The 54151-nt window shown below is 64.6% G+C and carries 59 protein-coding genes and 1 pseudogene (1 of these 60 cut by a window edge); 25 read left to right on the top strand and 35 right to left on the bottom strand.

Annotated features, from left to right (window positions below; genetic code table 11):
* Positions 1 to 348, top strand: the final stretch of a protein-coding gene (locus A5906_RS16350) for a methanol/ethanol family PQQ-dependent dehydrogenase (protein ID WP_080136406.1). It extends 1392 nt beyond the left edge of the window; only the last 348 of its 1740 coding nucleotides appear in the window; its start codon lies off the left edge, out of view; its stop codon occupies positions 346 to 348.
* Between the two features lie 166 nt (positions 349 to 514).
* Here the strand turns inward: A5906_RS16350 and A5906_RS16345 are convergent, their stop codons facing one another.
* The 7 genes from A5906_RS16345 to xoxF5 form a co-directional block, all read right to left on the bottom strand.
* Entirely contained in the window at positions 515 to 772 is a 258-nt protein-coding gene (locus A5906_RS16345; RefSeq protein WP_080136405.1) for a hypothetical protein, read from the bottom strand.
* Positions 773 to 827: 55 nt separating this feature from the next.
* Positions 828 to 3140 carry a xanthine dehydrogenase family protein molybdopterin-binding subunit gene (locus A5906_RS16340; RefSeq protein ID WP_080136404.1) on the bottom strand — a complete coding sequence of 771 codons (2313 nt, stop codon included), beginning with the start codon at positions 3138 to 3140 and terminating at the stop codon, positions 828 to 830.
* Between the two features lies 1 nt (position 3141).
* The gene (locus A5906_RS16335; protein ID WP_080136403.1) at positions 3142 to 3594 is read right to left on the bottom strand and encodes a (2Fe-2S)-binding protein; all 453 of its coding nucleotides are present in this window, start codon (positions 3592 to 3594) and stop codon (positions 3142 to 3144) included.
* Positions 3595 to 4251: 657 nt separating this feature from the next.
* Positions 4252 to 4815, bottom strand: a complete 564-nt coding sequence (gene gfa / locus A5906_RS16330) for an S-(hydroxymethyl)glutathione synthase (protein ID WP_080136402.1) — start codon at positions 4813 to 4815, stop codon at positions 4252 to 4254.
* A 32-nt stretch (positions 4816 to 4847) separates the two neighbouring features.
* Positions 4848 to 5957 carry an S-(hydroxymethyl)glutathione dehydrogenase/class III alcohol dehydrogenase gene (locus tag A5906_RS16325; RefSeq protein ID WP_080136401.1) on the bottom strand — a complete coding sequence of 370 codons (1110 nt, stop codon included), beginning with the start codon at positions 5955 to 5957 and terminating at the stop codon, positions 4848 to 4850.
* 57 nt (positions 5958 to 6014) lie between these two features.
* Positions 6015 to 6506: a c-type cytochrome, methanol metabolism-related gene (locus A5906_RS16320; RefSeq protein ID WP_080136400.1), complete on the bottom strand. Its 492-nt coding sequence runs from the start codon at positions 6504 to 6506 to the stop codon at positions 6015 to 6017.
* Positions 6507 to 6618: 112 nt separating this feature from the next.
* Positions 6619 to 8427: a lanthanide-dependent methanol dehydrogenase XoxF5 gene (gene xoxF5, locus A5906_RS16315; RefSeq protein WP_080136399.1), complete on the bottom strand. Its 1809-nt coding sequence runs from the start codon at positions 8425 to 8427 to the stop codon at positions 6619 to 6621.
* A gap of 514 nt (positions 8428 to 8941) precedes the next feature.
* On the opposite strand from xoxF5, the gene A5906_RS16310 reads away from it, so the two are divergent.
* The gene (locus tag A5906_RS16310) at positions 8942 to 9910 is read left to right on the top strand and encodes a helix-turn-helix domain-containing protein (protein WP_080136398.1); all 969 of its coding nucleotides are present in this window, start codon (positions 8942 to 8944) and stop codon (positions 9908 to 9910) included.
* A 116-nt stretch (positions 9911 to 10026) separates the two neighbouring features.
* Here the strand turns inward: A5906_RS16310 and A5906_RS16305 are convergent, their stop codons facing one another.
* The 7 genes from A5906_RS16305 to A5906_RS16275 all read right to left on the bottom strand — a co-directional run bounded on the left by A5906_RS16305 (position 10027) and on the right by A5906_RS16275 (position 16314).
* Positions 10027 to 10299, bottom strand: a complete 273-nt coding sequence (locus tag A5906_RS16305; RefSeq protein ID WP_136615269.1) for a hypothetical protein — start codon at positions 10297 to 10299, stop codon at positions 10027 to 10029.
* Between the two features lie 178 nt (positions 10300 to 10477).
* Complete coding sequence (locus A5906_RS16300; protein ID WP_080136559.1) at positions 10478 to 10903, bottom strand: hypothetical protein; 426 nt, start codon at positions 10901 to 10903, stop codon at positions 10478 to 10480.
* A 139-nt stretch (positions 10904 to 11042) separates the two neighbouring features.
* Positions 11043 to 12032 carry a Bug family tripartite tricarboxylate transporter substrate binding protein gene (locus A5906_RS16295; protein WP_080136396.1) on the bottom strand — a complete coding sequence of 330 codons (990 nt, stop codon included), beginning with the start codon at positions 12030 to 12032 and terminating at the stop codon, positions 11043 to 11045.
* Positions 12033 to 12143: 111 nt separating this feature from the next.
* Complete coding sequence (locus A5906_RS16290; RefSeq protein WP_080136395.1) at positions 12144 to 13157, bottom strand: FUSC family protein; 1014 nt, start codon at positions 13155 to 13157, stop codon at positions 12144 to 12146.
* A 205-nt stretch (positions 13158 to 13362) separates the two neighbouring features.
* Positions 13363 to 14286, bottom strand: coding sequence for a substrate-binding periplasmic protein (locus A5906_RS16285; RefSeq protein WP_080136394.1), 924 nt, complete (start codon positions 14284 to 14286; stop codon positions 13363 to 13365).
* Positions 14283 to 14639 carry a c-type cytochrome gene (locus A5906_RS16280; RefSeq protein WP_080136393.1) on the bottom strand — a complete coding sequence of 119 codons (357 nt, stop codon included), beginning with the start codon at positions 14637 to 14639 and terminating at the stop codon, positions 14283 to 14285. The genes A5906_RS16285 and A5906_RS16280 overlap by 4 nt, the downstream gene beginning before the upstream one ends.
* A gap of 10 nt (positions 14640 to 14649) precedes the next feature.
* The gene (locus tag A5906_RS16275; RefSeq protein ID WP_080136392.1) at positions 14650 to 16314 is read right to left on the bottom strand and encodes a methanol/ethanol family PQQ-dependent dehydrogenase; all 1665 of its coding nucleotides are present in this window, start codon (positions 16312 to 16314) and stop codon (positions 14650 to 14652) included.
* Between the two features lie 319 nt (positions 16315 to 16633).
* Between A5906_RS16275 and lanM the strand changes: the two genes are divergently transcribed.
* From lanM to A5906_RS16255, 4 genes and pseudogenes are all read left to right on the top strand, one after another.
* Complete coding sequence (gene lanM, locus A5906_RS16270) at positions 16634 to 17020, top strand: lanmodulin LanM (protein WP_080136558.1); 387 nt, start codon at positions 16634 to 16636, stop codon at positions 17018 to 17020.
* A gap of 170 nt (positions 17021 to 17190) precedes the next feature.
* Entirely contained in the window at positions 17191 to 17271 is an 81-nt protein-coding gene (gene pqqA, locus A5906_RS16265; protein ID WP_012029362.1) for a pyrroloquinoline quinone precursor peptide PqqA, read from the top strand.
* Positions 17272 to 17296: 25 nt separating this feature from the next.
* Positions 17297 to 18204, top strand: a pseudogene (locus A5906_RS16260) (DUF6662 family protein).
* A 201-nt stretch (positions 18205 to 18405) separates the two neighbouring features.
* Positions 18406 to 18615, top strand: a complete 210-nt coding sequence (locus tag A5906_RS16255) for a hypothetical protein (RefSeq protein WP_080136390.1) — start codon at positions 18406 to 18408, stop codon at positions 18613 to 18615.
* 10 nt (positions 18616 to 18625) lie between these two features.
* Here the strand turns inward: A5906_RS16255 and A5906_RS16250 are convergent, their stop codons facing one another.
* The 5 genes from A5906_RS16250 to A5906_RS16230 are packed head-to-tail and all read right to left on the bottom strand — an operon-like array spanning position 18626 to position 22292.
* Positions 18626 to 18973 carry a hypothetical protein gene (locus A5906_RS16250; RefSeq protein WP_136615268.1) on the bottom strand — a complete coding sequence of 116 codons (348 nt, stop codon included), beginning with the start codon at positions 18971 to 18973 and terminating at the stop codon, positions 18626 to 18628.
* 24 nt (positions 18974 to 18997) lie between these two features.
* On the bottom strand, positions 18998 to 19807 hold the full coding sequence (locus A5906_RS16245) for a pentapeptide repeat-containing protein (RefSeq protein WP_080136557.1): 810 nt from the start codon (positions 19805 to 19807) through the stop codon (positions 18998 to 19000).
* Between the two features lie 47 nt (positions 19808 to 19854).
* Positions 19855 to 20583, bottom strand: a complete 729-nt coding sequence (locus A5906_RS16240) for an ABC transporter ATP-binding protein (protein ID WP_080136388.1) — start codon at positions 20581 to 20583, stop codon at positions 19855 to 19857.
* A complete protein-coding gene (locus tag A5906_RS16235; RefSeq protein WP_080136387.1) occupies positions 20573 to 21310 on the bottom strand; it encodes an ABC transporter permease in 738 nt (245 codons plus the stop codon). Before A5906_RS16235 ends, A5906_RS16240 begins: the two co-directional genes overlap by 11 nt.
* A gap of 1 nt (position 21311) precedes the next feature.
* On the bottom strand, positions 21312 to 22292 hold the full coding sequence (locus tag A5906_RS16230; protein ID WP_080136386.1) for an ABC transporter substrate-binding protein: 981 nt from the start codon (positions 22290 to 22292) through the stop codon (positions 21312 to 21314).
* Between the two features lie 87 nt (positions 22293 to 22379).
* Here A5906_RS16230 and A5906_RS16225 point away from each other — a divergent pair, with 87 nt between their 5' ends.
* Positions 22380 to 22739: a hypothetical protein gene (locus A5906_RS16225; RefSeq protein WP_080136385.1), complete on the top strand. Its 360-nt coding sequence runs from the start codon at positions 22380 to 22382 to the stop codon at positions 22737 to 22739.
* A gap of 98 nt (positions 22740 to 22837) precedes the next feature.
* Here A5906_RS16225 and A5906_RS16220 read toward each other — a convergent pair whose 3' ends face one another.
* A complete protein-coding gene (locus tag A5906_RS16220) occupies positions 22838 to 23656 on the bottom strand; it encodes a quinoprotein dehydrogenase-associated SoxYZ-like carrier (RefSeq protein WP_080136556.1) in 819 nt (272 codons plus the stop codon).
* Between the two features lie 70 nt (positions 23657 to 23726).
* Positions 23727 to 24650, bottom strand: a complete 924-nt coding sequence (locus tag A5906_RS16215; protein ID WP_080136384.1) for a quinoprotein relay system zinc metallohydrolase 2 — start codon at positions 24648 to 24650, stop codon at positions 23727 to 23729.
* 123 nt (positions 24651 to 24773) lie between these two features.
* Between A5906_RS16215 and A5906_RS16210 the strand changes: the two genes are divergently transcribed.
* Positions 24774 to 25658 carry a substrate-binding domain-containing protein gene (locus tag A5906_RS16210; protein WP_080136383.1) on the top strand — a complete coding sequence of 295 codons (885 nt, stop codon included), beginning with the start codon at positions 24774 to 24776 and terminating at the stop codon, positions 25656 to 25658.
* Complete coding sequence (locus A5906_RS16205) at positions 25655 to 26212, top strand: PQQ-dependent catabolism-associated CXXCW motif protein (RefSeq protein ID WP_080136382.1); 558 nt, start codon at positions 25655 to 25657, stop codon at positions 26210 to 26212. Before A5906_RS16210 ends, A5906_RS16205 begins: the two co-directional genes overlap by 4 nt.
* 133 nt (positions 26213 to 26345) lie before the next feature.
* On the opposite strand, the gene A5906_RS16200 is transcribed toward A5906_RS16205, so the two are convergent.
* From A5906_RS16200 to A5906_RS16175, 6 genes are all read right to left on the bottom strand, one after another.
* Positions 26346 to 26636, bottom strand: coding sequence for a copper-binding protein (locus A5906_RS16200; protein ID WP_080136381.1), 291 nt, complete (start codon positions 26634 to 26636; stop codon positions 26346 to 26348).
* Positions 26637 to 26772: 136 nt separating this feature from the next.
* The gene (locus tag A5906_RS16195) at positions 26773 to 27387 is read right to left on the bottom strand and encodes a hypothetical protein (RefSeq protein ID WP_080136380.1); all 615 of its coding nucleotides are present in this window, start codon (positions 27385 to 27387) and stop codon (positions 26773 to 26775) included.
* Complete coding sequence (locus A5906_RS16190; protein ID WP_080136379.1) at positions 27384 to 28232, bottom strand: ABC transporter permease; 849 nt, start codon at positions 28230 to 28232, stop codon at positions 27384 to 27386. Before A5906_RS16190 ends, A5906_RS16195 begins: the two co-directional genes overlap by 4 nt.
* Entirely contained in the window at positions 28229 to 29035 is an 807-nt protein-coding gene (locus A5906_RS16185; protein WP_080136378.1) for an ABC transporter ATP-binding protein, read from the bottom strand. Before A5906_RS16185 ends, A5906_RS16190 begins: the two co-directional genes overlap by 4 nt.
* Positions 29032 to 30000 carry a YVTN family beta-propeller repeat protein gene (locus A5906_RS16180; protein WP_080136377.1) on the bottom strand — a complete coding sequence of 323 codons (969 nt, stop codon included), beginning with the start codon at positions 29998 to 30000 and terminating at the stop codon, positions 29032 to 29034. Before A5906_RS16180 ends, A5906_RS16185 begins: the two co-directional genes overlap by 4 nt.
* Positions 30001 to 30193: 193 nt before the next feature.
* Positions 30194 to 31375 (bottom strand): ABC transporter substrate-binding protein, encoded by a 1182-nt coding sequence (locus A5906_RS16175; RefSeq protein ID WP_080136376.1) that lies wholly within the window; start codon positions 31373 to 31375, stop codon positions 30194 to 30196.
* Positions 31376 to 31435: 60 nt separating this feature from the next.
* On the opposite strand from A5906_RS16175, the gene A5906_RS16170 reads away from it, so the two are divergent.
* The gene (locus A5906_RS16170) at positions 31436 to 32005 is read left to right on the top strand and encodes a DUF3280 domain-containing protein (protein WP_136615264.1); all 570 of its coding nucleotides are present in this window, start codon (positions 31436 to 31438) and stop codon (positions 32003 to 32005) included.
* 189 nt (positions 32006 to 32194) lie between these two features.
* Here A5906_RS16170 and fghA read toward each other — a convergent pair whose 3' ends face one another.
* A complete protein-coding gene (fghA, locus tag A5906_RS16165) occupies positions 32195 to 33040 on the bottom strand; it encodes an S-formylglutathione hydrolase (RefSeq protein WP_080136375.1) in 846 nt (281 codons plus the stop codon).
* Between the two features lie 73 nt (positions 33041 to 33113).
* Positions 33114 to 33734, bottom strand: coding sequence for a response regulator (locus tag A5906_RS16160; protein ID WP_080136374.1), 621 nt, complete (start codon positions 33732 to 33734; stop codon positions 33114 to 33116).
* A 210-nt stretch (positions 33735 to 33944) separates the two neighbouring features.
* Between A5906_RS16160 and A5906_RS16155 the strand changes: the two genes are divergently transcribed.
* From A5906_RS16155 to A5906_RS16105, 11 genes are all read left to right on the top strand, one after another.
* Positions 33945 to 35303 (top strand): histidine kinase, encoded by a 1359-nt coding sequence (locus A5906_RS16155; protein WP_080136373.1) that lies wholly within the window; start codon positions 33945 to 33947, stop codon positions 35301 to 35303.
* Positions 35304 to 35545: 242 nt separating this feature from the next.
* Positions 35546 to 38032 carry a TonB-dependent receptor gene (locus A5906_RS16145; RefSeq protein WP_080136371.1) on the top strand — a complete coding sequence of 829 codons (2487 nt, stop codon included), beginning with the start codon at positions 35546 to 35548 and terminating at the stop codon, positions 38030 to 38032.
* Positions 38033 to 38207: 175 nt separating this feature from the next.
* The gene (locus A5906_RS16140; RefSeq protein ID WP_080136370.1) at positions 38208 to 38480 is read left to right on the top strand and encodes a hypothetical protein; all 273 of its coding nucleotides are present in this window, start codon (positions 38208 to 38210) and stop codon (positions 38478 to 38480) included.
* A 133-nt stretch (positions 38481 to 38613) separates the two neighbouring features.
* A complete protein-coding gene (locus A5906_RS16135; RefSeq protein ID WP_080136369.1) occupies positions 38614 to 38973 on the top strand; it encodes a hypothetical protein in 360 nt (119 codons plus the stop codon).
* Positions 38974 to 39099: 126 nt separating this feature from the next.
* Positions 39100 to 39399 (top strand): hypothetical protein, encoded by a 300-nt coding sequence (locus A5906_RS43070; protein WP_080136368.1) that lies wholly within the window; start codon positions 39100 to 39102, stop codon positions 39397 to 39399.
* A complete protein-coding gene (locus A5906_RS43065; RefSeq protein WP_080136367.1) occupies positions 39396 to 39629 on the top strand; it encodes a hypothetical protein in 234 nt (77 codons plus the stop codon). Before A5906_RS43070 ends, A5906_RS43065 begins: the two co-directional genes overlap by 4 nt.
* Positions 39630 to 39757: 128 nt before the next feature.
* Positions 39758 to 39925 carry a hypothetical protein gene (locus A5906_RS43060; RefSeq protein WP_167523615.1) on the top strand — a complete coding sequence of 56 codons (168 nt, stop codon included), beginning with the start codon at positions 39758 to 39760 and terminating at the stop codon, positions 39923 to 39925.
* A 61-nt stretch (positions 39926 to 39986) separates the two neighbouring features.
* A complete protein-coding gene (locus A5906_RS16120) occupies positions 39987 to 40394 on the top strand; it encodes a hypothetical protein (protein ID WP_080136366.1) in 408 nt (135 codons plus the stop codon).
* A gap of 126 nt (positions 40395 to 40520) precedes the next feature.
* Entirely contained in the window at positions 40521 to 41984 is a 1464-nt protein-coding gene (locus A5906_RS16115) for a GH1 family beta-glucosidase (protein ID WP_080136365.1), read from the top strand.
* A gap of 230 nt (positions 41985 to 42214) precedes the next feature.
* Positions 42215 to 43447 (top strand): acetyl-CoA C-acetyltransferase, encoded by a 1233-nt coding sequence (locus tag A5906_RS16110; protein ID WP_080136364.1) that lies wholly within the window; start codon positions 42215 to 42217, stop codon positions 43445 to 43447.
* A 344-nt stretch (positions 43448 to 43791) separates the two neighbouring features.
* Positions 43792 to 44094 (top strand): HU family DNA-binding protein, encoded by a 303-nt coding sequence (locus A5906_RS16105; protein ID WP_008139488.1) that lies wholly within the window; start codon positions 43792 to 43794, stop codon positions 44092 to 44094.
* Between the two features lie 69 nt (positions 44095 to 44163).
* Here the strand turns inward: A5906_RS16105 and A5906_RS43055 are convergent, their stop codons facing one another.
* The 4 genes from A5906_RS43055 to A5906_RS16090 form a co-directional block, all read right to left on the bottom strand.
* Positions 44164 to 44319: a hypothetical protein gene (locus A5906_RS43055; protein WP_167523613.1), complete on the bottom strand. Its 156-nt coding sequence runs from the start codon at positions 44317 to 44319 to the stop codon at positions 44164 to 44166.
* Between the two features lie 4 nt (positions 44320 to 44323).
* Positions 44324 to 46717 (bottom strand): endopeptidase La, encoded by a 2394-nt coding sequence (gene lon, locus A5906_RS16100; RefSeq protein WP_080136363.1) that lies wholly within the window; start codon positions 46715 to 46717, stop codon positions 44324 to 44326.
* Between the two features lie 8 nt (positions 46718 to 46725).
* Complete coding sequence (locus tag A5906_RS16095; RefSeq protein ID WP_080136362.1) at positions 46726 to 47109, bottom strand: Hsp20/alpha crystallin family protein; 384 nt, start codon at positions 47107 to 47109, stop codon at positions 46726 to 46728.
* 186 nt (positions 47110 to 47295) lie between these two features.
* The gene (locus tag A5906_RS16090; protein ID WP_080136361.1) at positions 47296 to 47865 is read right to left on the bottom strand and encodes a YciE/YciF ferroxidase family protein; all 570 of its coding nucleotides are present in this window, start codon (positions 47863 to 47865) and stop codon (positions 47296 to 47298) included.
* A gap of 164 nt (positions 47866 to 48029) precedes the next feature.
* Here A5906_RS16090 and A5906_RS16085 point away from each other — a divergent pair, with 164 nt between their 5' ends.
* From A5906_RS16085 to A5906_RS16075, 3 genes are all read left to right on the top strand, one after another.
* A complete protein-coding gene (locus tag A5906_RS16085) occupies positions 48030 to 48659 on the top strand; it encodes a MarC family protein (protein ID WP_080136360.1) in 630 nt (209 codons plus the stop codon).
* A gap of 170 nt (positions 48660 to 48829) precedes the next feature.
* Complete coding sequence (locus A5906_RS16080; RefSeq protein WP_186465169.1) at positions 48830 to 49483, top strand: L-fuculose-phosphate aldolase; 654 nt, start codon at positions 48830 to 48832, stop codon at positions 49481 to 49483.
* A gap of 12 nt (positions 49484 to 49495) precedes the next feature.
* The gene (locus tag A5906_RS16075; protein WP_080136359.1) at positions 49496 to 51283 is read left to right on the top strand and encodes a chloride channel protein; all 1788 of its coding nucleotides are present in this window, start codon (positions 49496 to 49498) and stop codon (positions 51281 to 51283) included.
* A 2-nt stretch (positions 51284 to 51285) separates the two neighbouring features.
* Here the strand turns inward: A5906_RS16075 and A5906_RS16070 are convergent, their stop codons facing one another.
* Positions 51286 to 52512 (bottom strand): MFS transporter, encoded by a 1227-nt coding sequence (locus A5906_RS16070; RefSeq protein ID WP_136615262.1) that lies wholly within the window; start codon positions 52510 to 52512, stop codon positions 51286 to 51288.
* Between the two features lie 58 nt (positions 52513 to 52570).
* Positions 52571 to 52828 carry a DUF2798 domain-containing protein gene (locus A5906_RS16065; RefSeq protein WP_080136357.1) on the bottom strand — a complete coding sequence of 86 codons (258 nt, stop codon included), beginning with the start codon at positions 52826 to 52828 and terminating at the stop codon, positions 52571 to 52573.
* A 289-nt stretch (positions 52829 to 53117) separates the two neighbouring features.
* On the opposite strand from A5906_RS16065, the gene A5906_RS16060 reads away from it, so the two are divergent.
* Positions 53118 to 53504, top strand: a complete 387-nt coding sequence (locus tag A5906_RS16060; protein WP_080136356.1) for a hypothetical protein — start codon at positions 53118 to 53120, stop codon at positions 53502 to 53504.
* Positions 53505 to 54151: the final 647 nt, after the last annotated feature.

Below are 54151 nucleotides of genomic sequence, written 5' to 3'. Positions count from 1 at the left end.
CCCGTCACCGGCAAGAAGGTGTGGCAGCACAACTTCCCGAAGTCGCAGCTGTTCGGATCGGTCACGGCAACTGCGGGCGATCTCGTCTTCGCCGGCGGCACCAACGACCGCAACTTCCGCGCCTTCAACGCCAAGACGGGCGAGGTGCTCTGGGAGCAGAAGACCAACTCCGGCATCATGGGCATGCCGGTGTCCTATGAGATCGACGGCACCCAGTACGTCGCGATCCAGTCGGGATGGGGCGTTGACGCGCAACGAATCCAGGATGCGCTGGTGACCAACAACATCGGCATCGAGGCCAACGTGCCGCAGGGCGGCGTGATCTGGGTGTTCGCGCTGAAGAAATAGCTCCGCGGGCGGATCGACGAAGGCGGAGCAGCAGGGGGGTGGCGAATGCGGCGGACGGTAACGTCCGCCGCATTTTTGTGTCGGTCTTCCCCCGCAAGGGGAGAGGCACATCAATTCGCTTTAATTCGCTTTGCGAGCGGCGTGGAAAACCCGGTGCCGGCGCAGCCTACTTCCCTTGCCGGTCCACCTTGTCCTTCTCCTTCTGGTTCATCTCGCGAACCTTCGGGTCCGGATTATTCTGCCCGGTGGTCTGGGTCGTCGAGGCCGGCGGCGCGTTGGCGTTGGGCAGCGAGTTCTGGTCCGGCGCAGTGGGGCGCGTGGCCGTGGTCGGGGGCGTGGTGTTGCTCTGGGCGAAGGCGCCGGCGGTCGTCAAAAGAAAGGCGCCCGACAGCGAGACTGCGAGCGCCTTTGAGATGTTGGTCATCGATCTGCTCCTGTCAGATCGATGGAAACGGCGCAAGGCCGCCTCTGTTCCGTGTCTACGCCTCCAATTGCTTGCCGATCGGCAAGCTCCGGATGCGTTTTCCGGTCGCCGCGAAGATGGCGTTGATCAGCGCCGGCGCGAACGGCGGCACGCCGGGTTCGCCGACGCCGCTTGGCGGCGTGTCCGGGCCGGGTGGCACGATGTAGACGTTGGTCACGATGGGAGATTCGTCCATCCTGACGACCTGGAAGTCGTCGAAGTTCTTCTGCTGCACCTTGCCGTCCTTGAACGTGATCTCCCCGTATTTGGCGAGGCTCAGGCCCATGATCACCGCGCCCTCGATCTGCGAGGCGATGCGCTCGGGATTGACATAGGTGCCGCAGTCGATCGCGGTGTCGACCCGCGGCACGGCCAGCTTGCCCTTCTCATCGACGGCCACCTCGACGATGGTCGCGATGTAGCTGACGAAGCTGCGGTGCACGGCGATGCCGAGACCGTGGCCCTTCGGAACCTGGCGTCCCCATTCGCCCTTCTCGGCGACCAGCTCGACCACCTTGCTCAGGCGCGCGGTGTCGATCGGGTAGCTGTCAAGGGGCTCGCCGTAGTTCCAGAGGTCCTTCACCGCCGGCTTGACGATGCGCGGACTTCCGATCAACTCCAGCAGCATCTGCTTCTGGTCGCGGCCCGTGGCCTGCGCGATCTCGCCGACCATCGACTGCACCGCGAAGGCGCGCGGGATGTTCGAGACCGAGCGGAACCAGCCGATGCGGGTGTGCGCGGCCGCTTCCGGATTCTCGCAAGAGATGTTGGCGATCTCGAACGGCATGTCGACGAGGCCCATGCCGATTTCGAAGGGCGCCTGATGCACCGTGCCGGCCGCAAAGGTCGAGGCGATGCTGGGGGCCACGCTACGGTGACGCCAGGCGATCACCTTGCCGCTCTTGTCGAGACCGGCCTCGATCCGCTCGACCGAGACGGTGTGCAGGAAGCCGTTGTGGATGTCGTCCTCGCGCGTCCACTGCACCTTCACCGGCGCGCCGAGCTCCTTCGACAGGAGCGCGGCTTCGAGCGCAAAGTCGCATTTCGACTTGCGGCCGAACCCGCCGCCGAGCAGCGTCACGTTGACGGTGACGTTCGCTTCCGGAATGCCGAGCGTCTTGGCGACGTCCTCGCGCGTGCCGCCCGGGCTCTGCACCGGCGCCCAGATCTCGGCCTTGTCGCCCTTGACATCGGCCACCGCCACCGGCGTCTCCATGCTGACATGGGCCAGATGCGGGACGTAGTACTCGCCCACGATGACCTTGTCGGCGCCCTTCAGGGCGGCGTCCGCATCGCCTTCCTGGCGCAGGACCAGGCCGGGCTTGCGCGAGGCCTCCTCGAGCTCCTTGCGGTAGGCGACCGACTCGTACTTGCCGTTGGGGCCGTCATCCCAGACGAGCTTCAGTGCATCCCGGCCCTTGATCGCCGCGCCGGTATTGCGCGCGATCACGGCGACGCCGCCGAGCGGCTGGAACTTCGACGGCCACGGCCAGCCACGCACCTCCATGACCTTCTCGACGCCGGGGACCTTCAAGGCAGATTCCGGATCGAACGAGGTGAGCTTGCCGCCGGTCACCGGCGGGCGCGCGATCACGGCGTATTTCATGCCGGGCAAACGCACGTCGGCGCCGTAACGGGCCTTGCCGGTGGTGATATCGTGGAGATCGACGATGCCGACCTGGCCCTTGCCGAGATAGCGGAAGTCCCTGGGATCCTTCAGCTTGAGACCTTCGATAGCAGGCACCGATTCCTTGGCGGCATCGGCTGCGAGTTCGCCGAAGCCGAGTTTGCGACCGCTGGCGCTGTGGACGACCTCGTGATTGACGGCCTTGACCTCGGTTGCCGGCACACGCCAGCGCTTGGCTGCGGCCTGCTCCAGCATGGTGCGGGCGGAGGCGCCGATCTGGCGCATCGGGATCAGATAGTGCCGCGTGCTGCGCGAGCCGTCGGTGTCCTGGTTGCCGAACTTGACCTCGTCGCCATGGGCCTGCTGCACCTTGACCCTTGACCAGTCGGCTTCCATTTCCTCCGCCACGATCAGCGGCAGGCTGGTGCGCACACCGGTGCCCATTTCGGAACGGTGGGCGACGATGCTGACGGTGCCATCGGGCGCGATAGCGACGAAGACGCGCGGGTCGACCACGACACCGTGCGGCATCTTTCCGGCGCCTGTCTCATAGGCAAATGCCTGGCGCGACATGACCGGGGCGGCGAGCACGAAGCCGCCGGTGATGCCGAGTCCCTTCAGGATGCTGCGGCGCGAGACCTTCTCGACCTTGATGTTCTTTTCGAAGCCACGGAGCTTGCCGGGATTGTCGATGAAATTCATGTCACACTCCCGTCGATGCGAGATGGACCGCGTTCTCGATGCGCTGGTAGCAGCCGCAGCGGCAGATGTTGCCGGCCATCGCCTCGCGGATCTGGTCGTGCGACGGCTTTGGATTGTCCATCAGCAGCGCCGCAGCCTGCATGATCTGGCCGGCCTGGCAAAAGCCGCATTGGGGCACATTGACCTGGCGCCAGGCCTTCTGCACGGGATGATCGCCGTTCGGATGCAGCCCCTCGATCGTGGTGACCTCGCGTCCGGCAACGTCGTTGACCGACGTGATGCAGGCACGCACGGCCTCCTTGTCGACGATGACGGTGCAGGCGCCGCACAGGGCCTGGCCGCAGCCGTATTTGGTACCGGTCAGCCCGGCCTCGTCGCGCAGGAACCAGAGTAGCGGGAGATCCGGGTCGCCGTCCCAGCTCTGTTCCTGGCCGTTGATCTTCACCTTGATCATGATCGTCCCTCGCTCTTCATAAGCATGCCAAATTCAAATTCGCCGATCTCGGTTGGCGGTCGTCCGTGCGTTGTCTCGCAGCATCCCTGCCGTCGTCCCGCGTGGGCAAATCCCGGAGGGAGGCAGGAACGCCGATGACGATGTCTGGATGTGCTCGATACCTCCCGTCGTGTTCTTGATTGTTTTGAACTTCGCGCGGCATCGTGACGGCGCGAACGTAGCAGAGATCGCACCGACCCGGCGTTCACAGCCGAGTGTTCTCACCGGGAAAAGATTGCATCGATGGTTTGTCAAAAGCAGGGCGCGACATCACGTCCGTGTGCGTCGCGCGTCCACAAATGTGCCGTGCAGCGAAAAAGGCTTCGTCCGCCAGGAACACTGCGCGGACGAAGCAGGATGCCTCAGTCGAGGGAGGGAGAAACGCAAGGCCGCAGACTTCAGGCAGGAAGCGCGCGGCACCGCGTAGTCATTCAGAGACCAGGACTGAGGGAGCCGGCGGTTCTCGCCAGTCCATCGAAGGCGAGGAGGCGGCTTCGCCGCGATCGTCCGGGAGCCAGGCCCGTCCGGTTCGCTGGGGAGAGGAGTGGGGGACCAGCGATCGGACGGGCGTGGCGAGAGCGCAGGCCGCCGGTTGAGGCGGCCTGCTCAAACCATCGTTCAGGCGGCCTTGGCTTTGGCCACGTGCGTCGCGATCGCGTCCATCAGCGCCGGCGACAGGCAGTCATAGGGCTCGAGCCCGATTTCCTTCAGCCGCGAGCGGATGCCGGCCATCTGCTCCGGCTTCACGCCGGATTCGATCACCGAGGAGACGAAGGCGGCGAATTGCGGCGCTTGCGAACCCTGCTCCTGGAACAGCTCGGGGTGGATGAAGTCGAGGCCGTAGAACGGATGGTTCTTGTTCTCGATGCGGCCATACATGTGCGTACCGCAGGCCTTGCAGGCATAGCGCTGGATCACCGCCGAGGGATCGACAATCTGGAGCTTGTCGCCGTTCTCGAGCACCGTGACGTTCTGGCGCGGCACCACGGCGACGACGGAGAAGGTCGCGCCCTGCGGCTTCCAGCATTTGGTGCAGCCGCAGGCGTGGTTGTGGGCGACGTCGCCCTTGATGCCGACCTTGACCTGATGGTCCGTGCATTTGCAGGCGAGGGTGCCGCCGGCAAAGCTGCCGCTACCCTGTTTGACGCCGTTGTCGATCGATGGATGGAGTGCAACAGTCATGGGTCGATCCTCCTGGGTGTGATGTCTTTGGGCTAGTACACGACGACGGAACGGATGGATTTGCCCTCATGCATGAGGTCAAACCCCTTGTTGATCTCTTCGAGCTTGAGCACGTGGGTGATCATCGGATCGATCTGGATCTTTCCGTTCATGTACCAGTCGACGATCTTCGGCACGTCGGTGCGGCCGCGCGCGCCGCCGAAGGCCGTGCCGCGCCAGTTGCGCCCGGTGACGAGCTGGAACGGGCGGGTGGCGATCTCCTTGCCGGCCTCGGCAACGCCGATGATGATCGAGGTGCCCCAGCCGCGATGGCAGGCTTCCAGCGCCTGGCGCATCACGCTGGTGTTGCCGGTGCAGTCGAAGGTGTAGTCGGCGCCGCCGTCAGTGAGGCCGACGAGATGCTGGACGATGTCGCCGGTAACTTTCTTGGGGTTGACGAAATGCGTCATGCCGAACCGGCGGCCCCAATCCTCCTTGGAGTCGTTGATGTCGACGCCGATGATCTTGTCGGCGCCGGCCATCTTGGCGCCCTGGATGACGTTCAATCCGATGCCGCCGAGGCCGAAGACCACGACGTTTGAACCGGGCTCGACCTTGGCGGTGTTGACCACGGCGCCGACGCCGGTGGTGACGCCGCAGCCGATGTAGCAGCTCTTGTCGAACGGCGCGTCCTCACGGATCTTGGCGACCGCGATCTCCGGCAGCACGGTGAAGTTCGAGAAGGTCGAGCAGCCCATGTAGTGGTAGATCGGCTTGCCCTTGTAGGAGAAGCGGCTGGTGCCGTCCGGCATCACGCCCTTGCCCTGCGTTGCGCGGATCGCCGTGCAGAGATTGGTCTTCTGGCTCAGGCAGCTTTTGCATTGCCGGCATTCCGGCGTGTAGAGCGGGATGACGTGGTCGCCCGGCTTCACCGAGGTCACGCCGGGGCCGATCTCGCGGATGATCCCGGCGCCCTCATGGCCCAGGATCGACGGGAAGATTCCCTCGCTGTCGAAGCCGTCGAGCGTATAGGCGTCGGTGTGGCAGATGCCTGTTGCCTTGATCTCGACCAGGACCTCGCCGGCCTTGGGCCCTTCCAGGTCGACTTCGACGATCTCGAGCGGCTTCTTGGCTTCGAAAGCGACGGCGGCACGTGTCTTCATCGGTAGCTCCTCAAATTCTTAGACGCCAGGAAGTAGTCTCGGCAGTCCTGGTAACGTTCACTTGTGGCCCATGCAGGCGTCTTCGGCCTTGGTGTAGGCCTCCGTCTTCGCTTCCTTGTTGGCCGGACGCTGCCGGCCCCAGGCTTCGGTGGAGCGGGCGCGCAGATAGACGTACAGATCGTCCATGTAACAGGCGACGTTCGGGTTGTCGCCGAAGGCCGGCATGACGTTTTCCTGCGCGGTCGAGATGTTCTTGCGGCCGGAGGCGACCACGCCGAGGAAATCGCCATAGCTCATGGTCTTGACGGAATCCTTCAGCGCCGGTGCGTAGGTGGATCCCATGCCGTCGGGGCCATGGCAGACGTGGCAGTCGGAGTGATAGCGGCGGTAGCCGGAATAGGTGAACCAGTCCACGGTGCCGTCGGCCGAAATCTTGTAAGTCGGGTTTCCTTCCTTATCGAGCCATTTGCCGTCGTCTTCTTTCTTCACGGCGGCCGGGTCGCCCGGGCCGTCCGCGGTCGCAATTCCTCCCGACCCAACGAAGATCATCGCAGCAATAACAAAGCAGATTTTACGCAAGAGAATTTCCTCGGAAGGCGTTCGGTGGAGACGAACCGGCGCGTGGACTTGATCCACGCGCCGGAGCGACACGAAGGGTGTGCTAGTTCGCCGGCAGCGAGAACACGGTCAGCGTACCGCCGAGCGCCGTGTAGTTGCTGAGGGCTGCGTAGCCGCCGACTGCGCCGAGACCGGCGGTCGGATCGGTCAGGCCTGCGGCCAGACCAATGCCGGCCCAGCCACCGACGCCGGAGAGCACTGCGACATACTGCTTGCCGCCGTTCTCATAGGTCGTGACGTTGCCGATGATGCCGGAAGGAGTCTTGAACTTGTAGAGCTCCTTGCCGGTCTTGGCGTCGACCGCCTTCAGATAGCCTTCGAGCGTGCCGTAGAACACCACGCCGCCGGCGGTTGCGAGCGCACCCGACCAGACCGAGAACTGCTCCTTGTTCGACCAGACGATCTTGCCGGTCTTGCCGTCCCAGGCGATGAAATTGCCCATGTGGCTTTCACCCTGCGGCGGATACATCGAGAGCGTCGCACCCACATAGGGCTGGCCCGCGGTGTAGCTCACCTTGAACGGCTCGTAGTCCATGCAGACGTGGTTGGTCGGAACGTAGAACAGCTGCGTGTCCGGCGAGTAGGCTGCCGGCTGCTCGTCCTTGGTGCCGAGCGCGGCCGGGCAGATGCCCTTCACGTTGTGGTCTTCACCGGCCTTGTCGGTCGAAGCAGCATCCACCACCTTCGGACGGCCATAGGTCGGCGAGTTCTTGTCCATGTCGACGCCGGAGGTCCAGTTCACCTTCGGATCGTACTTCTCGGCGACCAGGAGCTCGCCGGTGCTGCGATCGAGCGTATAGCCAAGGCCGTTACGATCGAAATGCGTCAGCAGCTTGCGCGCCTGGCCGTTGATCGACTGGTCCGAGAGGATCATTTCGTTGACGCCGTCATAGTCCCACTCGTCGTGGGGCGTCATCTGATAGACCCATTTGGCAACGCCGGTGTCCGGGTTACGTGCCCAGATCGTCATCGACCATTTGTTGTCGCCGGGACGCTGCTTCGGATTCCAGGTCGAGGGATTGCCCGATCCGTAATAGATCAGGTTCAGCTCGGGGTCGTAGGAGATCCAGCCCCAGGTGGCGCCGCCGCCGATCTTCCACTGATCTCCTTGCCAGGTCTTGAGGCTCGAGTCCTTGCCGACGGGCTTGCCGAGTGCGGTGGTCTTCTCGGCGTCGACCAGGATCTGATCATCCGGTCCTTCCGAATAGCCGCGCCATGCCAGCTTGCCGGTCTTGATGTCGTAGGCGGACATGTGGGCCTGAACGCCGAACTCGCCGCCGGAGATGCCGATCAGCACCTTGTCCTTGACGACCATTGGGGCCGAGGTGCCGGTCTCGCCCTTGCCGGGATCGCCATTCTTGGCGGTCCAGGCCACCTGGCCGGTCTTGGCGTCGAGCGCGACGAGGCTGGTGTCGGCCTGATGCAGGAAGATCTTGCCGTCGCCGAAGGCGAGGCCGCGGTTAACCGTATCGCAGCACATCACGGGGATGACGTTGGGATCCTGCTTCGGCTCGTACTTCCAGACGATCTTGTTCTCGTTGGAAAGGTCAATGGCGTAGACCTTGTTGGGGAACGGCGTGTGGACGTACATCATGTTGCCGATGATCAGCGGGCCGCCTTCATGGCCGCGCAGCACGCCGGTCGAGAAGGTCCAGGCGACTTGGAGCTTGCCGACGTTCTGGGCGTTGATCTGGTTCAGCTTGGAATATCGGGTATTGGCGTAGTCGCCCGTGGGCATCACCCAGTCTTTCGGGTTCTGCGCCATCTTGTTCAGCTCGTCATTGGCTGACGCGCCGCCTACGGCGAGAGCCGCCGCGGAGCCAAGAAAGGTCGCCAGTAGTACCTTGCGCATAGTTATTCCTCCGTTGGTCTCGTTTATTGTTTCCGAAGCATTGCTCAATCACCGGGCTTCTCATCCGGCGTCTGCTCGTGCAGGGCGGTCACGATTGCGACCAGAAACGATGCTGTGGTGTTTCCTCCTCCTGATGAGAGCCACGGGTCCACGTGCAGGAGCGGCCCGTTCTTGTTGTTCCTGCTGCAATCCCTAACCACTTCGTTCCCGGGAAACTTGCCCAAGAGAGAAGGCGGTTTGCTTGACAGCGCACGGACCCGAAGATTTTGATTTTGCAGTAGCGAATTCAGGGGCTTCGGTAAGCCTTTTGAGCCGCCTTCAACGCTCAGGTTCCCCTTGACGGCGCTGCAACTAAGGCGGAGGATTAAGTTTCAAGAGTGGCAATGGAACGATGGCGCTCGTTGCAAAAGACCGCTCAAAATCGAGGTAAACGTCACGCAATCACGGCTGAGGGCTCCGGCAGCGCTGGTCGCGATTCGCGTCGGATCTCCGGATCAAACCAGTGGCTGGATTAATGTCCGACACCATTCACACGCTTTCGACGACCGGCATGACGCCGAAGCGGCAGATCCAGAGCTGGATCGACGGGCTGACCAGCCTGTGCGGGTATTTCGACGTCGATCCGCTGGAGGCGTCCTCGCTCGAAGGCCGCATCGACTACACCACGGTCTCGCGCCTGAAGCTCTGCCAGATCGAGGTCAGCCAGCATCGCATCGCGCACACGCTGGCGCGCGCCAAGGCCAATGAACATCCGTACATCAAGATCCACTTCCAGACCTACGGCGTGTCCTATTTCGAGCAGGAAGGCCGCCACATCGAGCTCAACCCGGGTGACATCATCGCCTATGACGTCTCCTGCCCGCATTCGATCATCAGCCCCGCCTTCACCCGTCACGACGTGGTGATCGTGCCGAAGGCGCTGCTGCGCGACCGCGGCTTCCCGTCGCAGCGGATGCCGGCCTGCAAGCTGACGTCGAAGACGGGGACGGGACGGATCGCCCACGATTTCGTCCATGCGACCTTCGACGAGGCGGCGAAACTGTCGGCGAACAGCGCGGTCGGCGTCGCCGATTCGTTGATCGACCTGTTGCTGCTGCCGCTGCGCGAAGCCGACACGATGTTCGACCGGGCCGGGCCCGAAGCGATGTATGTGCGTGCCCAGTTTTTCATCCGCGAGCACCTGCGCGATCCGGATTTGTGCATCGACCAGATCTCCGCCGAGCTCGGCTGCTCCAAGCGCTATCTGCACATGCTGTTTTCCGAGCGCGGCACCACGGTGAGCGACTACATCTGGCAGGCGCGCCTGCAGAACTGCCGCCAGGAGCTCGAGGCCCACGCCGGCAAGACCATCACCGACGTGGCGTTCTCCTGGGGCTTCTCCAGCTCATCGCATTTCAGCCGCGTGTTCCGGAAATATTTCGGCGTGGTGCCGTCCTCGATCCACAAGGCGCAGCAGGGCGCCGCTAGCTCGGGCGAGCACTAGGCGGGGAAGGGCGCATGGCCTCCCTTGTTTGCCGGGCATTTTGATACTCATTGATACTTGGTCGATCGAAGAATTCGCGAGGCAGCGACCCGCAACGCCTCTTGCGCGGATGATTGCTATTGCAGGCCGAGGCCGCTGCAATACCAGGCCATGTCCTCGTGCCTCCAACCGCGCTTGGCGCCCGATTCCTTGCATTCGTTGTAGGACTTGAAGTTGGCTCCGTTGCGGCAACCTGATGGGTAGGACCCAAAGCCGCCACCCGAGATAGAACACGCGACCGAGCTGACCTTCGTTGTGGAGGTCGTTGCGTCGGTGCTTTTCGGCGCTGCATTGACTGAGCTGATCGACAGAATGGTCAGGCCCGCAAGAAGAAAAACTGAAGCTTTCATCGCCTTCTTCTCCTGAAAGACAGTCTCGTGCTGTCCTAAGTGCATTATATCAGCAATGCAACCTGCGGCAATGTGCCGGTCTACATTCGGTGAAGAGCTGTCGCGAATAACTTCAGGTGTGACGTCATGGACGGAAGGATTGCGGCCGCGAGGGCCGCAATCACGGCGATGTTGCCTGTCACGCCGGCGTCGCGATGTAGGGAATGCTCGCCAGTAGGGCGACCAGCAGCACCGCATTGCCCAGCATTCCGCTCCAGTGCAGACGGCGCAGCCGACGCGGAGCCTCGGCGTCGCCGGCGTCCCTGGCGCTGAGCTGGTCGTCCATCCGTTGCATGAACCAGCGGCGGCCCCAGATCGCCAGGGCTGCGAGCAGGGCGACGCCCATCGCGGCGAGCGGGCGGCCGTCGAGGAGGAGAATCACCGTTCCGACAATTCCGGCAACGCGCATCACCAGGAAATGGGCGTTGAACATTCCGCGCAGCAACTGGGCGACGGGCTGGATATCGAGCTTCACCAGCAGAAAGGCGGGCGATGCCAGCGTGAAATAGCCCATCGGAAAGAGCAGGATGACCATGACGGCGACGGCGACTGCATCCGGTGTCATGCGATCGGCCCTTCCTGTGCGCGCGCTCTTCCGGCGGCGGCGCGCAATCATAGCGGGAAACTGCGTTCCCGACACTAGGCTTTGGTCGGAGGCCGGGCCGGGGAGGGAGTACCGGCGCGCCAGGCGGTAGCTCGAGATTTTAGGCCGGCTCGAGGCCGAGCGACTTGGCGCTTTCGATCCAAATCGGCAGTTCGCGCTGATAGAGCGCATTGCTTTCCTTGAAGCCGATCGCGGGCTCGAGCACGAAGGTCGCGAGCACCTCCTTCACCTTCGAGTCGCTGTTGGCGGCGACGCAGAGTTCGGCGAGGCGATCGACCACGGGCTGCGGCGTTGCTTTCGGGACGGCCCAGCCCGAGAATCCGCTCACGGTGAAGAACTTTGAGGTCGCGCCCTGTTCGGGCAGCGTCTTCACGTTCGGGATGGCCTCGACCTTCTTCGAATGCACCGCGAACACGGTGCCGCGGTCGCTCTGCAGAACCGACTGTGCGGCCGTATAGCTGCCCATGGCGGCATCGAGTGTGCCTTCCAGCATTCCCGTCCACATCGGCGCCTCGCCGCGATAGTGCACCGGCTCGATGTTGAGGCCGTACTGTTTGTTGAGCTCGTTGATCGTCATGTGCGGCGCCGAGCCTGCGCTGTAGGTGCCGAAATTCACCTTGCCGCTCTTGCGCGCGAAGGCGACGAAATCCTCCAGCGTCTTGACGCCGGTTTTCGGGTTCGCCACCAGCAACAGGCCGGCGCCCGGAATGACGCTGACGAGCGTCAGGTCCTTGTCCATGTCGTAGCCCGGATTCTTCATTACCACCCGGTTCATGATGTAGGTGGTCGAGATCGAGCACAGGATGGTGTGGCCGTCGGGCTCCGCGCGGGCGACTTCGGCTGTGCCGATCGCGCCGGAGGCGCCGGGCTTGTTCTCGACGATGACGGTCTTGCCGACCTGCTTGGAGATGAATTCGCCGTAGGCGCGTGCGAGCAGGTCGGTCTGTCCGCCGGCCGGATAGCTGCAAATCATGCGGATCTGCCGCGATGGCCAGGGGCTTTGCGCCGAGACGCTGCGCGAGACAAAGGGCATCGCGAGGGTAACGGCGGAGGCGGCTACGAACTGGCGGCGATCGAGTTTGGCGGACATGATTCTCTCCCCGGTTTTTTGCCAAAGGTACTGCATCAGGCTGGCGTCGGCATGGGCGGCAGGCGAGACAGATTGGCGCATTCGGTCAGCCGGCACGTGCCTATTCCGGCGTCACCCGGACGATCGCACCTTTCGCACGCCGCGCAGCCAGACGATTTCGGTGAGACCCACCGCGATCAGGCCGAATGTGCCGCCGATCAGCACGTTGACGATACGCTCCTCCGCGATCCCGCTGGCGCCGCCGGCAAAGGAGGCGGCGAGGGCAATGAAGAAGCAGCGCAGGCCGAAGCCGACGATATAGCGGGAGAACGAGGTCAGCGTGAGGGTGGCGGCGAGAACCGCGAGCGCATAGCCGACCCGGCTCTGTGGCAGCAGCATGCCGGCGAGGAAGCCGAGCGGCACGCCGGCGACGGCGCCGATTGCCCGCTGCTTCAGCTTGCCGGTGGAGGCGGCGAGATCGCCGACCACGACGCTTGCGGCCGACCACATCACCCATTGCCCCTGCGCAAGGTCGAAGATTTCGACCAGCGCGGCTGCCGCGAACACCGCCATGGCGGTCGCGAGCGCGGGCAGGAACCACTCGGCCGCGGCCGGTCCGAACGCGGTCTTCGCGGCATCGCTGCGCCGCTGCCGGTCGTAGATCCGAATGGCGCATACCAGCGCCAGCGAGATCGGAGAGGACACGATGATCACGCCGGCATGGCGCAGCGCTTCCGAGGCGGTCACGCCCTCCCGCACCTCACAGGCGAGATAGACGGCGGGGATGAACACCCAATTGCCGAGGGTCCGGAAATCCTCGCCATGGCGCGTCGCGGCGACCGCCAGAAAGCCGGCGAGCGCCGTCAGCACCACGAACAGCGGCTTGATCGGAGCGGCGAGAAACAGCGCGGCGAAGGTGACGAGGATGGCAAGGTAGTGCCACGCGATGAGTTTTGGCGCCAGCTGCATCCTGAGCGCCGGAATGAGCAGCGAGACTGCGATCAATCCGAGGTTCAGCAGCGCGGTCTCGCGCGCGATGAAATATGCGGCGACCATCGGGCCGACGACGATCAGCGCGCGCAGCAGTTCGCGGAACTTGATCTCCCGGGCGAGGAAATCGCGCAGGTCGGCGGCAGAAGGACTCACGACTTCACCAAATGGCCGAATGAATGGTTACAGTATAAGAAGCGAGACGCAGCACATCCTCCGTCGTTCCGGGATGCGTGCCCGGCATGCAGGCCCGGAATCCATCACGCCGCATGCGCTGCGTAGGAACGGATTCCGCTCGCCCTGCGGGCACCCCGGAATGACAACTGTTCTTTGTGCCCCCGGGCCGCAGCGTAGCGCGACGTCACCGCTGAATGATCTTCATCCAGACATCGCCAAGGATCGCGGGCTCGCGCGGCGGCAGATAGGTGAGGCCGGCCTGCTTGCCGAACTCGGCGATCTTGCCCTCAGCGGCAAGCGCAGCCAGCGCCTTGTTGACCGCCTCGATCAGCGCGCCGTCGCTGGCGAGCCCGACATAGCCGCGGTTGGCGCCGATCGGGTAGTAATAGCCGGACGCGGTGATCGCCGTATCCGGATGCGCGGCGCGGTAGGCGTCGAAACGGGCAAGATCGATCAGCGTTGCATCATGGTCGCCGCGCGCGAGCGTGCCGAGGAGGTCGTCGCGGCCGGGGACGAGATGGGTGATGCCGTCGATCAGGCGCCCCTTGTCGAAGGTCATCAGTACGGCATCACCGAGCGAGCCGCTCTCGATCGCGAGGCGAAGGCCGGCGAGATCGCCGATATCCTTGATCTTGCGCCCCTGCGCCTTCGGCCCGAGCACGACTGTCATCGGCGAATAGACGTAAGGCCGGCTCGGCGCGAGCACGCCGAGCGCGACGCGGCGGCGCCGGTCCTCGCGCGTGGCCCCAGTGAAGTCCGGCAAGCGTGCCGTCTTCATGCCGGGCTTGACGAGGGAGTCCTGCGTCAGCGCATAACCGCCGACCAGCGCGCAGCGCCCGTCGGAGAGCAGTGCATTGGCCTCGAGCTGCGGGCTGGAATCCTCGTCCAGCTTGCTCTCGAACCACTGGATCTTCAGCGGCCGGCCGATCCGCTCCGCGATCGCCTGCGCCAGCAGCACGTCGAAGCCGGTATCCAGCGCGTCCTTGTGATGCACCGAGAGCGGCGGCCGGTCCTCGTCGAGACAGATGCTCAGGGCATCCGCCGCGCGCGCGGGCGTCGCCAGCGCCGCAAGCAATGCGGCAAGACCGAGTGCCAGCCGCCCACTCACGGTTTCCTCCGGCTCGAGATGAAGGCCCAGAGATCGCCGATCTCATCGTCGCTCAGGATGTCGCCCCAGGGCGGCATCCTGTTGTTCTTGCCGTTCTTCACGGTGGTGACGAAGCGCGTCTTGTCGTCGGGAAACGCGCGCAAATCCGGCGTGATGGTGCCGGAGTTCATCATGTTGGGACCATGGCAGTGCGAGCATTTCGACGCGTAGGTCGACTTGCCGTGGTCGATCTGCGCCTGCAGGGGATTGCCAGTTGCGTCATCCGCAGCGCGAACGGTCACCGCGAGCGCGACCGTCAGCACCGCGACGGTGGCGATCATCGCCACCGTCCTGTGTGATACGTCTCTCAGCATCGTGCCGTGGTTACCGCTTGACCGCAAAAACCCAGAGCGAGCCGCCGGGCGGCACCTTGGCAAGCCGCTCGTCGCCGGAGAACAGCGAATAGACGCCGCCATAGCCGCTCGTCACGGCGATGTATTGCACGCCGTCCTGCTGCCACGTCACCGGTTGTCCCTCGATGCCCGAGCCGGTCTGGAACTGCCAGAGCTTCTTGCCGGTATCGGCATCGAAGGCCTCGAACTCGCCTGTCAGCGCGCCCGTGAACACCACGCCGCCCGCGGTCGACAGCACGCCCGAGAAGCGCGGAATGTCGGCGGGAGCCTCCCATTTCGCCTTGCCGGTCATGGGATCGATCGCCTTCAGATGGCCGCGCGCGCCGTCGCCGAACTCCCAGGGATCGGTGAGGTCCATGCCGAGATACCATTCGCCCTGCTTGAAGGTGACAGGCTCGGCCTTGTACTTGCCGCCGAAGGCGAGCGTGTTGGCATAGGCGAGGCCGGTCTGCGGGTTGAACGACATCGGCTCCCAGTTCTTGCCGCCGAGGATCGACGGATAGACCGTTACCTTCTTGCCTTCACGCGCGTCCTTGCTGACGTCGGTCTCGATCGGACGGCCCGTCTTCATGTCGATGCCGGTCGCCCAGTTCACCTTCACGTAGGGGTTGGCGGCGAGCAACTTTCCGTTGGTGCGGTCGAGCACGTAGAAGAAGCCGTTGCGGTTGGCATCCATCAGCACCTTGGTCGGCTTGCCCTCGACATTCATGTCGGCGAGCACCATCTCGGCCACCGAGTCGTAGTCGAACGGATTGTTCGGCGAGAACTGGTAGTGCCACTTGATCTTGCCGGTCTTGGGATCCATCGCCAGCACGGAGCAGGTGTAGAGATTATCGCCGGGCCGCACTGCCGAATTGAACGGGCCGGGATTGCCGATGCCCCAATAGACCGTGTTCAGCTCGGGATCGTAGGACCCCGTGATCCAGGTCGAGCCGCCGCCGAGCTTCCAGGTGTCGCCCTTCCAGGTGTCGCCGCCGGGTTCGTCCGGCGAGGGGATCGAATGGGTGCGCCAGAGATGCTTGCCGGTTGCCGGATCCCAGCCGTCGATGAAGCCGCGGGTGCCGAACTCGGCGCCTGAGATGCCGGTGATGACGACACCGTCGGCGACCAGCGGGGCCACCGTCATCGAATAGCCTTCCTTGATGTCGGCCGCCTTCTGCCGCCACAGCTCCTTGCCGTCCTTGGCGTCGAGCGCGATCACGTTGGCATCCAGCGTGGTGCGGAAGACTTTTCCGTCGTAGAGCGCCGCGCCGCGGTTGATGATGCCGCAGCAGACGATGCGCGGCGTCTCGGCGGGGTACTCGACCTTGGATTTCCAGATCTGCTTACCGGTCTTGGCGTCGACCGCCATGGTCGCATTGTGCGACGTCACATAGATCACGCCTTGGTAAACCAGAGGCTGCGATTCTTCGCTGCGATCGTCATTGAAGGAGTAGTTCCAGACCGGGACGAGGTTCTTGACGGTGTCCTTGTTGATCTGGTTCAGCGTCGAGAAGCGCTGCAGATTGTAGCCCATCCCGTAGTTGAGAACGTTCGATGTATCGGTCGCGCCCTTGACCAACTGCTCGGTGGTCTGTGCGTACGCACAATTCGATGCAAGCATGACGAGGCTCGCGGCCATCGCAAAGCGTTTCATCCATTCCTCCCAAGATGCGCGCCTTTTGACGCTGCTTCGGCAACACTCCGCCCGAATACAAAACGCGTCAATACGAAAGTCGCAATCGCGGTGGCGATATGTTGAGCGCGAGATGCCAGTTGCCTGACGGAAACCTTACAACCGACTCTCTCTTGTGCGCCGGCCCTGGAAAATTCCGCGGCATGATGCAGTGCCGAACGATTGGGTTCCCCGAGGTTGCGGCACGCAGATTGTAATTCCGCTTGAACGGGGGCGCGCCTTGCGGATTGATGCTGCTTCGATCCCGCTCGAATCGGCGGCTCTCGGTCAGGAGGTTTCAATGCTATCGCGTCGCTCTGTTGCACTTGCGCTCACGCTTGCAGTTCTGTCCGGCCCGGCCTGGTCGGCATCCGCCGTCAAGATGTTCGATACCGACAATGACGGCACGCTCGATCTGGCCGAGGTGAAGAAGGCCGCGACTGCGCTGTTCTCCAAGCTCGATCCCGATCATGACGGCACGCTGGATGCGCGCGAATTGCGCGGACGGTTAACGGCGAAAGAGCTCGCCGCGGCTGATCCCGATCATGACGGCACACTCACGCTCGACGAGTATCTGTCCGTGGTGGAGCAGCGCTTCAATGCGGCGAATCCCGACAAGGACGGAACGCTCGATGCAAAGGAGCTCAACTCGCGCGCCGGCCGCGCGCTGCTGCGCTTGTTGCGGTGAGTGCGGCTGCGCTTGACTGGGAGCGAAGGCGTTTTGCACGAGAGCGAAATTCGCAAGCGATATTCGACAGTTCGCTGCATCGGTGGTTCAATTCCAGCTTGCGCTGTGCATGAGGCAGCCCTAGGTTTTGCCCCGCGCGATGTCGCGCTCAATACCTTGGGAGACCCCGGATGGCTTGGAAAGCTCCGAAGATCGTGGAAGTGCCGGTCGGCATGGAAATCAACATGTACGCCTGCGCTGCGCGCAAGTAAGACTGACGAACCTGCCGCGGCTTCGGTGGCGAACGCCGTCGGAGCCGTGGTAGTGTTCGCAAGATGCGGATCGAAGCCCACACGTTCTGGACGGTGATTGCGTGCGCGGTCGCGCTCGCGCCGGCATGTGTCAGCGCCGAGGAGGGCTTTGACACCGAGCACATCTTTGGCTTCATGATCGGCACCGACGTCGGCAATCCCGGCGAGCGCGAATTCCAGAGCCAGACCACGGGCCGCTTCGGCAAAGGCGGCGGCGCCTATCGCGCGCTGGCGCAGGAGGTGGAGGTGGAAGTCGTGCCGCTGCCGAACTTTCGCATCGAGCTCGGCGCCACGGCCAGCCTGCACGACATCACCGGCGTCCCCGACATCGACGACCGCCGCCAGTTCAATTTCCAGGGCGCCTCACTCGATCTGCGTTACCGACTGCTCGACCGCGAGCGGGCGCCGTTCGGTCTCACCATCGCCACCGAGCTCCATGGCGACCGCATCGACGAGACCAGCGGCGCCAAGGGGCGGATGTACGGCACCGATTTCACGCTCGCCTTCGACCGCGAGCTCGTTCCGAACTTCGTCATCGGCGCGCTCAATCTGGTCTATCAGCCGGAATGGGCGCGCGTCGAGGTGGCGGGAACGTCCGAGAAGAGTTCGACGATCGGTGCGGCGTTCGCCGCCTTGGCCCGGGTGCGCCCCAACGTGCTGCTCGGCGGCGAGATGCGCTACTTCCGGCAATATGAGGGCATCGGCCTCGGCGAGTTCGCGGGTCAAGCGCTGTTCGTCGGGCCCACGGCCTATTTCCAGCTATCGGAGAAGTCGCGGCTGACCCTGAGCTGGAACATGCAGGCCTGGGGCCGCGCGGCCGGCTCGGGCGGCAATCTCGACCTCGTCAATTTCGAACGGCATCAGGCGAGATTGGTTTTCGGGGTGAATTTTTAAGGCGCCCTTTCCCTCTCCCCTTGCGGGAGAGGGTGGCTCGCCGCGATAGCGGCGAGACGGGTGAGGGGTTCTGTCCGCGAGTCCTTCTCTCGCATTTGAACGCGGCGACAGTTCCCCGTCCTCACGTCCGTCTGAAACTTCCCGCTCCCTGGAACGTAACTTATCGTGCTAGTCTCGATTGCCCCGCGAGAGGATCCCAGCATGAACCCGATCGACCTTGTGGTGACTGTGTGTGCGGTGCTCTCGCCGGCGACCTGCGAGGAGCAGCATCTGGTGTTCAACTATTCGGGGTCGCCCCGCCAATGCATGATGGCGGCGCCGCCCTATATCGCGCAATGGATCGGCGATCATCCGAAATGGCAGGCGGTGCGCTGGCGCTGCGAATATCCGCACCCGAACGACAAGGCGTAAGCCGGGCACGCTACTTGGTGCAGTCCTTCAGATCCTTGTCGGCGATCGAGAACACCGCATCGGCCCTGATCTCGATGTCGCGGACGATGCACTGCCGTGCATTGGGGTAGCTGACCTTGGCGTCGTAGCGGCCCGGCTCGACGCCGGTGATGCGCAGCCGCTCGTCGTGGTCGACCTCCTTGTCCTTGTCGTTGAGGCACTGGTTCGGCCCCCAGTCGGTCTTGCCGGCGGGCGAGAGCTGGAAGCCGGAGATCGTCTCCGTCGTGAGATTCCACAGCCGGATGCCCTTGCCCTTGGCCTGCGCGGCGGCTTCGCCGGCAAGCGTCAATAACACGATCAAAGCAAGAACCTCACGCATCAGCCAGTCCTCCCAAAGGCGCCGTCATTCCCTGATCAGGCGCTCGCGGTTCTTTGCCTTGTCGAAATTCTTGGCGCGGTCAAGGCCGTTCGGTGCGATCAGCTTCGCCGAGACGAGATCGGCGCCGTCGAAATCGGCGTCGGTGACGATGGCGTCGGTCAGATCGGCTCCGCCGAGCTGGGCGTTTTTCAGTGATGCGCCGCTCAGGTCGGCGCCCCTGAGGACCGCGAATTCGAGGTCGACACGCGACAAATCGGCGTTGCGCGCGTTCAGCCGTTCCAGATTGGCGGATCTCAGCACCGCGCGCATCAGCCCCATCGACTGGTTGCGCATATCGGCGCCAAGATGCGCGTCCGCGATCGAGGCGCCCACCAGGCTTGCGCCGGTGAGGTCGGCTGCGATGCGCGCTCCCGACAGGTTCGCGCCGTCGAGACGCGCGCGGGCCATTTGCGAGGCGAACAGATTGGCGCCCTTCAGGCTTGCGCCGGTCAGATCCGCATCCAGCAGCCACGCCTGATCGAGGATCGCGCGGTCAAGCCTCGCGTCCCGGAGTATGGTCTTGTTGAGCCGCGCGGCGCGGAGAACCGCGTTGGACAGGTCCAGCCCCGAGAGATCGAGGCCCGACAGGCGTTTGCCGGTGAAATCGGCAGGCTGCGCGGCGCTCGCTCTGGCCAGCACGGCCTCGACCTCCGGCCTCGTCATTTCGGCCGAGACCATCGCGGGGGAGGTGAGATCGACGTCGCGCATCATGTCTTGCGTGCTCGCCGTCATCGTGGCGAGTGCGAGACTCAGCGCTGCAATACCACACGTTGCGAGGGTGACCGTTCGCGTCATCGTCAACTCCGCCGCTCGCCTATCTAGCACGTCGGCCGGGCGACCGGCTACGAGACATCTCGCTCGATGCGGTCGCCTTGGGTTCGTTGGGCGAGGCTGGCCTTGATCGCCGCTATCTCGGTTTCGCCGCGTGTGTCGCGCGGGATGCCGATAGGCACCTCGGCCACGATCCGCGCCGGCCGCGGCGACAGGAAGAACAGCCGGTCGCCCAGGCGCACTGCGTCGTCCAGGCTGTGTGTCACCAAAAGTGTCATCACTGGCCGGCTCGCCACCAGCGTTGCGATCTCGTCGCGCAGGCGTCCGGCGAGAGCGTCATCGAGCGATGCCAGCGGTTCGTCGAGCACCAGAATATCCGGCTCGACCGCAAAGGCGCGGGCGAGCGCCACGCGCCGGGCCAAACCCAGCGAGAGCTCACCGGGATAGTGGCTGCGATGGGCGTCCAGCTCCAAAATCCTGAACAGCTCGGACAACTTGCCGTCGGTGACGCCGGGCGCAGCCAGCCGTACATTCTGCTCGACCGAGCGCCACGGCAGCAGTCGCGGCTCCTGGAACACCATGCCGATCCGCGCTTCCGGCGGCCGTGCGATGTGACCCGCAAAGTCGTGGTCCAATCCGAGGATGATGCGCAGCATCGTGCTCTTGCCGCAGCCGGACGGGCCGATCAGCACGCCGACCTCGCCGGATTGAAGCGCGAACTTGACCGGAGCCAGCACCTCGTGCGTTCCGCCCGCGGCACTCCTGAAGGTCTTGCCTGTGATATCGACCTCAAGCCGCACGGGGCCGCCACCTGTTTGCGCGGGCTTCGAACGGCTGCACCAGCAAGGTTTCGATGACGAGCACGACGGCGGCGAAAGTCAGCGAATAGGCCAGCAGCCGTGGCGTGTCGAACAGCTGGAAGGCGACGCCGATCTCGAAGCCGACGCCGTTCGGCCGCCCCAGGAGTTCGGCGACCAGCACGATTTTCCACACCAGCGACAGGCCGGAGCGGGCGGAGGCCGCGATATAGGGCGCGAGCTGCGGCAGCACGACGTGGCGGAACGCGCGCCAGCGCGGCATCGCGAACACGCTCGCCATCTCGTCCAGCGAACGGTCGAGCGCGCGCGTGCCCTCGCGCATGGTGACGATGGCCGTCGGCAGCTTGTTGATGGCGATCGCCGCGATCGCGGCGGCCTCGGTGAGCCCGGCCCAGATATAGGCGAGCACGATCACGACCAGTGCCGGCAGGTTGAGCAGCAGGATCAGCCAGGGATCGCCGAGCCGGTCGGCGAGCTTCACCCTGCCCATGAGATAGCCGATGGCACTGCCGAGCGACATCGCCAGGGTGAAGGCGAGCGCGACGCGGGCCAGTGTCGCCCCGAGATGCAGGAACAGCGCGCCGCTTGAGGCTTCCGCGATCATCACCTGAAGCACGGCCGGCGGAGAGGGCAGCTTGGCGCCGCCGACGAGGAACGCGGCAATCCACCAGATCACGAGAAACAGGGCGAACGACAGAAGGCGCAGCACCTCAGTCTCCGGGGACGGCGTGATAGAAGGTGCCGGGATCGAGCTCGGGCGCGGGCCCGACGAGGTCGCGCCCGCCGATCTCGGCCAGCACGCGATAGAGCACGCGCGCATCCTTCTCCTCGTCGTCGATGCTTCGGCGCGGAATGCCGTCGCGGTAGCGTTCGCGGTAGGTCTTGAGCATCGCCGGATCGGTCGTGCCCGTGAGCGGCGTGACCTTCTCCCAGGCCGCATCGGATGTGACCAGCAGCTGCTTGGCCTTGCGTGTCATTGCGATAAAGCGGGCAACTGCATCCTTATGGCTTGCGGCCCAGCTCTCGTCGAAGACGTAGCCGACCGCGGACACCGCGCCCTTGGCGCCCAGCTTCGGCAAAATCTCCTCGATGCCGGCGAGGCGCCGAAAACCCTTGGCCTCGAGCTGGGCACAGAAATTCCAGAAGTTGAGGCTCGCATCCATCTCGCCGTCCAGCGCCTTGGCAGCGATCAAAGGCGGGGCGCCGTAGACGATGGTCGCTTCCGATTTCAGGTCGATGCCGTCCTGCTTCATCCGCGCCTGGAGCAGCAGCCAGCTCTTGTCGATCGCCCCGCCGGCGACCGCGAGCTTGCGGCCCTTGAGGTCGGCGAGCGTCTGAAGCGGCGAGGCAGCCGGCACCATCACCGCGCCAAGCGCGCTGGAATAGGGATAGAAGGTGAGCTTGGCGCCCAGCGCGCGCTCGCGCGACACCCACAGCCAGTCGGACAGGATGATGTCGGCGCTGCCGGCACGCATGGCGATCTTGCCGGCCTCGGTGCTCGCGAGCTCGGTGACCTCCAGCGACAGATCGGCCTCCTTGTCGAGGCCGGTGCTGCGGATCGCGGCCAGCTCCCAGGAGAATGTTCCGGTCTTCTGCACCGCAAGGCGGATGGTATCCGCGGCGCGGGCCGGCGCGGCCAGCGTCAGCGCCAGTGTCACCGCAAGCGCCGATATTCGTCCCAAAACTCTCATCACCTTGTGAGCCGTTTCCTCTGACAGAGTGCTTTTCAGGACAATAGGCATAGCATAGCTTTGGTCGCAACCAGCGGGAGGACGCGGATGAAACTGGCCGGGCAGCTACGACCGATTGTCGCCGCGTTGGCGGCATTGGCGGCGGCCGTGTCGACGGCGCGTGCCGGGGAGGCCAATGACTATCCGACCTCAGCGCGCGCGGAATATGTCTATGGCTGCATGAAGGCCAATGGCGAGAGCCGGCAATCGATCGAGCAATGCTCCTGCTCAATCGACGTGGTCGCCTCGATCGTGCCCTACGAGCGCTATGTGACCGCAGAGACCGCGCTCAGCATGTCCCAGGTCCGCGGCAATCTCGGCGTGCAGTTTCGCACCTCAGAGCAGGCGAATGCGGCGGTGAATGATCTGCGCCGTGCGCAGGCGGAGGCCGAGGTGAGGTGTTTCTGATTTAGCGCTGTCATTCCGGGATGGTCCGAAGGACCAGACCCGGAATCTCGAGATTCCGGGTTCGATGCGTTGCATCGCCCCGGAATGACGCCATCGCCTTACGTCCCCGGCTTCTCGACGTCCCATTCATTCCGGAACACATGCCCGTCCGTGTCCTTGGCTTCCGCGCGGAAACGCTTGGCGCCATTGGAGACGTAGGTGAAGCGCAGATTTGGATCTTCCGAGATCGAGATGCCGCCTTCCATCGACAGCACGGGGCTGTCGTCCTGCGTCAGCTTCAGCTGGTTGATGAAGAAGGCGGGAATATAGAGCTGCGTGACCTGGTCCATCTGCAGACCGGAATTGTTGGGATGGCCGATCATGATCTGCGCCTCTCGCACGCGGCTGGCCGGCGCCTCCTCGCGCGCGAACTGCCGGTAACGCATCTGGCCGAGCCGGTTGTTGGCCTCCTCGGCATTCTTTCCCGCCGGTGCGGAGCACCCGCCGGAGGCCTTCACATAGACTTTCGAGACGTAGAGCTGGCCGTCGCTGAGCTCGGCGACGGCGTGGACGTCGGTGTAGTTGTTGACGCGCACGCGGGTCGAGATTTCCGTGACATTGGCATCCGGCCCGAGCTCGAATTTTGCCGCCATCGGCGCCGGATTGCGGTCGATCACCAGCGTGATCGAGCGGATGCGGCGGCTGTCGGCCGGCGACAGCTTGCTGCGCAGGGTCACCGGCACGATGGCCGCGTCCTCGGCGCGATACGGCATCTCGATGCCGATGACGTCGCCCCCATCCTTCATCGGACGGTTGCCAAAAATGTCCTGCACCAGGCCCGGCCAGGGATCGTAGGCCTCTTCAGCCGGCACCGGCGCGGCGAAGGTGAAGCCGAGGAGCAGGGCGATCAGGGGCAGGCGGCGTGTACATCCCGTCATGGTCATGGTCCCGCGCGCGAAGCAGTCCAAGTCAGCGAAGCTGATTTCCTGCCCCAGCGTACCGTGCCTGCTACTCCCATTCAATTTCCGAAAATGCTGCAGTTGCGTTGCGGGCATTGTAGTCGTCGAACAGCTGCCAGTGCTGCCGCTCCTCAGCGGCCGCCTTGTCCGCGGCGGTGCGGATCGGTTCGCCCTTCTTGTTCAGCGTGCGGACGTCGGACAGCAGCGTTGAAAGGTAACGCCGTTCATCGGCCAGCGCGGCAGGCCACGCGCTCACAGGGCCGTGACCGGGAACGACGCGCATCGCCGGGATGGCCTCCAGCGCTTTCAGCGTGCCGAGCCAGCCGCGCATGCTGCCGTCCATCACCGGAATGTGGCTGAGGAAGACGAGGTCGCCGGCAAACAGGGTTTTGGTGGGCTCATCGAACACGGTCAGGTCATTGTCGCTGTGCCCGGCCGGCCATGCGCGCAGGGTCAGGCTGCGTGAGCCGAGATCGAGCGTCAACGTGTCCGTGACGAGCAGGGTGGGCGGTACGATCTTCACGGGATCGATCAGCTCGCGGCCCATGATGCGTCTGAAATTGTCGATATAGAAGGGCCCGCGGCTCGCCAGCGCCTGCGGCAGCTTGCTGTGGCCGACGAAGCTGGTTCCGTCGGCCACGAAGGCGGCGTTGCCGAAGACATGATCGGGATGGCCGTGGGTGTTGACGACGTAGCGGATCGGCTTGGTGGTGCGTGCCTTCACCGCCGCCAGCAGCGCCTCGCCCTCACGAAAACTGCCGCCGGTATCGATCACGGCCACCGCCTCATCGCCGACGATGAAGCCGATATTGGCGATGTCGCCCTCGTTCTCGCGGCTCATCAGGGCGATGGTCCCGGAGTGTACGAAGATTCCCGGCGCGACTTCGCTCACAGGCAATTCGACCGCGCCGGCGCGTGCTAGCGTCGCTATCCCCAAGGACAAGGCTGCGATCACGAGAGCAATGCGAGACACTTTTCCGCCTCAGTTCAAAAGGTTGTCGCGTTGCACTGCAGCAAAGCGAGGCCGGCGCAAGACCTGGCAAAACATGGCGCGTCATGCGTTGATAACATTCAAACAAAACGAGGAGGAAGCGCGATGACGGAGGCCGGACGACATCGTCGCTGGTTGATCTTGCTGTGGAGCCTGATTACAGCCTGTACACTTGGCGACGCCGCCATGGCGCAGACCAGCGAAACCGGCGATCTCTCGTTCGAGCTGGTCGATCCGAAGGTGCTGCGCGTCTGCGCCGACCCGCGCAATCTGCCGTTCTCCAACGAGAAGGGCGAAGGCTTCGAGAACAAGCTCGCCGAATTCCTGGCGGACAAGCTGCAGAAAAAGCTCGACTACGTATTCTTCCCGCAAGCCACCGGCTTCGTGCGGATGACGCTTGGCGCGCATCGATGCGACGTCATCATGGGCTTCCCGCAAGGCGACGACCTCGTTCAGGGCACCAATCCCTATTACCGCACGACCTATGCGCTCGTCGCGAAGACCGGCAGCGGGCTCGAGGACGTGGACACGCTGGAGGACGCGCGCCTCAAGGGCAAGCACGTCGGCATCGTCGCCGGCACGCCGCCGGCGACCAACATGGCGCTTGCAGGCCTGATGGGCGATGCAAAGCCCTATCCGCTGATGATCGACACGCGCTTCGACAATTCGGCGCAGGCGATGATCGACGACCTCACCGCTGGCAAGATCGACGCCGGCGTGCTGTGGGGGCCGATGGCGGGCTTTTATGCCAAGAAAGCCGGCTCCTCGCTCCATGTCACGCCGCTGGTGAAGGAAACCACCGGGCCGAAGCTGGTCTATCGCATCGGCATGGGCGTGCGGCCCGCCGATCAGAACTGGAAACGGCAGCTCAACCGGCTGATCCAGGAGAACCAGGGCGAGATCAACAAGATCCTGCTCGACTTCGGCGTGCCGCTGCTGGACGAGAGCGACCGGCCGCTCGGCGCGGAGACGGCCAAGAAGACGCCATGACACGGCCTGTTGCCGCTGCGCTCGTCGCCGCGGTGCTGTCGGTGCCGGCATTCGCGCAGCAGCAGGAGCCCTTCGAGCCCGAGGGCTATCGCACCGACAATTACCGTGCGCCGGTGCCGGCGACGCTTGCCGGCGCGCGCGTGCTCGCCACGGCGGACGCCGAGGCAATCTGGCGCGCGAAGAGCGGCGCGTTCATCGACGTGATGCCGCGTCCGCCGAAGCCGAAGAATCTGCCCGAAGGCACGGTGTGGCGCGATGCGCCGCGCAAAAACATTCCAGGCAGCCTGTGGCTGCCCGATACCGGCTACGGCAATTTGCCGCCGGCCATGGATGATTATCTCCAGCGTGGCCTGGCGCGCGCCTCACGCGGCGACAAGGCCGCGCTGCTGGTGATCTATTGCCTCGCCGATTGCTGGATGTCCTGGAACGCGGCCAAGCGCGCATTGGCCTACGGCTACTCGAATGTTGCCTGGTATCCCGACGGGACCGACGGCTGGGAGCGCGCGAAGCTTCCGACGGAAGAGGCGCAGCCCGAGCCGCGGCCGGAGCAGTAGGCATCTCGATGAGAAGCGCGCAGCCTCTCCTCGTCATTGCGGGCGCAGTTAAGCAATCCAGAATCTTTCCGCGGAGGAACCCTGGATTGCTTCGTCGCAAGAGCTCCTCGCAATGACGATGTGAGACCCGGTGCTACTGCTTCTGTAACTTCGTCAGCGTCCCGGTGCCGTTGGTTTCCGTGGCGGAGTACGTCACCCTGTCGCCGGCATGGACCGCGTCCAGCATCGCGGCATCCTTGGCCTTGTACTCCTGGAGCGCGCCGGCGCTGGCTCCGACCGTGCCTTTCTGCGTCTGCTGGATCGAAATCGTGCCGTTGAGCCGATCGATCCGCGTGACCATTCCGGTCATGTCGTCAGCGAGAGCACCGGATGCGAGCATGCTGAGGGCCGCAGCGCTCGCGAAGATGAATTTCGTTGTTCCCATCGAGGTCTCCCGACGTCTGGAGTTGACTTCGACAAGCCATCATAAATCGATTTGGTTCCGGCAGATAGCGCGGCAAAAGGTTAACGCTCCCAAGGCGAACCCGGGAACTTTTCATGAGCCGTCAGCGTGGCTGACGCTATTCCATTTCCTGCTGGATCACGCGTCCGAGCGCGAACAGGCGCTGGTCGATCGCGGTTGGAACCTCGCAGACGAAGCGCACCACCTTGTGGCGGTCCTCAAAAATGCGGGTCTTCCAGATAAGATCGTTGCTGAGCGCCTCGACCTTGGCCTCGTCGCGCGGCGTAGTGCTCTGGAGGGCCTGGAGCTGAAGCGTCTCCTCGCGGATCTTGTCGGCGGCGTCGCGCTGTTTGCGGCTGACGCGCTCGAGCCCGGTCATGACCTGGGAGCGCTGGGCGTTGAGCGTGTCGAACAGCCCGGCGAACAGGAGCTTGGCGTTGGTGACCTTGTCGGCGGCGGAGCCGGTCAGGAACTCCTTCACCGACTTCTCGGCCTCGTCCAGGGGCGTCTTGCGCGCCGCCAGCTTCGAGACCAGCGCACTGACCTTGGCGTCGTCCTTCCACTTCGTCTCGGCGTCACCGAGCGGAGGGCCGGCCCAGACGGCGGCCAGCGAGATCTCCGGCACTTTTGCCTGTGTGCATGGCCAGTCGGGGTAGCGCGGATCGGCCGCGCGCACGGCCGTGCTCGCAGCCGCGAGCGCCAGTACAGCCGTCGCCAGAACCCGAACCTTCATCCTTCGCCTCCCGCAGGCCCCCGTCGCGCCAGCCCGCGCGAGGGATCATAGGCCAGAATTGCGCCGATCATGAAGACGATTGTGCACGCGGCGACCACCGCCAGCGAGATCCAGTTGATTTGCCCGTAGAGTGCAAAACGTATCAGTTCGACCGCATGGGTGAACGGATTGGCCGCGCAGAGATAAAAGAGATAGGGGCTGCCCTCCTGCACCCGCCAGAGCGGGTAGAGCGCGGAGGAGGCGAAGAACATCGGGAAGATGACGAAGTTCATCACGCCGGCAAAATTCTCGAGCTGCTTGATGCCGGAGGAGATCAGCATGCCGAGCGAGCCCAGCATCAGGCCGGACAGGACCAGCGCCGGTAGCACGGTGAGATAGCCCCATGGCGGCGGCGTGATGTCCCAGAACCAGGCGATCAGCAGGAACGCATAGACCTGGAGCAGCGACACCGCGGTGCCGGCGAGCAACTTGCAGAACAACAGGAAGCCGCGCGGCAGCGGGCTCACCAGCAGCGTGCGCATATTGCCCATCTCGCGGTCATAGACCATCGACAGCGAGGACTGCATGCCGTTGAAGAGCTGGATCATCGCCATCAGTCCCGGCGCGATATAGACCTCGTAGAGAATGTAGGTCTCGTAGGGCGGGATGATGGAGATGCCGAGCACCTGGCGGAAGCCCGCGGCGAAGATGAACAGCCACACCAGGGGCCGCACCAGCGCCGAGACGAAGCGCTCGCGCTGATGCAGGAAGCGCAGTCCCTCGCGCCAGACGATGCCGGTGAGGCAGGTCATGTACTCCGCGGCTGAAAAGCCGCGCGGCGCATCGCGCGTGGTGATGCTGCTCATGCGCCGCCTCCCGGCATGGTTTGCGCGCCGGTCAGGCGCATGAAGGCGGTGTTGACGTCCTGCGCGCCGGCTTCGGTAATGACGCGGCTCATCGGCCCCTGCGCCAGCACCTTGCCCTGGTGCAGCACCACGAGATCGTCGCCGGCCATGATCTCGTCGAACAAATGCGTCGCCCAGAGCACGCCGATGCCTTGCTCGGTCACGAGCTGGCGGACATGGCTGATGATGTCGGCGCGCGCCTTGACATCCAAGCCAACGGTCGGCTCGTCCAGCAGGAGGAGACGCGGCCGGTGCAGCAGCGCCCGCGCGATCTCCAGCCGCCGCATCTGTCCGCCGGAGAGATCGCGGACCTTGCTGCCGGCGCGATCGGAAAGGCCGATGCGGCCGAGCAACTCGGCGCTGCGCGCGGACGCCTCGCGGCGGCTGATGCCGTGGAGCGCGGCGTGATAGAGCAGGTTCTGCGTCAGCGACAGATCGAGATCGAGCGTGCGCGGCTGGAACACGACTCCGAGTAGCCGCAGCGCCTCGCCGGGGCTCCTGCCGACGTCATGCCCGAAAATGCCGACGCGGCCGGACTGGATGCCGAACAGCCGTGTGATCAGCGAGAACAGCGTGCTCTTGCCGGCACCGTTGAGTCCGAGCAGCGCGGTGAAGCTCGCAGGCTGCACGTTGAAGGACACATCTATCAGTGCACGGCGCGGGCCATAGGAATGGCTGACACCATCGATCGCGAGCGCCGGCACCGCTGCCGGATCGGGCTTCGGCGTCTCGCGTGGATCGGCGATGGGGGCAGGGCTGGTCATGGCGCGATCGTGATGCCCCAGGGCAGTTCGCCCACCTGAATGGTCTTGATCACCTTTTGCGCGGCGACGTCGATGACGGAGACGTCATTGGAGACGCCGTTGGTGGTGAGCAGGTATTTTTCGTCCGGCGTGAATGCCATGTGCCAGACGCGCTGCCCGACCAGCAGATATTTCGTCACCTTGCGCGTGGCGACATCGACCACGGCGATGCGGTTGGCCGGGCCGAGCGCGACGAAGGCGGTCTTGTCGTCCCTGGTCATGCCAATGCCGACCGGCTGGATCGCTTCCTTGCGCAGGCCCGGAATCTCGAAGGTGACCTTGCCGATCACCTCGTGCTTCCTGGGGTCGATCACCGACACCGTGCCGCCGATCTCCGAGGACACCCAGAGCTCCGAACTGTCGTGCTTGAATTCGGCAAAGCGCGGCCGCGCGTCGACCAGCACATTGGCGACGATCTGGCGCGAGGTGGTGTCGATGAAATGCGCCATGTTGGTGGTTTCGGACGTGTTGATCAGCGTCTTGCCGTCGGGGCTGATGGTCATGCCCTCGGGCTCGACGCCGACCTGGATGTCGCCGAGGCGCGCGCGCTTCTCGAGGTCGATCACCGTCACCGTGTTGTCATTCTCGTTGGCGACATAGAGGGTCTTGCCGGCGGCGTCCTGCGCGAACAATTCGGGATCGGGTCCGGAGGGCAGGCTGTCCATCACTGCTTGCGTCTTCACATCGATCACCTGAATGGTGTCGTCGTCGCCGACCGCGACCATCACGAACTTGCCGTCGCGCGTGAACTCGATGCCGCGCGGGCGCTGGCCGACCTTGATGGTCTTGGTCACGGTCCAGCTGTCGGTATCGATCACCGAGACCGTGTTGCTCTTCTCGTTCGAGACATAGGCGATGAACGCATGTGCGGGCGTGGCGGCGAGCGCGAGAGCCAACAGTAACGGCGCCCGTAGCACGCGCGACATCTGACCACGAGCGGTCTTCACCTCCCCCGCTTGCGGGGGAGGTCGCATCGCATCGTCAGATGCGATGCGGGAGAGGGTTCTCTCCTCTTGGGGGTTATCGCTCGTGGAGACACCCTCTCCCCAACCCTCTCCCGCGAGCGGGGGAGGGGGCGCAGTGTCGTCGCGGTACCAGCTTGAACTCATCTCACATCGCTCACTTCAGCTTGCATTTGCTCTCCGGGCGATCGTAGCCGAGCGTGTCGAGCTCGGAGACCTGGTGCAGGAATCCTTCCTGCGGCGACACCGACACCACCATGCGGCCGTCGACCAGCAGGATCGGCTGGCGCAGCTGCAGATTCCAGTCGCGCAAGGTGAGCCGCGTGCCCTTGAAGGCGGCGACCGAGAAATCCGGGCCCCTGATGAAGTCGGTGACCTTCCTGACGTCGCCGGAATTGGTGCGCGAGGTGGCTTCCCCGATCATGCGCACCGCGGTCCAGGCCTGCATGTCGAGCGCGGTCATGCGCCGCGAATTCAGCTTGATGAAGCGGTTCTGCATCTGGATCGCGCCCCACTGGTCCTGCGATGCGTCCCAGCTGCGCGGCACGAGGCCCGCCGAGCCCGCGACCGGCCGTGGATCCCAGGTGCGATAGGGCAGGTAGGCGGCGAACACCTCGCTCTCGTCGGCGGCGACCAGCACGTCGTAGGCGGGCGCAGCTTGCGTGAACACCGGCATCTGTCGCTGGATCTGCGTGACGCCCGAGTCGGTGCGCCGCGCACCGCCTTTGTCTTCGAAGGTGCGTTCCTGCACGATCTTGGCGCCGAACCGCGTCGCGGTGCGCCGGAGTGCGTCGGCAAACAGCTTGTCCTCGTCATGCGAGCCGACCACCAGCAGCCAGCGCGACCACTTCTTCCACACCAGATATTGGCCGAGCGCATCCGCAAGCATCGCGCGCGTCGGGGCGGTGTGGATGACATTGGCGCGGCAATCGGCCTCGCGCAGCCGCTCGTCGATCGCGCCCGCGTTGAACAGCAGCGTGCCGCGGTCGCGCAGGGCGTCGGCGACTTTCAGCAGCACGTCCGCCGGCAGGTCGGCGATGATGAAGCCGTTCTGCTCGGCGAGCGCGGTTGCGGCCTGCACCGCGTCCTCGCCTTCCCTGATGCGGCGCTCTTCCAGCGTAAACCGCTGGCCCGTGAATTTTCCGGTGGTATTGTTGTCCTCGATGGCGAGGCGGGCGCCGGCGACGCCGTCATTCTCGGCCGGCTGCTCGAGCAGCGACAGTGTCGATCTGGTGCCGGCGATTCCGAGATAGCCGACGCCAATCGAGACGGGGTCGGCCGCGAGCGCGCTCGTCGCGGCAAGACTCCAGCCGATCAGGCCGACCAACCATCGGATCATATTTCCTCCAGGCGTTCTCCCCGGCTTGACCGCCGGTGGAGAATTGTTTCTGCTTCAAGCATGACCGATTTGTCAGGGCATGCAACCCCGCATTTCGTCGTCGCGGCGAGAGGAGGCGGAATCACGATCATGCGAGCGCTGATATGTTTCCTCGCTTTGCTGTTGACGGGCTCGGCCGCGTTCGCCGACCCGCCGAAGCTTGCCGTGTTCGATTTCGAGCTGATCGACACCAGCCTGCCCGGCGAGTTCTATGGCTCCAGGCCGGAGGAGGCGCGGCTTCAGCGCATCAGCGAACAGTTGCGCAAGGAATTGGCAGACTCAGGCCGGTTCCAGGTGCTCGACATTGCGCCGGTGAGGGACGCCGCCCGTCATGCGAACTTGCAGGCCTGCGGCGGCTGCGATCTCACGCTTGCCGGGCAGCTCGGCGCCGAGCTCGAGATCACCGGCATGGTGCAGAAGGTCTCGAACCTGATCATCAACCTCAACATCTATCTGCGCGACGTGAAGACCGGCCACATGATCACGGCCGCCAGCGCCGACATGCGCGGCAACACCGACGAATCCTGGACGCGCACGATGAGCTATCTGATCCGCAACCGCCTGCTCGCGCCGAATTACGGCAGGCCGTGAGTGGGTTCTTTCCCTCTCCCCTTGTGGGAGAGGGTGGCTCGCCGCATAGCGGCGAGACGGGTGAGGGGTTCTCTCCGTGTACCCAACTCTCATTTGAATTCGCGGAAACAACCCCTCATCCGGCGCTTCGCGCCACCTTCTCCCACAAGGGGAGAAGGAAGAGGGCAACGCGCGCTTGGCGCGAAGACATCACGCCGTCAATCTTGCTGCATGCCAGTGCAGATGATCGCTCATGAATGTCGAGATGAAATAATAGCTGTGGTCATACCCCGCCTGGCGCCGCAGCGTCAGCGGGATGTTGGCCTTGCTGCAGGCGGCGTCCAGCAACTCGGGCTTGAGTTGCTCCTTCAGGAAATTGTCGGCATCGCCGTAGTCGACGAGGAAGCCCGAGAATTTGGCGCCGTCCTCGATCAGCGCCACGGTATCGTGGTTGCGCCAGGTATCCTTGTTCGGTCCGAGATAGCCGGTCAGGGCCTTGATGCCCCAGGGCACCTGCGACGGCGCGACGATCGGTGCGAAGGCGCTGGCTGCGCGGTAGCGGTGCGGGTTGCGCAGCGCCACCGTCAGCGCGCCGTGGCCGCCCATCGAATGCCCCATCACCGATTGCCGCTTGGCATCGACGGGAAAATTTCCCGCGACCAGCTTCGGAAGCTCGTCGGTGACGTAGCTCCACATGCGATAGTTGCGCGCGAACGGCGCCTCGGTGGCATCGACATAGAAGCCGGCGCCGAGGCCGAAATCATAGGCGTCGTTGGCATCGCCGGGCACGTCGGGCCCGCGCGGCGAGGTGTCGGGCGCGACGAAGATCAGGCCGAGCTCGGCGCACGCTTTGCGGAATTCGCCCTTCTCGGTGACGTTGGCATGCGTGCAGGTGAGGCCGGAGAGGTACCAGACCACGGGCAGCCTGGCGCCGTCGGCATGCGGCGGAACATAGACCGAGAACACCATGTCGGTGCCGGTCGCCTGGCTGGCATGGCGATACACGCCCTGCACGCCGCCATGGGATTTATTGGTCGAGACAGTTTGAATCGTCATGCCTGAAAGCTCCGTGGCATCTCACCACATCAACATTGCAACGCTTGTGTGACCGAATTCGTGGCGGCGCGCGTCAGGCGACGCCGCTGTCGATCGCCAGCCGGACCAGCTCGACCGAGGTCTTCACGCCGAGCTTCTGTCGCATGATCGAGGACGTGTTGGCCACCGTCTTGTAGGACGACTGCACCAGCCAGGCGATCTCGGACAGGCTCTTGCCGGCGCTGAGCAGCCGCAGGATCTCGATCTCGCGGGCGTTCAGCTTCGACAGCGGGCTTTGCGCCAGCGCAGGCCCGGCAAAGGCGATGCTGCGCGCGATTGCGGTTGGAAGGTAAGTGCCACCGGCGCCGACGGCGCGGATCGCCTCGACGAGGTCGTCGGGGTCGCCGGTCTTGGAGACGTAGCCCTTGGCGCCGCATTCGATTGCGCGCGCGGCGAAAGCCGGGTCGTCGTTCATGCTGAACATGATGATACGGGCATCGGGCGCGCGCTCGAGGATGCGGCGCGCTAGCTCGAAGCCGGAGACGGTCGGCAGGTTGATGTCGATGATGCAGAGGTCGGGGCGCTCGACGATGAAGACGCACTCGCCGTCCTCGGCGTCGGCGGCCTCCAGAATCTCGATCTCGCCCTCGTCGGCCAGCACCGCACGGCAGCCGGAGGCGACAATGGGATGATCGTCGACGATCAGAATGCGCATAGGCGTTTCCCCGTAACAGCGCGTTCCCAGTGATAGAATTTGCCTGTTGTCGCGCCGCACGATACCGAACAGGAGCGCCACGCGCCCACACCTCGCCTCATGCAACCCGGCCAGGATTGCTGTACGCTTTCGATTAGATATCGGGCGCTTCGCCTCTGTCAACGTCATCGGACAGGGGCGGGCATCCTTCGCGGGGTACGGACACAACCAATGTGGCAAAATCTATCCTTGCGCGCGCGCATCAATCTGTTGCTGGCGCTGCTGCTGGCGCTGGGGCTCGCGGTCAATATCGGCCGCCAGGTCGCCGAGGCCGGCCCGCGTGTGCAGGCCGAGGACCAGAGCGTGATCCGCCTTGCGCGCGAATTCATCGAGATGATCGTTGCCGATCTCAACGAGGCGCCCGACCCGGATGCGCGGCTGAATCAGATCGCCCGCGATCTCAGCCGCCTGCGCCATGTCAGCATCGCGCTTCACGATTCCGGCGGGAACCCGCTGACGCCGCCGCGGCCCGATGCCGACGACGACACGCGCGTCCCGCCGGCCTGGTTCGTCGGCCTGGTTCATCCCGAGCAGACTGCGGTGAGCGTGCCGGTGTCGATCCATGGCAAGCCAGGCTCGCTGCGGATCATCTCGCACCCCGATGACGAGATCGCCGAGATCTGGGACGGCATCGTGACCCAGCTCGAGGTCGGCTCGGTGATCGCGCTCGCACTGTTCTTCCTGATGATGAACGTGGTTGGCCGGGCGCTGGCACCGCTGCAGTCGCTGACGGAGGTCATGGGGAAACTCGAAGACGGACATTACGAAGCGCGCGTCGCGCCGGGCGGGGCGCCCGAGCTCGCGGCCATCTGCACCAGGCTCAATCATCTTGCGGCGACGCTCAGCGAGGCGGTCGAGGACAAGCGGCGCCTGGCCGAGCGCGCGGTGTCGCTGCAGGACGTCGAGCGCAAGGAGATCGCGCGCGAGCTTCACGACGAATTCGGTCCGTATCTGTTCTCGCTGCGCGCCCATGCCAGCGCGCTGGCAAAGCTCGCGGACGGCAAGGCGCCGAGCGCAGAGGCGGTGCGCAAGCACGGCAGCGCCCTCCTGGAGCAGATCAACGCGCTCCAGCAATTCACCCGCCGCGTGCTGGAGCGCCTGCGCCCCGTCGGCCTTGCCGAACTCGGCCTCGGCCAGGCGCTGGAATCGCTGTCGCGGCTGTGGCGGGAATCGCATCCCGACGTCACCATCGAGACCACGATCTCGCCGCGGCTTGGGGCAACCGGCGAGACCGCCGACCTCACCATTTACCGCGTGGTGCAGGAGGCGCTCACCAACGTGTTCCGCCATGCCGGGGCGACCGCGGTCAACGTCCTCATCGAGCCCGCGGAGCAGCTGACGCGCGACGGCCGCCTCTGTGCCCGCGTGCGCGTCAGCGACAACGGCCGGGGCATGGAGCCGGGCCAGAAGCTCGGCTTCGGGCTCGTCGGCATGCGCGAGCGGATCCTGGCGCTGGGCGGCACGCTCAACGTCGTCTCCGGCGACGGCGGCCTGACCGTCGAGGCGCTGGTGCCGACCGCGGCGGCCTGATCGGGCCCGGAGCATGATCCGGACCCGGAGGGCCGCGCCAGCGCAAACTGTGCAGCGGTTTTCCAAAAAGATCATGCTCAAACAGGACGATCGGGAATTTTTCCCGATTAGGTCGGGAAAACGGGTGCGGATAATGCCCGACCTTTTGTGGCTGGCGCGTAAGTTCCTGCCGATTACACTCGTCGGCCAAACGGCGAAAAGTCAGAACAGCCGGTGGTCACGGGTGGGTTGGGAAGGCAGGAATGGGCAAGCGTCTTAGGGGCAAACGTCTTAGAGGTAAGCGTCGTTTGTTGATGGCCTCGGTGTCGACGGGGCTGTTGTCGGGGCTGGTCTTTGCCGGCCCTGCCGGGGCCGCCCAGGACGAGGAGACCAACGTCCAGAATCTGCCGCCGGTCGAGGTGACGGCGCCGTCGTCCTCGGTGGCAAGGCGTACGCCGCCAACCCGGCCGGTCGCGCGGGCCGGGACATCATCGTCGAACCGCCCCAAGACCCGCATCTATGTCTATCCGACCTCGCCGGGCACCGGCCGGGGTCTCGACGTCGACAAGGTCGCCTCGGCGATCAACGCGGTCGATGCCAACCAGATCAGGCGGACCGGCTCGCTCAACGTCACCGACGCGCTGCGCGACAACATCGCCGGCGTCAACATCAGCGAGGTCACCGGCAATCCGTTTCAGCCGGATGTCGAATTCCACGGCTTCATCGCCTCGCCGGTGACGGGCGCGCCGCAGGGCCTTGCGGTGTACCAGAACGGCGTGCGCATCAACGAGGCCTTCTCGGATGCCGTCAACTGGGACCTGATCCCGACCGCCGCGATCAGATCGGTGACGCTCGTCACCAACAACCCCGCCTTCGGCCTCAACGCGCTCGGCGGCGCCATCAACCTGCAAATGAAGGACGGCTTCACCTATCAGGGGGCCGAACTCGATCTGATGGGCGGCTCGTTCGGCCGCGTCCAGGGCTCGGCGCAATGGGGCAAGCAGGTCGACAAGAACTACGGCGTCTACGCCGCGCTCGAAGGCCTGCGCGACAACGGCTTCCGCAATTTTTCCCAATCGACCGTGCGGCGCTTCTACAGCGATGTCGGCTACAAGGAGGGCGACAGCGAATTCCACGTCAACATGGGGCTCGCCAAGAACGACTTTGGCGCCAGCGCCACCGTTCCGGCCGAGCTGCTCGACAAATATTGGGGCGCGACCTACACCACGCCCCAGACCACGAGCAACCGCGTCGGCTATCTCAATTTCACCGGCAAGGTCGATGCGACGCCGACCTGGACGCTCGAAGGTACCGCGCATGTGCGCCGGTACGAGCAGAAGCTGGTCGACGGCAATCCGACCGACGTGCAGGAATGTGCCATTGCCGGGCTGTTGTGCTTCGGCGACGACACAATGGAGGCGAACGGCACCGACGGCGTGCAGCTTGCCAATCCGTTCCCGACGGGGACCATCCTCGGCGAGATCGACCGCAGCTCGATACGCTCGACCACCTTCGGCGTGTCGGGGCAGGCCACCAACACCGATCAGCTGTTTGGGCACGACAACCGCTTCGTCATGGGCACCAGCTATGACGCAAGTGTCACGCGCTACAACGCGACCGCCGAGATCGGATCGATGGGAGAGAATTACGTCGTCAGCGGCAGCGGTGTCTTCCTGGGGGCGACGCCCACGACAGATCCGGTCGCCGGTCCGGTCTCGCTGCGGACCGTCAACCAATATAACGGCCTGTACGCGATGGACACGTTCAACGTCACGGATGCCTTCGCCATCACCGGCGGCGGCCGCTTCAACCTGGCGCGCATCATGCTGGAGGATCAGCTCGGCACCAGTCTTAACGGCGACCACACCTTCACCCGCTTCAATCCGGTGATCGGCGGCACCTACAAGATCACGCCCGAGTTGACCGCCTATGCCGGCTATTCCGAGGCCAACCGCGTGCCGACGCCGCTCGAGCTCGGCTGCGCCGACCCGGTCAGGCCCTGCATGCTCGCGGCGTTTCTGGTTTCGGACCCGCCGCTGAAGCAGGTCGTGTCCAAGACCGTGGAGGCCGGCTTGCGCGGCACCAAGGAGCTGAACATCGGCTCCCTTGGATGGAAGGTCGGTGCGTTCCGCGCCACCAACTATGACGACATCGTCGCCGTTCCCGCAGTCGGGCGCACCGGCTTTGGCTATTTCAGTAACGTCGGCAGAACGCGGCGGCAGGGGCTCGAGGCCGACGTCAACATCAAGTCATCGACGCTTCAATTCCAGGCGAGCTACGCGTTCGTCGACGCACGCTACCTCGATGCCTTCGCGCTCAGCTCTGAAAGCCCGTTCAGAGATCCCGTGACCGAGACCATCCAGGTCCTGCCCGGTAACCAGCTTCCCGCGATTCCCCGTCACCGGGTCAAGGTCGGCATCGACTACAACGTCACCGACGTCTGGAAAGTCGGCGGCAATGCTCTGTTCGTCTCGAGCCAGTATTTCGTCGGCGACGAGTCCAACCAGTATTCGAAGCTGCCGTCCTACACGGTCTTCAACCTTCACACCTCCTATCAGGTGACGAAGAACTTCCAGCTCTACGGCAAGATCGACAACATCTTCGACAAGCGCTACGCCACCTACGGACAGTTCTTCGACCGCGGAGCCTTGCCCAACTTCAGCAATGGCGGCGCCGATTTCACCGACCCGCGCTCACTGAGCCCGGCCCGGCCGCGCGCGTTCTATGCAGGCATGCGGGTGACGTTCTAGGTGCGTCCAAGCGCAGCTGTCCGCTCCTGGACGGGCAGCAGAGCGGGCTCAGGGCATGCATCCCGTTCCAACATGAACAAGTGTTCCAGTTCGCGCCTGTTGCATATTTTTCCCGAAATCGGAACGAGGAGGGGTTTTTCCGGTTAGCGGCCTGCACACGAGAAGGGAGAACGCAATGAAGGTTGCAGTCATCTTGTTGTCGGCGGTCGCTCTCGCGGCGACGGCCCCAGCGGCTCTTGCGCAGAGCAGCACTTCGGACAGAACGCCCGGTCATGAAATGCAGACCAAAGGCGCGAAGACCGGCAGCCCGGGCGCGTCAGGTTACTCGCCGGGCCACGAAATGCAGGCGAAAGGCAGCAAGAAGGGTTCGCCGGGCGCCTCGGGATATGCCCCGGGTCAAACCACCGGCTCGACTTCCGGCGCCGGCAGTACGAGTACGAAGAGGTAATGCGAACTGTTGGATGCCCGCCGATTNGCGGGCATTTTTCTGACTTCTGGCCCTCGTTTTCGCCGACACGTTCGAGAGGGCTCCGCGCCGCCATGCGCAGACAGCTTGCGTAAAATATCCCGCCTCCGGCATCATGGGCCCGGAGGCTTGCTTTGTCGTGTCATTGAAAAATCCGGACGCCGTCGCCGCCATCGTCGCGGCGCTCCGACACCTTTACGGTGACGAGGTTGCGCGCCTCATGCTCGTCGAGGGTATGAGCCTCGCCAACCTGATCGATGCGATGTTTTCCGCGCCCTTGACGCACCGCGAGGCGATCAGGGCCATTACCGACGGACTGGACGATTTCGTCATTTCACCGGACCTCGGCCGCATGTGGCACCTCAGGTACATCTATGCAGACGAGCCCGGCTCCCTGCACGTCGTGGACATGGAGATCGCGACGCCCAGCGGTACGCTGGTGAGCAAGGACGTCTGGCTTCGCCTGTCGTCCTAGAGCGGTTGCCACCGCCCCGCGAGGCCTCCCGTAAGGGGACGTGCCCCGGGTCGGTTCTACTTCAGGCCGATTGACTCAATGTTCATGATTTGTTCTTATGCTGCACGTCCAGCCAAGGAGCGAGCCATGGACAACCGCATCAATGAAATCCGCAAGATCATCAGGGCGTTACGTGTGAGCATGCGTGAGGCCGAGGCCGTCATGCATGAGCAAATCAACCGGGACGAAGACTGCACCTTCGTGGCCGAGGAGGTCATGAAGATGCGCACCGTGATGAGCGGGCTTGTCCAGGAGCGGATGGCGCTCGGGGACACCGACCCGATCGTCGTTGCCAGCCTCTTCGTTCCCCGCCGGCGGTCGGCGCCTCCGCGCATCGGTGTCGAGAAGCGCCCCCTTGTTCCGCGAAGGGAGGTGGCGAGGACATGAAGGCAGAGAGGCCGACCTACTTCTCCGACATGCACGAGCCTCCGGAGTTCTTGAAGGCTCTCGAACACGCGCGGCGCCTGTCCTGCCTCGAAGGCTGGTGCCGCATGCACATCGAGGCGATCCAGGTCGCGATCGATCAGTACGCGGAAGCAGCTCTTGGCAATCGGGAGTTCTTCCTCAACAAGCCGCACAGCATCGGCGGGAGTCGCCGGACAAGCGACGTGCCGTAGGATTGAGAGGCGCCGGCGCAAGCCGGCGCTGCGTCGGCTTTTACCGATCGGAAACCATATCAAATGATCCGAAAACTTTAACGAAACTGTTCGGCTGTCTCCGCGTCAGTTCGGCGGAGGGTCGTCCAATGACAGAGTACCAGTTGAGAGAGCGGCAATTCCAGATCGCGCGTTACCGGCGTCTGGAGCGGGAAGTCACCGACCCGCTTGCCGCGTGCCTGCTTCACAGCATCATCGAGGAGCTTGAAGAGGAGCTGCGCAGGGACGTCCCGGATTGGTACGGGCTGCCTGATTAACGCTTTCTTAGCGCTGATCATGCGGATATCCGCGGGGGGATTACCAGGGGAGACTGCTCCCATGCTGAAGGACGGCACCTACGCGGCGTGGTACAAGACGCCGATCGATCAGGGCACCGGCATCGTCCATGTCGCCGACGGCCAGATTTGGGGCCGCGACAGCCTGATGACCTATCACGGCTCCTGTAAGATCGACGGAGATCGCTTCACCGCAAGCGTCCTGACCAGGCGTCATACCGATGGGCGTGCGACGGTGTTCGGCGTGGAGGACGAGCTCACGCTGGAGATCGAGGGAACGTGCCCCGGCAGAATCGCGACCTACACGGCGACGGCACGACAAGCGCCGGGAATGGTTCTCCATGGTACGCTCATTCTGACGCAGCAGCAGCAGCCGGCGTCCGAGCAAACCGGGCAGTTACCGGCGTTCAATCCCGGCAAGCTTCCGAAGCTGCCGAAGCGCTCGCGCTGACCGCGATAGCGCCGCGGCCCCCGAGCCGCGCAATTCTGCATATTCAGCACGCGCACGGCCGCTTCTCAAAGGGCCCGCGACCCGCCATTGTGCCGCCGCACCAGCATCACTTCGGAGCAGCATCACATGTCGGACAAGGTCTCGCGTCGCCAGTTTGCCGCGCTGGCGGGATTGTCCGCGGCAGCGATCGCAAACCCTCTGGACGGCGCCGACGCCAAGCCGGCGGCCGCGGCCACGCGCGATAGCGGCTTTCCCGCAGGCTTTCTCTGGGGCACGGCGACCTCGTCCTATCAGGTCGAGGGCGCGGTCAACGAGGGCGGGCGAGGGGTTTCGATCTGGGACAAGTTCGTCCGCATCCCCGGCAAGATCGAGGACGGCTCGACCGGCGACCGCGCCAACGAGCATTACCATCGCTACAAGGAGGACATCGCGCTCATCAAGGAGCTCGGCTGCAAGGCCTATCGCTTCTCGATCGCCTGGCCGCGGGTGTTTCCGGATGGGGATGGCAAGCCGAATGCTGGCGGGCTCGACTTCTACAATCGTCTCATCGACGAGCTCCTCAGGAACGGCATCGAGCCGTGGGCGACGCTCTATCATTGGGATCTGCCGCAATCGCTGCAGGACCGCTTCGGCGGCTGGCGCTCGACCGAGACCTGCAAGATCTTCGGCGACTATGCGGCCTATGTCGCCGAGCACCTGACCGACCGGGTCAAGAACGTGTTCACGCTGAACGAGAGCGGCCGCTTCGTGCAGTTCGGCTATGGCCTCGGCATCGACGCGCCCGGCGTGACGCTGCCGCAAAGAGAGGTCAACCAGGTCAGGCACAACAGCGCGCTCGCGCACGGGCTCGCGGTGCAGGCGGTGCGGGCCCATGGCCGCCGCGGCACCAGGGTGGGACCTGCCGAGAACATCGACGTCTGCGTCCCCGCGATCGACACGCCCGAGCATGTCCAGGCCGCCGAGATCGCGCTGCGCGAGATGAATGCCGGCTATCTCAACGTCATCATGGAAGGCCGCTATACCGACGCGTTCCTGAAATACGCGGGCGCCGACGCGCCGAAATATACTGAGGCCGAGCTGAAGATCATCTCCTCGCCGGTCGATTTCCTCGGTCTCAACGTCTACGCGCCGCAGAACTATGTGGTGCCGTCCGACGAAGGCGCGGGCTTCATGCCGCTGCCGATCCCGAAATCGTTCCCGCACATGAGTTCGGACTGGCTGCGGATCGCGCCGGAGACGATCTACTGGGTGCCGAAGCTCGCGGCCAAGATCTGGAAGACGGACGCTATCTATATCACCGAGAACGGCACTTCCGGCGACGATGTGGTGACGCCTGACGGCAAGATCTACGACACCGACCGCATCATGTACCTGCGCAACTATCTCGCCCAGCTCCAGCGCGCCACCGCCGAAGGCGTGCCGGTGCGCGGCTATTTCCTCTGGAGCCTGATGGACAATTTCGAATGGGTGTTCGGGCTCAGCAAGCGCTTCGGCCTCTATCACGTCAATTTCGACACCCAGGTCCGCACGGCAAAGCTGAGTGCCAGCTTCTATCGCAATGTGATCGCAAAGAACGCGGCGGGGGTATGATCTCTTCGCTGCTGCCCGCGTGCGGTGAGAGGCCGGATTTTACGCGCAGCGGAAAATCCGGGTGAGGGGGAGCCCCCCGCGAGTCCGTCTGTTACCGTTGTTGCCGAGGCAGCCCTCACCCCAACCCTCTCCCCGTAAGAACGGGGAGAGGGAGTGCAGCAGCCTACATTGACTCCACTCTTCCCCTTATTCAAAACGTCCTCAACACTCACAACAAGAGGACAACGCCCATGACCGACGCGCTGATCATCGATGCCTGCCGCACCCCGCGAGGCGTGGGCAAGGCCGGCAAGGGAGCGCTCTCCGGCATTCATCCGCAGCAGCTCGGTGCAACCGTGCTGCGCGCGCTCGCCGAACGCACCGGCATCAATACCGCCGACGTCGACGACATCGTCTGGGGCTGCAGTGCGCAGGTCGCAACGCAAAGCGGCGATCTCGGCCGCATGTCGGCGCTCGATGCCGGCTATGACGTGCGCGCCAGCGCGGTGACGCTGGATCGCTTCTGCGGAAGCGGCATCACCAGCGTCAACATGGCGGCAAGCTCGATCATGGCGGGCGCCGAAGACCTCGTCATCGCCGGTGGCTGCGAGATGATGTCGATGGAAGGGCGACGCGGCGGCGGGCCGATGATGATGGACTCCGGTAATCTGCGCCTGCGCGCAAGGCATCCGCAGTCGCATCAGGGCGTCTGTGCCGACGCGATCGCGACCATGGAAGGCATCACGCGACAGGACGTCGATGCGCTCGGTCTCGAGAGCCAGAAGCGCGCCGCGCATGCGATGGCGAACGGCCACTTCAAAAACAGCCTCGTGCCCGTGCACCGCGAGGACGGCAGCCTCGCGCTCGACCATGAAGAATATCCGCGCCCGCAGACCACGATGGAAGGTCTCAGCAGCCTGAAGCCAGCGTTTCCCGCGGTCGCCGATTACGCGCTCGACGACAAGGGCACCACCTATCGCGGCCTGATCCTGCAGAAATATCCGGACCTGAAGATCGACTTCGTGCATCACGCCGGCAACTCGTCCGGCGTCGTCGATGGCGCCGCCGCGATCCTCTTGGCTTCGCCAGGCTATGCCAGGGCGCATGGCCTCAAAGCCCGCGCGCGTGTCGTCGCGATGGCGAACATGGGGGATTCGCCGACCCTGATGCTGAACGCCCCGGTGCCGGCCACGCGCAAGGTGCTGGCGAAGGCCGGCCTCTCCATCGACTACATCGACCTGTTCGAGATCAACGAGGCCTTCGCGGTGGTGGCTGAAAAATACATCCGCGATCTCAAGCTCGACCGCGCCAAGGTCAACGTCAACGGCGGCTCGATCGCGCTCGGCCATCCCATCGGTGCGACCGGCTCGATCCTGATCGGCACCGTGCTCGACGAGCTCGAGCGGCGCGACCTGAAGCGCGGTCTCGTCACCATGTGCGCCGCCGGCGGCATGGCGCCCGCCATCATCATCGAGCGCGTGTAGCTGACGCCTCTTCACCTCTCTCCCCTTAAAAAAGGGAGGGAAAGCGGTTGTGGTGCGCTCCAACCCTTATTTTCTAGGGTGAAACGCACCTCTCCTTGCACAAAGAGGCCGGTCGTCGCTTGTCGAAAGCCGCGAATCAGCTTTAGCAAGGCTGCGTGCGGGCCTTTGAAACAAGGTAAAATCCGCTGCCCGAGGCTTCTCCCGCTCCGGAAGTAGCTAAAAAGCAGGGTTTTTTGCCACAGGGGGCCAAAAAAGCCCGTAAAATCGCGACAAACTGTGCAGAAGGCTATAGGCCTTCGCCGGTTGGTCTAATATGCAACCGGCAACGAATCAGAGGAGACACGATGCCAGCCCAAATGTCGAAATCGCAGTTGATCGAAAAGATTGCGACCGCCACCGAGCTTTCCAAGCGCGACGTCAAGAGCGTCATGGAGACGCTGACCGACGTCGGCCACAAGGAGCTCAAGAAGAACGGCCTGTTCCTGGTGCCGGGCTTCGCCAAGTTCGTGGTCATCAAGAAGCCCGCGACCAAGGCGCGCAAGGGCACCAACCCGTTCACGGGTGAAGAGATGATGTTCAAGGCCAAGCCGGCCCGGAAGATCGTCCGCGCCCGCCCGGTCAAGGCTGCCAAGGACGCCGTGGCCTGATAACGCAAAGGCCCCCTCGCAAGGGGGCCTTTTATTTGGGGCAGCCGCGAGGGCCTGAGACGGAGGAGCTCAACCCTTGCGGCGCTTCACCCGGACCGGGATCGGCTGAAGCCGCGGCCCGGGGGCAGCGAGCGCATCGCGCACACGGTCGATGGCGCGATCGAGCAACTGGCGCAGCCGCTGCGTCTTGCGCGATCTCTTCGCTCTTTCCAGCAGTTTCTGCATCGCATCACTCCGCCGCTTCGACCTTGGCCTCGGCCGCCGGCTCGAGCGCGGCGGCGATTGCCTCGTCGACGCGCTCCAGCCAGATGAATTCGAGGTTGTCCCGCGCGCTCTTCGGGATGTCGTCGTAGTCCCGCTTGTTGCGCGCCGGCAGCATCACCCGCTTCAGGCCGGCGGCGGCCGCAGCCACCACCTTCTCCTTGATGCCGCCGACCGGCAGTACCAGGCCGCGCAGCGAGATCTCGCCGGTCATCGCGGTGTCGCTCCTCACCGTACGATTGGTGAGCAGTGACGTCAGCGCCGTGAACATCGCAACGCCCGCGCTCGGCCCGTCCTTCGGGGTCGCTCCCGCCGGGACGTGAACGTGGATGTCGCTCTTCTCGAACACCGAGGGATCGATGCCGAGCTGCGAGGCCCGGCTCTTCACCAGCGTCAGCGCCGCCTGCACGCTCTCGCGCATGACCTCGCCGAGCTGGCCGGTCAGGATCATGCCGCCGCGGCCGGGCACGCGCGAAGCCTCGATGAACAGGATGTCGCCCCCGACCGGCGTCCAGGCAAGGCCGGTGGCCACGCCCGGAATGCTGGTACGCTGCGCGATCTCGCCCTCGAAGCGCGGCTGGCCGAGCACGGTGGCGATGTCCTTCGTCGTCACCACGATCTTGGCAGCCGTGCCTTCGGCGACCTGCACCGCGGCATGGCGGAACACCTTGCCGATCTCGCGCTCGAGATTACGCACGCCGGCCTCCCGGGTGTAGCCCTTGACGATCAGCTTCAGCGCCTCCGGCTCGATCTCGGCCTGCTCGGCCGTGAGGCCGTTGGCCTCCAGCTGCCGCCGCACCAGATAGCGCCGCGCGATCTCCAGCTTCTCGTCCTCGGTGTAGCCGGCGAGGCTGATCAGCTCCATGCGGTCCAACAGCGGACCCGGAATCTGGTCCAGCATGTTGGCGGTCGCGATGAACACCACGCGCGACAGGTCGAAAGGCACGCCCAGGTAATTGTCCCGGAACGTCCCGTTCTGCTCGGGGTCGAGCACCTCCAGCATCGCGGCGGAAGGATCGCCCTGCACGCCGCGGCCCATCTTGTCGATCTCGTCCAGCATCATGACGCAGTTGCGGCTGCCCGCCTTCTTGATGCCCTGGATGATGTTGCCGGGCAGCGCGCCGATATAGGTGCGCCGGTGACCGCGGATCTCCGCTTCGTCATGTACGCCGCCGAGGCTGACGCGCACGAAGGGGCGATCCATCGCGCGGGCGATGGACTGGCCGAGCGAGGTCTTGCCGACGCCGGGCGGGCCGACGAAGCACAGGATCGGGGCCTTGCCCTGCGGCGCGAGCTTGCGCACCGCCAGATATTCGATGATCCGGCTCTTGATCTTTTCCAGACCGAAATGGTCGGCATCCAGGATGCGGCGTGCCTCCTTGATGTCGATCGGCTTCTCCGCGGGCAGCGCCCAGGGCAGCTCGATCAGCCAGTCGAGATAGGTGCGGACCATGCCGGCTTCGCCGGCCGCCTCGGGCATGCGCTCGTAGCGGCGCAGCTCCTTCTTGGCGTGCGCCTCCGCTTCGGGCGGCATGTTGGCCTTGGCGATGGCAGCCGTCAGCTCGGCGACCTCGGCCGCCTTGCCGTCGCCTTCGCCCAGCTGGCGCTGGATGGTTGCCATCTGCTCGCGCAGGATCGCCTCGCGCTGCCGCTCGTCGAACGAGGCCTTGGTCTTCTGTCCGATTTCATTGCTGATGCGCAGCACCTCCAGCCGCTCGGCCAGGTGCTTCGACACCTTCTCGACCCGCAAAGCGAGGTCGATGGTCTCCAGCACCTCCTGCTTGTCCTGCGGCTTGATGTCCATGAAGGACGTGGCCAGATCCGCCAGCGCGCCGGGCGCGCTGGTGCTCTGGAACATCGCGACCAGCTCGGGCGGCGCCTGGGGCAGCAGCTCGATCGCCTCGATGGCCTGGCGCTGCAAATTCAGCGCGCGCGCCTCGATCTCGGGCGAGCTCGTGGTCGGCTCGGGGATCTGCTGGAAGCGCGCGGCCGGGAACGGCGTCCCCGGCAGGAAGTCGAGGATGCGCGCGCGCTGCACGCCCTGGCAGACGATGTGATGGGTGCCGTCGGGCGCGGTGATATAGCGCACGATGTTGGCGATGGTCGCGACCCGGTAGAGGTCGTCCGGCCCGGGGTCCTCGATCTCGGGGCTGCGCTGCAGGACGATGCCGACCGGCCGCTGCTCGCGCAGTGCCTGCTGCGCGGCGGCGATGGACTTCGCCCGGCCGATCGCGATCGGCGCGATGGCGCCGGGGAACAGCACCATCTCGCGCACGGGGATGATGATCAGTGCGTCTTCGGGGATCTTCACGTCGGACTCGGTTGAATTGGTCTGTGTGTTGTTCATCTGTTCGGTGGTCATGATCGACCTCAGGATTTGGCGAGGCGCAGAGCGACGCAGCCGTCCATCACGAAGCGGCTGATGGCGTAGCGGCCAAGGGGAAGCGCGATGCGCCGCTCGAAGCGGCCTTGGGGCAATTCGAGCCGATGGATGCGGGCGTTGCGAAGCTCCGGCGGAAGCGTGCGCTGGCCGGAGATCACAAGCACGCCGTCATGGATGACAGTCTCGACATTGTCCGGATTGACGCCGGGAAGTGCCACCAGGATCAGAAGCTCATGCTCGGTCTCGAGCACGTCGATCGGCGGCTCCCAGCAGGCTTCCTGCCGGCCGAACTGCTGGCGCAGCCGTTCGGCGCGGGTCAGCGAGTCCAGGGCTTCGGACAGCATCCAGTCGAGGGGATTTTTGGGTTGCATGGCAAAACTCGGGGAAGGCGCTGCGGTTGGAAAACGGGGATATGGGGACGGTTCCCCAAAATTCCAGCATCGCGCGTCTGGAGCATGCCTTCCCCGCGGACGCGAGGAGACCCTTGCACTCGGACGCTTCGACGCCGCGAAAGATGTTCCGCGGCGTCGAAGGCAACAATTGGGCACCTCGTGCGATCAGGCGGCGGCGCGGTACTCGTCTTCCGCTTCGAGGTTGATCACGGAGGTGGCGAGCTCGGTCAGCGTGTGGTCGGTCGCCTCTTCCTCCTCCAGCGTCTCCTGGAGCAGCCTTGCCGCATCCGGCATGCCGAGCTCCTCGGCCCAGGTGCGCAGCGTGCCGTAGCGGGAGATCTCGTAGTGCTCGACGGCCTGGGCCGCAGCAAGCAGGCCGGCGTCGAGGGCGGGGGCGTTCTTGAAATCCTTCATGATCTCGGCGCCCTCGTCGGTGATGCCGTTGATGGCCTCGCAAGGCTTGCCGCGCGCAGGCTTGCCCAGCATCCTGAAGATCTGGTCCAGACGTTTGACCTGGCCCTGCGTCTCCCGCAGATGCTTGTTGAAGGCCGCCGCAAGGTCCTTCGAATGGGCCGCCTTGGCCATCTTGGGCAGCGTCTTGATGATCTTGTTCTCGGCGAAATAGATGTCCTTCAGCGTTTCCAGGAACAGGTCGCTCAGCATCTTCGGCGCCTGACGCGTCCGGCGCGATGCGGCGGTTTTCCTGTTCGCACGTTTTTTCGCTCGTTTGGCCATTGGTCCTCCTCTCTACATGACACGGGAAGGCATGCCCTTCCTCGATCCTCACGCGATCAAGAACCGGGATGAGCAAATGTTCCTCGCGAAGGCGGCCGCCAGCCGCTATGGCTTGCCGTCTGAGCCAAGCTCTTCTGAGACAAGCCTGCCCGAGACGCTGTCCGATGCTCGACTTTGCCCTGTCCGCCTTCGTGACCTTGCTGCTGGTGGTCGATCCCGTCGGCCTCGCGCCGGCCTTCCTCGCCGCGACCTCCGGCATGCCCGACAAGGTCAAGCGGACGGTCGCGCTGCGCGCGCCGCTGATCGCGGCCTCGATCCTGGTGGTGATCGCGCTGGTCGGAAACTGGCTGCTGCGCCAGCTCGGCATCGGTATCCCCGCCTTCCAGATCGCCGGCGGGCTGCTGCTGTTCGGCGTCTCCTACCAGATGATCTTCGGCGACCGCCCGCACCGGGAGGCGCGCGAGGCCGACAAGGCGACCTCGGAGCATCATGCCGCGGACGTCGCGGTGTTTCCCCTGGCCATCCCCATGATGGCTGGCCCCGGCGCGATCGCGACCACGCTTCTGCTGTCGGGCGATGCCGGCTACGGTCCAAGGCTCGCGATCATCAGCGCGATCGTGCTCGCGGTGTGCCTGCTCTGCATGCTGTGCTTTGTCTCCGCGGGCCTGATCGCGCGCACCCTTGGGCGCACCGGAAATGCGGTGCTCTCGCGCGTGCTCGGCATGCTGCTCGCGGCCTATTCGGTGCAGTTCGTGATCAATGGCGTAGCGGCCGTCCGGGCGAGCCTTTCGTAGGGTGGCGGCAGTCGGCTAATTTATTGATTTTAAGCCATATTTCCGGGCCCGTCGGGGTGGCGGACACGGCGGCGTCTGATCCCCGCCGCTTTCGCTTGCACTGCCACATCGCTTTGACGTACTTCCGCTCTAACAAGCGCCCATCGCCAAGAGGTCGAGATGAAATCGGGATGTCGATGACAGCGGACGAACTCGCCAAGAGACAGGCCATCATCGACGCCTGCCGCCGCATGAATGCGCTCGGCATCAACCAGGGCACGTCAGGCAATATCAGTGTCCGGCATACGGACGGGCTCCTGGTCACGCCGACCAGCGTGCCCTATGACGCCATGACGCCGGAGCAGATCGTGTACATGGCGATGGACGGCTCGCATGCGCGCCATCAAAAGCCGTCCAGCGAATGGCGCTTCCATCGCGACATCCTGAAGTCGCGGCCCGACGTCGACGCCGTCGTCCACGCCCATCCGACCTATTGCACCATCCTGGCGATCATGGGCATGGAGATCCCGCCGGTGCACTACATGATCGCGGCTGCCGGCGGCGATAGCATCCGCTGCGCGCCCTATGCCACCTTCGGAACGGAGGAACTGTCCGAGCACGCGGTGCGGGCGCTGGAGGGGCGGCTCGCCTGCCTGCTCGACCATCACGGCATGATCGCGATCGGCAAGACGCTGGACAAGGCGATGTGGCTCGCCGTCGAGGTCGAGACGCTGGCGCGGCAATATCACGGCTGCCTCCAGATCGGACAGCCGCCACTTCTTTCCAGCGACGAGATCGAACGGGTCCGCCAGCGCATGGCCGGCTACGGCCTGTCGGAAGGGTAGGGCGGGCAGACGGTGTTCGTACGGATCAGGCGCCTCGTCGATCGCAAGGGAACGAACCGCACCATGGTTCGGCTGCGCGCGCTGCTGCGCAGCAACGAGTTCTACCTGATCCCGCTGGCGCTGGTGATCGGCACGCTCGCCGGCGCCATCGTGACGCTGATGGCCGAGATCGCGCAGATCGCCCATGTCGTGATCTACGGCATTCCCGTCGACGTTCGCCTGTCGGCCAATGCGCGCGTGAGCCCCTGGGCCGCGCTGCTCGCGCCTGCGCTCGGCGGCCTGGCGCTCGGCATCATGGAATGGTCGCGGCGGCGGATGAAGATCTCCAACGCGGTCGACCCGATCGAGGCCAACGCGCTGCGCGGCGGCAATCTCTCGATGCGCGACAGCGTGGTGGTGTCGAGCCAGACGCTGATCTCCAACGGCTGCGGTGCTTCGGTCGGGCTCGAGGCCGGCTATACCCAGATCGGCTCCGGCATCGCCTCGCTGCTCGGCAAGTTCTTCAATCTGCGCCGCAACGATCTGCGGCTGATGGTCGGCTGCGGTGCCGCCGCCGCGATCGCAGCCGCGTTCGGTGCGCCGATCACCGGCGCCTTCTACGCCTGCGAGCTGATCGTTGGCGTCTATTCGGTCGGCAGCGCCGCGCCGATCCTGGCGGCTTCGCTGGCCGGCGCGCTGACCGCGCAATGGCTCGGCGGCGCGCCGTACTCCATCGAAATCCCCAAGGTCAGCTCGGTCGGCATCGAGCAGTATCTGGCATTGATCGGGCTTGCTCTCGTCACCAGCGGCGTCGGCATCGCCGTGATGCGCTCCTCGCCGATGTTCGAGCGCCTGTTCAAATGGCTGCCGGTCTGGCTTCGTCCGGTGTTCGGCGGCCTCATTGTCGGCGGCTTTGCGATCCTCACGCCGCAGGTGCTGGCGGCCGGCCACGGCGCCATGGTGCTCGACCTGTTCCACGACATGACGATCGGGCTGATCGCGCTGATCATCGGCCTGAAGTTGACGGCCTGCCTGATCTCGCTGGCCTCGGGCTTCCGCGGCGGCCTGTTCTTCGCCTCGCTGTTCGTCGGCAGCCTGATCGGGAAGTTCTTCGCCGCGGTGCTGTTGCTGATCAGTCCGAACTTCGTGATCGATCCCCTGGTGTCGATGCTGACCGGCATGGCGACGCTCGGTGTCGCCATCGTCGGCGGTCCCCTGACGATGTCGTTCCTCGTGCTCGAGATGACCCGCAACGTCGACGTCACCGCCGTGGTGCTGGCCGGCTGCATCGTCACCTCGATCTGCGTGCGCTTCATGTTCGGCCACTCCTTCTCGACCTGGCGCCTGCATCTGCGCGGCGAGACCATCCGCAGCGCCAACGACGTCGGCTGGCTGCGTAACCTCACGGTCGAACGGCTGATGCGCTCGGACGTCGGCAAGGTGCCGTCGACCACGACGATCGCCGCGGTCCGCCGCGAATTCGCGCTCGGCTCGCGGCCGGGAATCGTCATCGTCAACAATGCGGACGAATATGTCGGCCTCGTGCTGCTGCCCGACCTGTTCTCCAGCGACCTCGACACCATCGCCGACGACATCCAGGTGATCGAGCTCGCCCGTCTGATCGACATCGTGCTGATCCCGGAAATGAACGTGAAGTCGGCGATGGCGGTGTTCGACGAGGCCGAAGCCGAGATGCTGGCGGTGGTCGATTCCACCGACAGCCGCAAGGTGGTCGGCTTCCTCACCGAGAACTTCGTACGCCGCCGCTATGTCGAGGAGATCGACAAGGCGACGCGCGGCGTGCTCGGGGCGCTGTCGTAGAATTATTCGAGCTGATCGACCTCCCGCAACACCGGGAACAGCTTCATCCACAATAGCGCGATCGCGATGGTGCCGATGCCGCCGAGCGCCGCGGCGGGCATCGCGCCGAGCAGGGCCGCCGCCATGCCGCTCTCGAATTCGCCGAGTTGGTTCGAGGCGTTGATGAAGAGGAAGTTCACCGCGCCGACGCGGCCGCGCATGGCATCCGGCGTTGCCAACTGCACCAGCGCGACGCGGACGACGACGCTGATCGTGTCGGCTGCCCCCATCGCGGCGAGCGCAACGATCGAGAGCCAGACGTTGCGCGACAAGGCGAACACGATGGTTGCGAGTCCGAAGGCGATGACGGCCTGAAACATCCGCAGTCCCGCGCGCCGTGTGATCGGGCGGCGTGCGATCACCGCGGTCATCACGAGTGCACCGATCGCGGGCGCGGCGCGCATCACGCCGAGCGCCCAGGGGCCGGCTTGCAGGATGTCCTTGGCATAGATCGGCAGCAGCGCGGTGGCACCACCGAGCAGGACCGCGAACAGGTCGAGCGAGATCGTGCCGAGGATCGCGGGATTGCTGCGAACGAAGTGCAAGCCGGCAAAGAGCCCGTCGAGACCTTCGTGCTTGGTGGGCGCGACACGCTCGACCCGGATCAGACCGGTCAGGCCGCTCGCGACCAGCGACAGCACCGCCATCAGCACGAATGGCGCACTCGGTGACACCGCATAGGCTAGCCCGCCGATCGCGGGGCCGCCGATGGCCGCGACCTGCCAGCTGCCGGTCGAGAGTGCCGTCGCCCGTTGCAGCATGCCCTCGGGGGCGACGGCCGGCAGCAGCGCGGAGGAGGCCGGGCTTTCGAACGCACCGGCCAGCCCGAACAGGCCGAGCACGACGAAGATATCCGGTGCGGTCAGCGTCCCCGCCAGCAGCCGCAGGGCGAGATAGAAGGCCGCGACACCCTGCGTCAGCTCGCAAAGCTGCATGATCCGCCGCCGGTCGTAGCGGTCGGCCGTGTGCCCGGCGACGAAGACGAGCAGGGCGCTCGGGATGAACTGCACGAGACCGGCAAGACCGAGATAGAAGGCGCTGCCGGTCAGCGCGTAGATCTGCCAGCCCACCGCAACGGTGGCGACCTGATAGGAGAATTCCGACAGACTTCGCGAGGCGATGTAGAGCAGCAGCGGGGGATGTCGCGACAGCGCGACTGGTGACGTGGCAAGTGTGGAAGCTTGATCCAAGGTGGTGAGCAATCACGAAAGCGGGACGGCGTGCGTCATGCGCCGCCGTCCGCGCCGGCTATCGGCCTGGTTGAGATGGAGCTGCGACGACGCAGGCCACGATCCGGCGGACCAGTGGCAGAACCATCAGCAGCGTTGGAAAGGCGACAAGCCACGACAGCCCCCAGGCGCCCGGCCAGGTCGCGAGGAACGCCGGCGTTGGGCCGAGGCTCCGGAGCGTCGAAATGACGGACACCACGGCGGTCATGAGGGTGGACAGCACGAATGGCATCACGATCGGCGCATAGCGCGCCGGCAGTTTGCGAACCGCAATCATCTGATTCTCTTGGAAAAGGACGCGTCAGTCACGGTGAACCTTTGAAATGGCATCGATCCCGACGACGTCGGTTGATGCGTTGGTTCACGTGAAACGCTTACGGCGACCGAAAAACGGCGCGGCTGTTCATTAACCGCTCAGGTTGAGTGGCGCAAGCTGGATCACCTCGTTCGGTTTACAATCGTTCAAAGCGTGGCAGATTGCCGCGATTACGAAACCATTTCAGTGGTTTGCGCGTTGCAAGCCGTTTGCATGGATGTGATTGGGCGAAAAACAGAGGAAGATCAAAATGAGCAGACTCATGATTTCCGCAGCAGGCCGCAACACCATTCTGGCCGCGTGCGCAGGCCTGGCGCTGCTCGCAGCCTCGGTATCGCCCTCGGCTGCGGCGGCCCCTCGGCCGGCCCAGGCGTCCACAAAGGCTGTGACGGCAGGCCAGGCGTCCTCCGACGTAACCGATTTCAGCGCAGCGCGTCGTCGCCACTACTATCGACGCGGCCCGAGCGCCGCGGGTCTCGCCTTCATGGGCGCGGCCGCGGGCATCATCGGCGGGGTGATCGCCGAGCAGCGGCGCCGCGACTACTATGAGGACCGCTATTATTATGGCCCGCGTCCTTACTATGGCGGCCCGGGCTATTACGGCGGTGGTCCCTATTATTACGATCCGGGCTACTGATATCAGCCGCGTCGCGCGGTCGGTTTCGATCTCGCTTCGGAAGAGGGCGGTGCCTCGCGCCGCCCTTTTTCGTGCTCGGGTTCTCGCGTAGCCCGGGTGAGCGCAGCGATACCCGGGACCGCTGTAGCTGGTGGCAAGACCCCGGATATCGTTGCGCTCACCGGGCTACGAGGCCGGGCTGTGTCGCCCGGCTGTCAAGCCGATCCGCCAAAAATATTCCGCTTTACCGAAATTCGGATTTGTCGTAGATATCGCCCATCCCGGCTCATCCTTGAGGGGCGATCATGTGGTCGTCGTGTTCGCGAGCCGGGGCTTGCGGTGGACGCGGCAGCGTCGGGCGCGTGAGCTTAAGGGCAGGGCGGATTGCTCTCCGTGAGCCCAAGGCTTCGCGTGGACGAACGGCGCTGCTAGGCTTCGTCTCGTTTGCAAGTTTCCGGCTCCGTCGACAGGGCTGGAAAGACTGCGGCGATAGGGCGGGCCGTGCGTACGGCAAAACCGTGTGGTCCTGGCCGTCGTTGCTACGGTCAAGCTCTTGCGGAGGCGGCAGTTGCGTCAACCGGCGCGCTGCTGGTGAATTCCGCGGGAGTGAGGGAGGCCAGAGGGAATTCGGCTCCCGGGAGAGCGCGGCATAAGCCGTCCGACCATCG

Origin of the sequence: Bradyrhizobium sacchari, assembly GCF_002068095.1 — a bacterium.
In the GTDB taxonomy this organism is placed as follows: Bacteria; Pseudomonadota; Alphaproteobacteria; order Rhizobiales; family Xanthobacteraceae; genus Bradyrhizobium; species Bradyrhizobium sacchari.
Note: the sequence above shows the minus strand (reverse complement) of the source record. Positions and strands in the feature narration are given on the sequence as shown.

What these genes read in the sequence shown, in the direction of transcription:
- A5906_RS16140 (WP_080136370.1), top strand. Translation starts at nt 38,208, where the DNA reads ATGAAGGTTGCAGTCATCTTGTTGTCGGCGGTCGCTCTCGCGGCGACG.
- fghA (WP_080136375.1), bottom strand. Translation starts at nt 33,040, where the DNA reads ATGACGATTCAAACTGTCTCGACCAATAAATCCCATGGCGGCGTGCAG.
- A5906_RS16080 (WP_186465169.1), top strand. Translation starts at nt 48,830, where the DNA reads ATGTCGATGACAGCGGACGAACTCGCCAAGAGACAGGCCATCATCGAC.
- A5906_RS16085 (WP_080136360.1), top strand. Translation starts at nt 48,030, where the DNA reads ATGCTCGACTTTGCCCTGTCCGCCTTCGTGACCTTGCTGCTGGTGGTC.
- A5906_RS16230 (WP_080136386.1), bottom strand. Translation starts at nt 22,292, where the DNA reads ATGAGAGTTTTGGGACGAATATCGGCGCTTGCGGTGACACTGGCGCTG.
- A5906_RS16090 (WP_080136361.1), bottom strand. Translation starts at nt 47,865, where the DNA reads ATGGCCAAACGAGCGAAAAAACGTGCGAACAGGAAAACCGCCGCATCG.
- pqqA (WP_012029362.1), top strand. Translation starts at nt 17,191, where the DNA reads ATGGCTTGGAAAGCTCCGAAGATCGTGGAAGTGCCGGTCGGCATGGAA.
- A5906_RS16225 (WP_080136385.1), top strand. Translation starts at nt 22,380, where the DNA reads ATGAAACTGGCCGGGCAGCTACGACCGATTGTCGCCGCGTTGGCGGCA.
- lanM (WP_080136558.1), top strand. Translation starts at nt 16,634, where the DNA reads ATGCTATCGCGTCGCTCTGTTGCACTTGCGCTCACGCTTGCAGTTCTG.
- A5906_RS16200 (WP_080136381.1), bottom strand. Translation starts at nt 26,636, where the DNA reads ATGGGAACAACGAAATTCATCTTCGCGAGCGCTGCGGCCCTCAGCATG.
- A5906_RS16185 (WP_080136378.1), bottom strand. Translation starts at nt 29,035, where the DNA reads ATGACCAGCCCTGCCCCCATCGCCGATCCACGCGAGACGCCGAAGCCC.
- A5906_RS16320 (WP_080136400.1), bottom strand. Translation starts at nt 6,506, where the DNA reads ATGATCTTCGTTGGGTCGGGAGGAATTGCGACCGCGGACGGCCCGGGC.
- xoxF5 (WP_080136399.1), bottom strand. Translation starts at nt 8,427, where the DNA reads ATGCGCAAGGTACTACTGGCGACCTTTCTTGGCTCCGCGGCGGCTCTC.
- A5906_RS16305 (WP_136615269.1), bottom strand. Translation starts at nt 10,299, where the DNA reads ATGAAAGCTTCAGTTTTTCTTCTTGCGGGCCTGACCATTCTGTCGATC.
- A5906_RS16175 (WP_080136376.1), bottom strand. Translation starts at nt 31,375, where the DNA reads ATGATCCGATGGTTGGTCGGCCTGATCGGCTGGAGTCTTGCCGCGACG.
- A5906_RS16065 (WP_080136357.1), bottom strand. Translation starts at nt 52,828, where the DNA reads ATGATTGCGGTTCGCAAACTGCCGGCGCGCTATGCGCCGATCGTGATG.
- A5906_RS16275 (WP_080136392.1), bottom strand. Translation starts at nt 16,314, where the DNA reads ATGAAACGCTTTGCGATGGCCGCGAGCCTCGTCATGCTTGCATCGAAT.
- A5906_RS16190 (WP_080136379.1), bottom strand. Translation starts at nt 28,232, where the DNA reads ATGAGCAGCATCACCACGCGCGATGCGCCGCGCGGCTTTTCAGCCGCG.
- A5906_RS16220 (WP_080136556.1), bottom strand. Translation starts at nt 23,656, where the DNA reads ATGACGGGATGTACACGCCGCCTGCCCCTGATCGCCCTGCTCCTCGGC.
- A5906_RS16115 (WP_080136365.1), top strand. Translation starts at nt 40,521, where the DNA reads ATGTCGGACAAGGTCTCGCGTCGCCAGTTTGCCGCGCTGGCGGGATTG.
- A5906_RS16155 (WP_080136373.1), top strand. Translation starts at nt 33,945, where the DNA reads ATGTGGCAAAATCTATCCTTGCGCGCGCGCATCAATCTGTTGCTGGCG.
- A5906_RS16060 (WP_080136356.1), top strand. Translation starts at nt 53,118, where the DNA reads ATGAGCAGACTCATGATTTCCGCAGCAGGCCGCAACACCATTCTGGCC.
- A5906_RS43055 (WP_167523613.1), bottom strand. Translation starts at nt 44,319, where the DNA reads ATGCAGAAACTGCTGGAAAGAGCGAAGAGATCGCGCAAGACGCAGCGG.
- A5906_RS16245 (WP_080136557.1), bottom strand. Translation starts at nt 19,807, where the DNA reads ATGACGCGAACGGTCACCCTCGCAACGTGTGGTATTGCAGCGCTGAGT.
- A5906_RS16255 (WP_080136390.1), top strand. Translation starts at nt 18,406, where the DNA reads ATGAACCCGATCGACCTTGTGGTGACTGTGTGTGCGGTGCTCTCGCCG.
- A5906_RS16160 (WP_080136374.1), bottom strand. Translation starts at nt 33,734, where the DNA reads ATGCGCATTCTGATCGTCGACGATCATCCCATTGTCGCCTCCGGCTGC.
- A5906_RS16135 (WP_080136369.1), top strand. Translation starts at nt 38,614, where the DNA reads ATGGGCCCGGAGGCTTGCTTTGTCGTGTCATTGAAAAATCCGGACGCC.
- gfa (WP_080136402.1), bottom strand. Translation starts at nt 4,815, where the DNA reads ATGACTGTTGCACTCCATCCATCGATCGACAACGGCGTCAAACAGGGT.
- A5906_RS16300 (WP_080136559.1), bottom strand. Translation starts at nt 10,903, where the DNA reads ATGACACCGGATGCAGTCGCCGTCGCCGTCATGGTCATCCTGCTCTTT.
- A5906_RS16280 (WP_080136393.1), bottom strand. Translation starts at nt 14,639, where the DNA reads ATGCTGAGAGACGTATCACACAGGACGGTGGCGATGATCGCCACCGTC.
- A5906_RS16310 (WP_080136398.1), top strand. Translation starts at nt 8,942, where the DNA reads ATGTCCGACACCATTCACACGCTTTCGACGACCGGCATGACGCCGAAG.
- A5906_RS43060 (WP_167523615.1), top strand. Translation starts at nt 39,758, where the DNA reads ATGACAGAGTACCAGTTGAGAGAGCGGCAATTCCAGATCGCGCGTTAC.
- A5906_RS16205 (WP_080136382.1), top strand. Translation starts at nt 25,655, where the DNA reads ATGACACGGCCTGTTGCCGCTGCGCTCGTCGCCGCGGTGCTGTCGGTG.
- A5906_RS16105 (WP_008139488.1), top strand. Translation starts at nt 43,792, where the DNA reads ATGCCAGCCCAAATGTCGAAATCGCAGTTGATCGAAAAGATTGCGACC.
- A5906_RS16180 (WP_080136377.1), bottom strand. Translation starts at nt 30,000, where the DNA reads ATGTCGCGCGTGCTACGGGCGCCGTTACTGTTGGCTCTCGCGCTCGCC.
- A5906_RS16250 (WP_136615268.1), bottom strand. Translation starts at nt 18,973, where the DNA reads ATGCGTGAGGTTCTTGCTTTGATCGTGTTATTGACGCTTGCCGGCGAA.
- lon (WP_080136363.1), bottom strand. Translation starts at nt 46,717, where the DNA reads ATGACCACCGAACAGATGAACAACACACAGACCAATTCAACCGAGTCC.
- A5906_RS16195 (WP_080136380.1), bottom strand. Translation starts at nt 27,387, where the DNA reads ATGAAGGTTCGGGTTCTGGCGACGGCTGTACTGGCGCTCGCGGCTGCG.
- A5906_RS16210 (WP_080136383.1), top strand. Translation starts at nt 24,774, where the DNA reads ATGACGGAGGCCGGACGACATCGTCGCTGGTTGATCTTGCTGTGGAGC.
- A5906_RS16325 (WP_080136401.1), bottom strand. Translation starts at nt 5,957, where the DNA reads ATGAAGACACGTGCCGCCGTCGCTTTCGAAGCCAAGAAGCCGCTCGAG.
- A5906_RS16345 (WP_080136405.1), bottom strand. Translation starts at nt 772, where the DNA reads ATGACCAACATCTCAAAGGCGCTCGCAGTCTCGCTGTCGGGCGCCTTT.
- A5906_RS43070 (WP_080136368.1), top strand. Translation starts at nt 39,100, where the DNA reads ATGGACAACCGCATCAATGAAATCCGCAAGATCATCAGGGCGTTACGT.
- A5906_RS16295 (WP_080136396.1), bottom strand. Translation starts at nt 12,032, where the DNA reads ATGTCCGCCAAACTCGATCGCCGCCAGTTCGTAGCCGCCTCCGCCGTT.
- A5906_RS16120 (WP_080136366.1), top strand. Translation starts at nt 39,987, where the DNA reads ATGCTGAAGGACGGCACCTACGCGGCGTGGTACAAGACGCCGATCGAT.
- A5906_RS16095 (WP_080136362.1), bottom strand. Translation starts at nt 47,109, where the DNA reads ATGCAACCCAAAAATCCCCTCGACTGGATGCTGTCCGAAGCCCTGGAC.
- A5906_RS16335 (WP_080136403.1), bottom strand. Translation starts at nt 3,594, where the DNA reads ATGATCAAGGTGAAGATCAACGGCCAGGAACAGAGCTGGGACGGCGAC.
- A5906_RS16145 (WP_080136371.1), top strand. Translation starts at nt 35,546, where the DNA reads ATGGGCAAGCGTCTTAGGGGCAAACGTCTTAGAGGTAAGCGTCGTTTG.
- A5906_RS43065 (WP_080136367.1), top strand. Translation starts at nt 39,396, where the DNA reads ATGAAGGCAGAGAGGCCGACCTACTTCTCCGACATGCACGAGCCTCCG.
- A5906_RS16110 (WP_080136364.1), top strand. Translation starts at nt 42,215, where the DNA reads ATGACCGACGCGCTGATCATCGATGCCTGCCGCACCCCGCGAGGCGTG.
- A5906_RS16340 (WP_080136404.1), bottom strand. Translation starts at nt 3,140, where the DNA reads ATGAATTTCATCGACAATCCCGGCAAGCTCCGTGGCTTCGAAAAGAAC.
- A5906_RS16170 (WP_136615264.1), top strand. Translation starts at nt 31,436, where the DNA reads ATGACCGATTTGTCAGGGCATGCAACCCCGCATTTCGTCGTCGCGGCG.